The 57,671-nt window shown below is 72.5% G+C and carries 34 protein-coding genes and 6 pseudogenes (2 of these 40 running past the window's edge); 20 read left to right on the top strand and 20 right to left on the bottom strand.

Annotation, left to right across the window (positions count from 1 at the left end):
• Window positions 1-5,665, top strand: partial view of a polymorphic toxin-type HINT domain-containing protein gene (locus ABEB13_RS17420; protein WP_345706253.1) — the 3' portion only. 1,463 nt of this gene lie to the left of the window's left edge; 5,665 of the gene's 7,128 nt are visible here — the last part of the coding sequence; the start codon falls outside the window, past its left edge; its stop codon occupies window positions 5,663-5,665.
• Window positions 5,666-5,683: 18 nt separating this feature from the next.
• Entirely contained in the window at window positions 5,684-6,166 is a 483-nt protein-coding gene (locus ABEB13_RS17415; protein ID WP_345706252.1) for an SMI1/KNR4 family protein, read from the top strand.
• Between the two features lie 113 nt (window positions 6,167-6,279).
• Here the strand turns inward: ABEB13_RS17415 and ABEB13_RS17410 are convergent, their stop codons facing one another.
• The 3 genes and pseudogenes from ABEB13_RS17410 to ABEB13_RS17400 form a co-directional block, all read right to left on the bottom strand.
• A complete protein-coding gene (locus tag ABEB13_RS17410) occupies window positions 6,280-7,617 on the bottom strand; it encodes a tyrosine-type recombinase/integrase (protein ID WP_345706251.1) in 1,338 nt (445 codons plus the stop codon).
• Between the two features lie 154 nt (window positions 7,618-7,771).
• Window positions 7,772-8,617: a replication initiator gene (locus ABEB13_RS17405; RefSeq protein ID WP_345709707.1), complete on the bottom strand. Its 846-nt coding sequence runs from the start codon at window positions 8,615-8,617 to the stop codon at window positions 7,772-7,774.
• Window positions 8,560-9,012 (bottom strand): annotated as a pseudogene (locus tag ABEB13_RS17400) (replication initiator); the annotation flags it as partial. The pseudogene ABEB13_RS17400 and the gene ABEB13_RS17405, both read right to left, overlap by 58 nt.
• Window positions 9,013-9,551: 539 nt before the next feature.
• Here ABEB13_RS17400 and ABEB13_RS17395 point away from each other — a divergent pair.
• On the top strand, window positions 9,552-9,938 hold the full coding sequence (locus ABEB13_RS17395) for a winged helix-turn-helix domain-containing protein (RefSeq protein ID WP_345706250.1): 387 nt from the start codon (window positions 9,552-9,554) through the stop codon (window positions 9,936-9,938).
• Between the two features lie 737 nt (window positions 9,939-10,675).
• Here the strand turns inward: ABEB13_RS17395 and ABEB13_RS17390 are convergent.
• Both ABEB13_RS17390 and ABEB13_RS17385 read right to left on the bottom strand, forming a co-directional pair.
• Window positions 10,676-11,029: a hypothetical protein gene (locus ABEB13_RS17390; protein ID WP_230051969.1), complete on the bottom strand. Its 354-nt coding sequence runs from the start codon at window positions 11,027-11,029 to the stop codon at window positions 10,676-10,678.
• On the bottom strand, window positions 11,026-11,373 hold the full coding sequence (locus tag ABEB13_RS17385; RefSeq protein WP_345706249.1) for a hypothetical protein: 348 nt from the start codon (window positions 11,371-11,373) through the stop codon (window positions 11,026-11,028). Before ABEB13_RS17385 ends, ABEB13_RS17390 begins: the two co-directional genes overlap by 4 nt.
• Window positions 11,374-12,155: 782 nt before the next feature.
• Here ABEB13_RS17385 and ABEB13_RS17380 point away from each other — a divergent pair.
• Window positions 12,156-12,386: a contact-dependent growth inhibition system immunity protein gene (locus ABEB13_RS17380; RefSeq protein WP_345706248.1), complete on the top strand. Its 231-nt coding sequence runs from the start codon at window positions 12,156-12,158 to the stop codon at window positions 12,384-12,386.
• Between the two features lie 111 nt (window positions 12,387-12,497).
• Here the strand turns inward: ABEB13_RS17380 and ABEB13_RS17375 are convergent, their stop codons facing one another.
• The 3 genes and pseudogenes from ABEB13_RS17375 to ABEB13_RS17365 form a co-directional block, all read right to left on the bottom strand.
• Window positions 12,498-13,391, bottom strand: a complete 894-nt coding sequence (locus ABEB13_RS17375) for an IS5 family transposase (protein ID WP_380231448.1) — start codon at window positions 13,389-13,391, stop codon at window positions 12,498-12,500.
• A 597-nt stretch (window positions 13,392-13,988) separates the two neighbouring features.
• Window positions 13,989-14,906 (bottom strand): annotated as a pseudogene (locus ABEB13_RS17370) (tyrosine-type recombinase/integrase); the annotation flags it as partial.
• A gap of 78 nt (window positions 14,907-14,984) precedes the next feature.
• Window positions 14,985-19,268, bottom strand: coding sequence for a ricin-type beta-trefoil lectin domain protein (locus ABEB13_RS17365; RefSeq protein ID WP_345706246.1), 4,284 nt, complete (start codon window positions 19,266-19,268; stop codon window positions 14,985-14,987).
• Window positions 19,269-19,687: 419 nt separating this feature from the next.
• Here ABEB13_RS17365 and pcrA point away from each other — a divergent pair.
• Window positions 19,688-22,272: pseudogene (pcrA, locus tag ABEB13_RS17360) on the top strand (DNA helicase PcrA).
• Between the two features lie 77 nt (window positions 22,273-22,349).
• Here pcrA and ABEB13_RS17355 read toward each other — a convergent pair.
• On the bottom strand, window positions 22,350-23,447 hold the full coding sequence (locus tag ABEB13_RS17355; protein ID WP_345706245.1) for a M23 family metallopeptidase: 1,098 nt from the start codon (window positions 23,445-23,447) through the stop codon (window positions 22,350-22,352).
• A gap of 1 nt (window position 23,448) precedes the next feature.
• Complete coding sequence (locus ABEB13_RS17350; RefSeq protein WP_345706244.1) at window positions 23,449-24,237, bottom strand: esterase/lipase family protein; 789 nt, start codon at window positions 24,235-24,237, stop codon at window positions 23,449-23,451.
• 243 nt (window positions 24,238-24,480) lie between these two features.
• On the opposite strand from ABEB13_RS17350, the gene icmB reads away from it, so the two are divergent.
• A complete protein-coding gene (gene icmB / locus ABEB13_RS17345) occupies window positions 24,481-24,888 on the top strand; it encodes a coenzyme B12-dependent isobutyryl CoA mutase small subunit (protein WP_100892793.1) in 408 nt (135 codons plus the stop codon).
• A gap of 144 nt (window positions 24,889-25,032) precedes the next feature.
• Here icmB and ABEB13_RS17340 read toward each other — a convergent pair whose 3' ends face one another.
• Together ABEB13_RS17340 and ABEB13_RS17335 are read right to left on the bottom strand one after the other, a co-directional pair.
• Window positions 25,033-26,673, bottom strand: coding sequence for a DUF5691 domain-containing protein (locus ABEB13_RS17340; protein WP_345706243.1), 1,641 nt, complete (start codon window positions 26,671-26,673; stop codon window positions 25,033-25,035).
• Window positions 26,674-26,719: 46 nt separating this feature from the next.
• A pseudogene (locus tag ABEB13_RS17335) lies at window positions 26,720-28,035 on the bottom strand (SWIM zinc finger family protein).
• Window positions 28,036-28,274: 239 nt separating this feature from the next.
• On the opposite strand from ABEB13_RS17335, the gene ABEB13_RS17330 reads away from it, so the two are divergent.
• From ABEB13_RS17330 to sucD, 5 genes and pseudogenes are all read left to right on the top strand, one after another.
• On the top strand, window positions 28,275-29,381 hold the full coding sequence (locus ABEB13_RS17330; protein ID WP_345706242.1) for an ATP-binding protein: 1,107 nt from the start codon (window positions 28,275-28,277) through the stop codon (window positions 29,379-29,381).
• 147 nt (window positions 29,382-29,528) lie between these two features.
• Window positions 29,529-31,939, top strand: a pseudogene (locus ABEB13_RS17325) (DUF5682 family protein).
• 61 nt (window positions 31,940-32,000) lie between these two features.
• Window positions 32,001-33,184: pseudogene (locus ABEB13_RS17320) on the top strand (VWA domain-containing protein).
• A 416-nt stretch (window positions 33,185-33,600) separates the two neighbouring features.
• The gene (sucC, locus tag ABEB13_RS17315) at window positions 33,601-34,776 is read left to right on the top strand and encodes an ADP-forming succinate--CoA ligase subunit beta (protein ID WP_345706241.1); all 1,176 of its coding nucleotides are present in this window, start codon (window positions 33,601-33,603) and stop codon (window positions 34,774-34,776) included.
• A gap of 17 nt (window positions 34,777-34,793) precedes the next feature.
• The gene (gene sucD, locus ABEB13_RS17310) at window positions 34,794-35,684 is read left to right on the top strand and encodes a succinate--CoA ligase subunit alpha (protein WP_345706240.1); all 891 of its coding nucleotides are present in this window, start codon (window positions 34,794-34,796) and stop codon (window positions 35,682-35,684) included.
• Here sucD and ABEB13_RS17305 read toward each other — a convergent pair whose 3' ends face one another.
• Window positions 35,685-37,640 carry a LuxR C-terminal-related transcriptional regulator gene (locus ABEB13_RS17305; RefSeq protein WP_345706239.1) on the bottom strand — a complete coding sequence of 652 codons (1,956 nt, stop codon included), beginning with the start codon at window positions 37,638-37,640 and terminating at the stop codon, window positions 35,685-35,687.
• Window positions 37,641-37,729: 89 nt separating this feature from the next.
• Here ABEB13_RS17305 and ABEB13_RS17300 point away from each other — a divergent pair, with 89 nt between their 5' ends.
• The gene (locus ABEB13_RS17300) at window positions 37,730-39,367 is read left to right on the top strand and encodes a cell division protein PerM (RefSeq protein WP_345706238.1); all 1,638 of its coding nucleotides are present in this window, start codon (window positions 37,730-37,732) and stop codon (window positions 39,365-39,367) included.
• Window positions 39,368-39,422: 55 nt separating this feature from the next.
• Here ABEB13_RS17300 and ABEB13_RS17295 read toward each other — a convergent pair whose 3' ends face one another.
• The gene (locus ABEB13_RS17295) at window positions 39,423-40,112 is read right to left on the bottom strand and encodes a hypothetical protein (protein ID WP_345706237.1); all 690 of its coding nucleotides are present in this window, start codon (window positions 40,110-40,112) and stop codon (window positions 39,423-39,425) included.
• A gap of 435 nt (window positions 40,113-40,547) precedes the next feature.
• On the opposite strand from ABEB13_RS17295, the gene purN reads away from it, so the two are divergent.
• Entirely contained in the window at window positions 40,548-41,207 is a 660-nt protein-coding gene (purN, locus tag ABEB13_RS17290; RefSeq protein ID WP_345706236.1) for a phosphoribosylglycinamide formyltransferase, read from the top strand.
• A gap of 67 nt (window positions 41,208-41,274) precedes the next feature.
• Window positions 41,275-42,786 carry a bifunctional phosphoribosylaminoimidazolecarboxamide formyltransferase/IMP cyclohydrolase gene (gene purH / locus ABEB13_RS17285; protein WP_345706235.1) on the top strand — a complete coding sequence of 504 codons (1,512 nt, stop codon included), beginning with the start codon at window positions 41,275-41,277 and terminating at the stop codon, window positions 42,784-42,786.
• A gap of 68 nt (window positions 42,787-42,854) precedes the next feature.
• On the opposite strand, the gene ABEB13_RS17280 is transcribed toward purH, so the two are convergent.
• From ABEB13_RS17280 to ABEB13_RS17270, 3 genes are all read right to left on the bottom strand, one after another.
• Window positions 42,855-43,331, bottom strand: a complete 477-nt coding sequence (locus tag ABEB13_RS17280) for an RDD family protein (protein ID WP_345706234.1) — start codon at window positions 43,329-43,331, stop codon at window positions 42,855-42,857.
• A gap of 335 nt (window positions 43,332-43,666) precedes the next feature.
• The gene (locus ABEB13_RS17275) at window positions 43,667-43,972 is read right to left on the bottom strand and encodes a DUF2752 domain-containing protein (RefSeq protein ID WP_345706233.1); all 306 of its coding nucleotides are present in this window, start codon (window positions 43,970-43,972) and stop codon (window positions 43,667-43,669) included.
• 124 nt (window positions 43,973-44,096) lie between these two features.
• Window positions 44,097-44,501, bottom strand: a complete 405-nt coding sequence (locus ABEB13_RS17270) for a hypothetical protein (RefSeq protein WP_345706232.1) — start codon at window positions 44,499-44,501, stop codon at window positions 44,097-44,099.
• A gap of 266 nt (window positions 44,502-44,767) precedes the next feature.
• Here ABEB13_RS17270 and ABEB13_RS17265 point away from each other — a divergent pair, with 266 nt between their 5' ends.
• From ABEB13_RS17265 to ABEB13_RS17240, 6 genes are all read left to right on the top strand, one after another.
• Window positions 44,768-45,622 carry a bifunctional methylenetetrahydrofolate dehydrogenase/methenyltetrahydrofolate cyclohydrolase gene (locus ABEB13_RS17265; protein WP_100889841.1) on the top strand — a complete coding sequence of 285 codons (855 nt, stop codon included), beginning with the start codon at window positions 44,768-44,770 and terminating at the stop codon, window positions 45,620-45,622.
• A 105-nt stretch (window positions 45,623-45,727) separates the two neighbouring features.
• Window positions 45,728-46,039, top strand: coding sequence for a DUF3017 domain-containing protein (locus ABEB13_RS17260; protein WP_345709706.1), 312 nt, complete (start codon window positions 45,728-45,730; stop codon window positions 46,037-46,039).
• A 228-nt stretch (window positions 46,040-46,267) separates the two neighbouring features.
• Window positions 46,268-47,260 (top strand): malate dehydrogenase, encoded by a 993-nt coding sequence (locus tag ABEB13_RS17255; RefSeq protein WP_100889843.1) that lies wholly within the window; start codon window positions 46,268-46,270, stop codon window positions 47,258-47,260.
• Window positions 47,261-47,323: 63 nt separating this feature from the next.
• Window positions 47,324-48,637, top strand: a complete 1,314-nt coding sequence (locus tag ABEB13_RS17250) for a hemolysin family protein (RefSeq protein WP_345706231.1) — start codon at window positions 47,324-47,326, stop codon at window positions 48,635-48,637.
• A gap of 30 nt (window positions 48,638-48,667) precedes the next feature.
• Window positions 48,668-49,705: a tryptophan--tRNA ligase gene (gene trpS / locus ABEB13_RS17245; RefSeq protein WP_345706230.1), complete on the top strand. Its 1,038-nt coding sequence runs from the start codon at window positions 48,668-48,670 to the stop codon at window positions 49,703-49,705.
• A complete protein-coding gene (locus ABEB13_RS17240; protein ID WP_345706229.1) occupies window positions 49,705-50,268 on the top strand; it encodes a 2'-5' RNA ligase family protein in 564 nt (187 codons plus the stop codon). The genes trpS and ABEB13_RS17240 overlap by 1 nt, the downstream gene beginning before the upstream one ends.
• A gap of 55 nt (window positions 50,269-50,323) precedes the next feature.
• Here the strand turns inward: ABEB13_RS17240 and ABEB13_RS17235 are convergent, their stop codons facing one another.
• The 3 genes from ABEB13_RS17235 to ABEB13_RS17225 form a co-directional block, all read right to left on the bottom strand.
• On the bottom strand, window positions 50,324-51,790 hold the full coding sequence (locus tag ABEB13_RS17235) for a hypothetical protein (protein ID WP_345706228.1): 1,467 nt from the start codon (window positions 51,788-51,790) through the stop codon (window positions 50,324-50,326).
• Between the two features lie 86 nt (window positions 51,791-51,876).
• The gene (locus ABEB13_RS17230; RefSeq protein ID WP_345706227.1) at window positions 51,877-54,330 is read right to left on the bottom strand and encodes a CDP-glycerol glycerophosphotransferase family protein; all 2,454 of its coding nucleotides are present in this window, start codon (window positions 54,328-54,330) and stop codon (window positions 51,877-51,879) included.
• Window positions 54,331-54,567: 237 nt separating this feature from the next.
• On the bottom strand, window positions 54,568-57,671 hold the 3' portion of the coding sequence (locus tag ABEB13_RS17225) for a bifunctional glycosyltransferase/CDP-glycerol:glycerophosphate glycerophosphotransferase (protein ID WP_345706226.1). It continues 445 nt past the right edge of the window; the window shows 3,104 of its 3,549 coding nt (coding positions 446-3,549); the start codon falls outside the window, past its right edge — the gene reads right to left on this strand; the stop codon is at window positions 54,568-54,570.

The raw sequence follows: 57,671 nt of genomic DNA, 5'->3' as shown, positions 1-57,671 counted from the left end.
CCGCGAGGACAACTACTACAGCCGCGGCGGCGGTCAGAACAACGGCACCGGCACGCTCACCAAGTACAACCGCTTCTCGAACGTCGCCGAGATCGACTACGGTCTGCGCCTCGCCGACCAGATCGCCTCCAAGGGCGCCGGCAACCCGGCGGCGAAGATCGTCTTCACCACCGCCGAGCGCTGCTTCGCCTCCGGTTCGATCACCTGCACCACCGCGCAGCGCACGGTCGCCAACCAGTCGTCCTGGCCGGACAGCCCGCTCGACCAGAACTGCGCCTCGACCGGCGCCTGCACCAACTACGGTCCGTCGTTCTGGACGACCAAGCGTCTGACGAACGTCGCGACCACGATCTACGTCGGCGGCGCGGCCCGTCCGGTCGACAGCTGGGACCTCACCCAGGTGTGGTCCGACCCGGGCGACGGCACCTCGCCGACCCTGTGGCTCTCCTCGATCAAGCGCAGCGGCACCAACGGGCAGTCCGCCCTCTCGGTGCCGCAGGTGTCCTTCACCGCGGCCCAGATGGCCAACCGCGTGGACGGCCTCGTGCCTGCGGCACCGCAGTTCAACCGGCCCCGGATGAAGGAGATCACCACCGAGACCGGTGGCCGGATCAACGTCACCTACAAGCCGGTCGAGTGCTCCCGGGTGAACGGCACCATGCCCGCCTCGGCCGACACCAACACCATGGCGTGCATGCCGGTCAAGTGGGTGCCGCCGGGCTCGCCGGCCACCACCAAGCCGGTGGACGACTGGTTCCACAAGATCCTCGTCGCCTCCGTCACCGAGCAGTCGCTGGTCACCAGCGATGTCGCGAAGGTGACCGAGTACACCTATGGAGGCGGCGCCGCCTGGCACCGCAACGACTCCGAGTTCGCCGACGACGACACCCGGACGTACGACAACTTCCGCGGCTACCAGACGGTCACCACGACGACCGGAAACGGCTCGGACGGTGCCAAGACCAAGGCGGTCACCACCTTCCTGCGCGGCATGGGCGGCCAGGTGACCGACACCTGGGGCGGCACCATCACCGACTCCGAGGAACTGGCCGGCTTCGTCCGAGAGACCCAGACCTACGAGTCGGCGGCCGCGGGCGCCAAGGTCGTCGCCGGTGAGCGCACCACCCCGTGGGTGTCCGGCGTCACCTCCACCCACACCCAGACCGGCAGCCTGCCGAAGGTCTACGCGCACTACGTCAACACCGCCGAGGTGGAGAGCCGTTCGCTGCTCTCGGACGGCACGACCTGGCGGACGACCGAACGTGACGCCACGTACGACGAGGCCCACGCGGGCCGGGTCGACACGGTGGACGTCAAGGGCGACACCTCCCGCTCCGACCAGGAGCAGTGCACCAAAACGACGTACGCCGGCGGCACCAACACCATGCTGGTGGAGTTCCCGCAGCGGATCCTGACCCTGGCCGGTGCCTGCGGTCAGACCCCGACCGCGGCCAACACCATCGCCGACACCCTGACCTACTACGACGGTCAGGCACTCGGCACCATCGGCACGCTGGGCGACCAGACCCAGACCCAGGTCCTGGCGTCCTACAACACCGACGGCACGCCGTCGTACCGGACGACGGCCAAGGCCACGTTCGACGCGTACGGCCGCCAGAAGACGACCACCGACCCCAACCGCACGGACGCCACCCACGCGAGCGGCGCGACGACCAGCACGGTCTACACGCCCGCCACCGGCGAACTGCCGACCAGCGTGGACGTCACCAACGCGCTGGGCTGGAAGTCCACCACCACCATCGACCCGGGCCGCGGCGTGCCGACCAAGGCGGTCGACGAGAACGGCCGGATCACCGAGGAGGCCTACGACGCCCTCGGCCGGCTCACCTCGGTCTGGCAGCCCGGTCGTGACAAGGCCACCCAGAGCGCCAACCGGGTCTTCTCGTACGCGATGAACGGGTCGGCCGGGCCTTCGACGGTGACCAGCCAGACGCTGCGTGAGGACAGCACCTACAGCAACAGCATCCAGATCTACGACGGTCTCGGGCGGGTGCGCCAGACCCAGGCCATGCCGGTCTTCGGACAGGTGGGCCGGCTGATCTCGGAGGCGACGTTCGACTCGCACGGCTGGCAGATCAAGGCCACGCCGTCGTACTACAACGGCGACTCCGGTCCCACGTCGACCATCTTCCTGCCGCAGGACTCCGACGTCGCGGCGCAGACCTGGAACGAGTACGACGGCCTCGGTCGCCTGACCGCCAGCAAGTTCATGTCCTATGCGCAGGAGCAGTGGCGGACCACCGTCGCCTACCCCGGCGCCGAGCGGACCGACACCACCCCGCCGCCCGGCGGGTACGCGACCACCACGATCACCGACGCCACCGGTGCGGCCGTGGAGACCCGGCAGTACAAGTCCAACACGCCCACCGGCGCCTACGACGCCACGACCTACGGTCATGATGTCGCGGGTCGCCCGACCTGGACGAAGGACTCGACCACCAACCACCAGTGGAGCCAGACCTACGACCTGCTCGGTCAGCAGACCAGCTCCACCGACCCGGACGCCGGCGTCTCCACCACGGTCTACGACAGCGCCGGCCACGTGGCCAGCGCCACGGACGCGCGGCAGAAGTCGGTCAGCTTCACCTACGACCTGCTCGGCCGCAAGACCGCGCAGTACGACGGTACGGACACCACCGACAACTCCAAGAAGACCGCGTCCTGGGCGTACGACACGCTGGCCAAGGGCAAGCCGGACTCCTCGACCAGCTACGCCAACGGCGTGGCCTACACCAAGGCCGTGACCGGCTACGACATCGGCTACCGTCCCACGGGCTCGTCACTGACGATCCCCTCGGTGACGGGTGAGACCGAACTGGCCGGCACCTACAACTGGTCGATGCAGTACACGCCGGTGATGGGCCTGCCCAAGAAGGTCACCATGCCCGCGGTCGGCGGGTTGGCCTCGGAGACCGTCGGCAACTCGTACGACGTCGACGGCAACTTCAAGACGTCGAGTGGCCTGAGCTACCTCGTTCAGGGCATGCAGTACGACCCGTTCGGCCGCCCGACCCGCACCACGGTCGGCCCGTTCGGCACGCAGGTGGTCTCCACCCAGGCCTACGACCCGGCCACCGGCCGGGCCGTGCAGTCCACCCTGGACAAGCAGACCTCGACGACCACCCATGTCGACGTCACCAACTACACCTACAACAAGGCAGGTTCGCTCACCTCCGCGTCGGACGTGCAGGACGGCACCAAGACCGACCTGCAGTGCTTCACGTACGACTACCTCGGCCGCCTGAACGCGGCCTGGACGGACAAGGGCACCACCACCACCGCACCCGCGCCCTCGGTGCTGGGCATCGGCGGCTGCACCAACCCGGTGGAGCCGACGGCGGCCACCGCCACCTCGCGGATCGGCGGGCCGGCCCCGTACTGGCAGTCGTACTCCTACGACGCGACCGGCAACCGGACCCAGTTCGTCCAGCACGACGTCACCGGTGTGACGACCAAGGACAAGACGGTCGGCCAGACCTTCGCGACCGGTCCGAACACCCCGACCACGGCGCAGAACACGGGCGGCGGCACGGGCGGTCCGCACGCGCTGATGCTTTCGACGGCGACCGTGAACGGAGTGGGCACCGACACCAAGTACCAGTACGACGCGTCGGGCAACACCACGTCCATCACGGACGGCAGTGGCACCAAGACCCTGACCTGGAACTCCCAGGGCCGGATCCAGACCGTGCACGACACCGGCACCTCCGGTGACACGTCGTACGTCTACGACGCCGACGGCAACCAGCTGATCCGTCGGGCCGGCGGCAAGACCACGGTCAACATGGGGACGGACGAGGTCACCCTCGACACCGCGACCCACACCATGTCCGACACGCGGTACTACAGCGCGCCGGGCGGCCTCACGATCACCCGCGTCACCGCCGCCGGCGGTGGCACGCTCTACTACCAGGCCTCCGACCCGCACGGCACCAACGGCGTCCAGATGGACGCGGCCACGCTCACGGCCACCCGTCGTCCCACCGACCCCTTCGGCAACGTCCGCGGCACCCAGCCGTCGGGCTGGGCCGGCGACAAGGGCTTCGTCGGCGGCACCCTGGAGAACACCGGCTTCACCAACCTCGGCGCACGGCAGTACGACCCGAAGACCGGGCGCTTCCTGTCGGTGGACCCTCTCTTCAACGCCGCCGATCCGCAGTCGTGGAACGGCTATGCGTACGCGGGCAACGATCCGGTCGGAAACGCGGACCCGAGCGGTCTGATGATCGATCGGGATCCCACGCCCGGTGTGTGCAACGGGCCGTGCGTGGGCGGGACGACTGGGACCCATGGCGACGGGAGCGGTAGCGGCAGCGGTGGCGGCAACCCGAGCGGCAAGGGCTCCGGCGCCAACGACGACGCCCTGCGGCAGAAGCAGGCCGCCGACGCGGCCCTGGCCAAGGCCAAGCAGGCCCGCGAGGAACTCCTCAACAAGATCGTCGACGTCGTCGGCGACCTGATCGGCTTCAACGACGCCCGCGACTGCTTCACCAAGGGCGATGTCATGGGCTGCATCAACACGGCCCTGAACTTCGTCCCCTGGGCGAAGGTCTTCAAGGCCGTGAAGGTCGGCATCAAGGCCTTCAAGCTGTGGCGGGAGGGCGAGAAGGCCTACACCGCCATCCGCAGCGCGGAACGCATAGCCAAGGACGCCGAAGAGGCATACAACTTCGCCCGCAAGACGGAGAAGGAGGCCTCCGAAGCCGAACAGGCAGCGACCCATGCCGACGACGGACCGATGCCGGAGGCGAAGGAGGACACACCGTCGTCCTCGTCCCACGATTCGGAGCCCCCGTCACGGGAGTCGTCGAGCTGTCCCATCCCTGGCAAGAACAGCTTCCTCCCCGGAACCCAGGTCGAACTCGCCGATGGCAGCACCAAGGCGATCAACGAACTGAAGGTCGGCGACCAGGTCCTGGCGACCGACCCGCAGACCGGCCGGACCGCCGCTCGTCCCGTCGTTGCCACCATCATCACCCCTGATGACGCCCAGTTCACCGACCTGACGGTCGCAGTGAGCGGCCAGGACGGAGCCCGCTCGACCACGTCCGGTATCACCTCCACCGCTCACCACCCCTACTGGGACGAGAGCACTTCCCGGTGGACCGACGCCGAGGACGTCAAGGTCGGTGACAAGTTGCGCTCGTCGGATGGCACATCGGTCGTTGTCACAGCGGCCCGCAGCTACAACACCGCGCCTCGGACGGCATACAACCTGACCGTCGCCGACATTCACACGTACTATGTACTGGCGGGTAGCACGCCGATCTTGGTCCATAACTGCAATGGCGCGGTAAACGGCCATACATCAGCGTGCCCGTGCGCCTCGGGCGGAACTCCTGTCGGGCCGATTAACGCGCGCCTCGCTGGTGGCACGCACCCGGTCACGGGTGTACCGTTTGATGCCCAAGGATTCCCCGATTTTAGCGCTTGGAAGGATCCAAACGTTCCGGACGTGCGCATTACGTTGACTGGTAGCAGATCGGCAGATTTCGCGGCAGCGGATAAGGCGGCAGGAATCACTGCAGCTTATCGAAAAGGGACCTGGACCTGGAATCATAGCCAGGACTGTGGGCTGATGGAACTCGTGAGCATGTCCGTGCATTCGCAAACTGGCCACACTGGCGGCTTCTCGATTTGCTAGATTGGATTTTCCGATTCCATGATTTTTGATAATGACGACGACTCGATCTATGTTGGCCCGCCGGTAGATGGCGAGATGATTCGGCAGGCCCAGGAGGCACTCGGGGTTCGGCTGCCCGCGAGCTACCTGGGCCTGCTGCGGGTGCAGAATGGCGGAATCCTGCGGAATCGCTGCTTCCCTACAGCCTTCCCCACATCGTGGGCATCTGGCCATATGTGCGTCGACGTGATTTTGGGAATTGGAGGGGCGTGGGGGATTGATCTCGTGTCGTCCCGTCTGATCGCCGAATGGGAGTATCCGGAGATCGGTGTCGTCCTCGGAATTACTCCATCCGCCGGACCGGACACCATTATGTTCGACTACTCTGAATGTGGAACACAGAGCGATCCATCCGTTTCTTATGTCGACGAAGACAGGGTTCCTAGGCGTATTGCAGACTCATTTACTGAATTTCTAAATGGCTTTGTTTCATGTCGGGAATATGGCGAAGAGGCAGATTAGCATCTTTTTGCTGAAGTGATTATCTAGACTGTCGAGCAGTGCCCAGGGGAGGCCCCGCCGGACCGTTTTCGGCGGGGCCTCGGGGCGTCTGACGGCAGTAGTTGACGGCAACGTCAGCGGACGGGCGCTGCACGAACGGGTGGTTCGTCGCCGTCGTTGGGTCGGACGGCCGACGTGGCTGGGGTGCGGAGGGCGTTGCCGAGGAGGTCGATGGCGTCGCGTTGGAGGCGGAGGCGGAGGCGGAGGCGGACGTGGGCGTACACCGTTGCGGTCACCCCGATGTGGGCATGGCCGAGGAGCTCTTTGATGACGACGAGTTCGACGCCCTGCTCCAGCAGGAGCGTGGCCGCCGAGTGCCGGAGATCGTGAAACCTGATGCGTCGTAGGGCGGCTCGGCGGAGTGGGGCGTTGAAGTGCCGGGTGAGGGTGGTGCCCTCGATCGGGTTGCCGTCGGGTCGGGTGAAGATGTAGCCGCTGGCCTTCCAGCCGGTTCCTGCCGCCTCGCGTTCCTGAGCCTGTCGTTCTCGGTGCTGTTCGAGGGAGCGCAGGCACTCAGTGGGCAGAGCGATGCGCCGTTCCGAGCTGTGGGTCTTGGTGGGCAGGGGGGTCAGGCCGGCGGAACTGGTGCGCTGGAGGGTGCGCCGGATGCTGGCGGTCGCGCCGACCAGGTCGAGGTCTTCCCAGCGGAGACCGAGGAGTTCGCCCTTGCGCAGGCCGGTGCGCAGAGCGAGTTCGAACAAGGCGCTGAGCCGGTGGCCGTCGACGGCGGTGAGGAAGGCACGCGCTTCTTCGCCGGTGAGGGGTTCGAAGCGGCGGGGCCGGGGTGTTCCCATGCGGACGTTGCGGGCGACGTTGCGCGGGATCTCTTCTTCACGGACGGCGTGCTCCAAGGCGCACTTGAGGACGGAGTGCACGTAGGCCAGCGTCGGCGGCGACAGCCGCTTGCGGCAGCAGGTCCCGGCCGCGCAGCACTGGGGCTGCTCGCGGGTGGTGTCGAGGCCGCGTGCGCAGCACTGGCAGGTGGTGCGGGGCTGGTCGAGCCAGGTGCGGACATCCTTGGCGGTGAGCTTGGCGAGCTTCTTCCGGCCGAGACCAGGGATGACGTAGAGGCGGACGCAGGCGGTGTAGCGGGTGTGGGTGTTCTCGCGGAGTCGGTGGACGGCGACGGTCTCCAGCCAGTAGGTGAGGAACGCGGCGACGCTGCCCTGCGCCGAGGGCGCGGCGATGCCGCGGTTGCTGGTGGCGACCTTTTCGGTCAGCAAGGCTAGAGCCTCCTTGCGGGTGGCGCCGTAGCCGTGGATGCGCTTGCGGGTGTCGCCTGCGGCGAGGACGTATCCGGCGGCTTCCCAGCGGCCGTCCTTGCGGTGGTAGACGGTGCCGTCGCCGTTGGCGCGGACCCTGCGCGAACCGGCGGTGCTGGAGGGGACGGGAGTGTTGCTGGGGTTGGTCATCAGGCTGCCCGTTCGAGTTGGTGGTGGACGAGGGCGGTCAGGGCGTGGGCGGGGATGCGGCGGGCGCGGCCGATCCGAGGGCGGCGCGGTTGCTCGGTCCGGGCTCGCGGTGTGGTGGTCAGAAGGCCGCTTCCGGCGTACTGCCAGTGCGAGATCACCAGGGTGGTGTCTGTTGACCGCGCTGCCTGCTCCCCGCGCGGTGGCCGCTGCGGTGACCGGCGTCGGGGTCGGTGTGACCGGCGGTCAGGTCACTGCGGTCACTGTGCTGGTCAGTGACCGGCTGGCCCTGGTCAGTCCGTTCCTGGGGGTCGTCTTGGCGGGTGCGCCAGGCGGTGCGTTCGGCTCGTAGCTGGGTGAGGGTGGTGGAGTAGTGGCGGGTGCGGGTGGAGAAGTGGCCTCGAAAGCCGAGCATGTGCGCCCATTGGCGCAGGCGCAGGTGGGCGTGCTGGAGCTGGGTGCCGAGCTGCCAGGCGGTGTGGATCATTTGGCGGGCGTGGTCGGTGAGGTCGTGCTGGGCGAGTTCGGCGAGGAAGCGCAGTCGGCGGTCGAGGGTGCCGGTGGTGGTCTCGGCTCCCTTGGTGGCGTACTTGGCGATGTAGGCGGCGACGTGCCGGTCAGTGACGGGGCCGTCGCCGGTGAAGTCGGTGCTGCGGATCGCTCGGACGTCGATCTGCCGCCCGAACCGGAACACCCTGGACTCCGACGCCTGCACCCCGTCGGTCTCCTTGCCCCGGAGGGCCGTTGGTGCTGGACTCGGGTGCGCTTTGCGGCAGCGCGGACGGCGTGGTCGAGGAGATCGGTGGTGGCCCAGGCGGGCGGGGTGCTGGCGGGGCCTGTGGGTCCGTCGATGCGGATGATGGTGTGGAAGTGGATCTGGCCGCGCTTCTGGTACTCGGCGACCTTGGCGTAGGACAGGGTCGCGTGGTGGCGCAGGGTGCGCTGGGTAAGTCCGGCCGCATGCGCGATCTCGCGGCGCAGGTGGGTGGTGAAGCGTGCCCACAGGGCGGGGGCGTTCCACAGCACCGCCCCGGTGTAGTCGTACCGCTGCGGGTTGAGCGGCGTGCCGAGCAGCGGGTCGCTGTCGCCGTGCCGAGCACCGCAGACGCACGAGGTAGCGCCGGGCTGGTTGTGGACGGGGCCGAAGCCGGGGGCGGTGAGGGTGGCGAAGACGCGGGGGTGGGTGGAGACGCTGGTTGGGACGGTCTTGCCGCCGCGTAGTCCGGCGGCGATGAGCTGGTAGGTGTCGTAGCGGTAGACGTTGGAGCAGGAGGGGCAGCGGGTGGCGCGGCGGTTTCCGCACCGCAGCAGGAGTTCGCCGGCCGGGAGGTGGCGGGTGTCGAGGTGGTCCAGGATCTGGCCGGTGGCGCTGTCCAGGCGGGTGCGGTGCCCGGTCATCCGGATGGGGCGGGCGCATCCGCCCAGCGAGCCGACCTGGCGGGCCAGGGGTGCGAGGTGTCCGGCGGCGGCCAGCTTGGCCAGCCTGGCCGTCAGCCGCCCTCGGCGCTCAAGCGCCGAGTCACGGTTCACGGGCAGGTCAGCCCTCCCTTGCTGTGTAGGTGTGGCGAACGTTCGGTTGGTGGGGGAGGGGAGTTGGAGCTGTGCGGGCATGGGGACAGACCTCCGGCAGGGAGCGAGGGAGAAGAGGGGTGACCTGGGTGGTCAGTGCGCGAGAGAACGGCGGGCGCGGGTGGTGGGCCGGGGGCGTCTGGCCTGGTCAGCGGTGGTGTTCACCAGCGGTGCGTGAAGGTAGCATCGCTGAAGCGCGCATTCAAGTGCATCCCTCCTCATCTGTTTCAGTGGGTGGTCGGGGTGCGAGTACTTTGGACCCGGTTTCCCGTTTTGGACGGGCCGGATTTCGGTGATAGCGGAGCTGAGAGAGCAGGTGACCTGCGGTGCCGGTCGGGCGACGGGGGCGTAGGCCCGTGGGCGGAACGGTGCTGTTGACGTTCGAGGTCATCGCCGAGGCCCTGCGGGAACGGATCTGCTCAGGCGAGCTGATGCCGGGAGACGCGTTGCCGACGCAGGCGGTGCTGATGGCGGAGTTCGGGGCCTCCAGCCTGTCCGTGCAGAAGGCGATGGCTCTGCTGAAGCGGGACGGCTACGCGATCTCCCACCCCGGCAAGGGCGCCTTCGTCGCCCAGCCCGACATCGGCACCGACGAAGACCGCGGAAGCCCGGACACGGGGAACACGCCCGTCGGCGGGACAGCTGCCCGCGTCGAGGCGCTGGAGCTGGCGCTCGCCGAGACGCTTGATCAGCTCACCGCCCTGCGTGCTCGCGTCGACGCACTTGAGGCAGGTGGCACCGAGCGAGACCGCTGACCTCTCAGCCCCCGGACGGCCTGGGGCTGGAGCCGTGCGTCCAGATTTTCTCTACGAGGTTCGAGGTTCAAGGCGGGCCCCGCCCGCTGGAGGTGGCCCGACGTCGCCGACCGACCCAGACTCAGACCGGACCCGAGGTCTTCACGGGTGTCGGCGGTCAGCGGGCCGCCAGGTCGTGAGCGGGGCTTGACTGGTGCCCGATGGGAGCAAGTTGTGCGGTAAGCGCTGCTTACCCCAGCACCGCCCAGGGTCGGAGCAAGTTATGGGCTATGGACTCCTTGCCCGCGCCGCACAGCAAGTTGTCGCCTGCGACCGTCCTACGGCCGGATCGCAGGCAACAGGGCCGACCAGGGGGCGACCCTTCACGTCCGTCGTCCGGCTCACCGGGGGCGGTGGCCGATCTCGCCTCCGGCGGGGAGCGAAGCTCCCAGCGTCCCGTCGTTGGGGCGCCCATCTCGCCCGCCCCGGTCGCGGTGTGGCCTGTGGACGCGTATCAGGCTCCGGGCGCGGACTGCCTCACGGTCCGGCGACGGTCGGCGACCGGGCTGACCGGAACCGGGCTGTTGGCGCAGCAAGTTGTCCCGTTGGATATCCCAACGGGCTATCCAACGGGAAGAAGGCTGACCCGGGGGCGGGTCTTGCGGTGCAGGGCTCTCCGCGAGGGGACGACGCCGCGTCGACCAGAGGCTTGGCGTGCGAGCGGTGGAGCCCCCGCTGGGCAGCCGCCCGTGACCGCGTCAGTCCGTGGTCTTGGGGTGGCCGGTGCCGGCGTAGGTGATCCAGGCGGTGCGGTTGGCGTCGTCGAGCAGGTACCAGATGCGTCCGCCACCGGTGACTTCGTACTGCCAGCGCTCCAGGGTCTGCCCCTTGTAGGTGGTGGTACCGAGTTTGCCCTTGAGCCGGTGCTGGCGCTCGGGGTTCTCGGCGGCGCGGGGTGTGGCGCGGATCCGCTCGAAGGCGCGGCGCAGGTTGCCCGGTGCCTGGCGGCTCAGGTGTTCCCAGCCGTCGGCGGCCTCGGTGTTGGCGAAGCGGAGGTCGTACTCGTCGCCGGTCGGCGGCGGCGCGGCCCGGTCTCCGCGCTTCGGGCTCACTCCTCCGCCCCGGGCGCGGGGGCGGGGCCGAGGTCGCCCTCGGGCTCGCGGGTCAGCAGCGCGTGCAGGGCGGGGTCCGCGTAGATCTCGGCGCTGTGCTTCCACTGGGTGAGCAGAAGCGCGATCGGGGAGAGATTGTCCAGGGCTACCGCGCCACGAGCCGTGTCGACCAGCTCGGCGAGCAGGGTGTCGATGTCCTCGGCGGGCAGGAAGGTGCTCCATGGGAGGGCTTCGGGCAGGGCCTGGCGCAGGGCGCTGATGTTCTCGGTCCGTACCAGCCCGGCGAGCAGGCGGGATGTGAAGTCCACGACGGTGGCGTCGCGCTCCATCTGGTCGACGCGCATCAGGGCCAGATCCCCCGCGTCGCGTCTCCGAAGCCTCAAGGCGCGGACGGCTTCGAGTCGGCGCGTGGTCGCGGCGGGATGGTGGAGCAGCTCACTGAAGGGCAGATCCTCATAAGCCGAAGTCATAACATCCACAGTAGCTCGGATGTCGGTCGGTGGATAGGCGGCGCGACGCCTCGCCGCCGCCTGTTGGTCTAGTCCTCTGACGGCAGTAGTGACGGCAACAACCACGCACGCCAGCGCACAATCACGCACCCCAACGGAACGTCAAACCGCCGCTGACCTGGGAAAAGGCAGGTAGGGTAGGCGGCCGTGCCACACGTACTATGTGCTGGCCGGTACCACGCCGGTCCTGGTTCATAATTGCGGTGGCGGTACCACTGTCTATCGTGGCGTTCCCGAGGGCCACCCAGGTTTCGATGCGGCGGTAGATGGCGTGGCGGTTCCCCGTGGAGGCGATGCCTCGGCAGAAATGCACCAGCTCGGTAACACCGATAGTCCGTTCACCAGCTGGACGACAAGTGAGGCGGCGGCACGCCGGGCGGCGACCAAGGGGTCGAGCGGCGTAGGTGTAGTTATCAAATCGGAGGTTCCTGCCGGCCGCCCACACATTCACGTTAACGATCAGCCTTGGGCAGATCCGGACCTCAGACCGCGTTTGAGATCTGCCATGGGACGATCGGTCGGTGACTCGACTCCTGAACCATGACCGCTCCCTTGAGGAGCTTGAGCGCGACCGTTGGGCGGCCCCGTCGGGCGGCGAAACCTGGCTGATGGCGACCGTGCGTGAGCTTCGGTGCAAGCCGATCGGCGGCCTGACGGTCGAGGACATGCGGTTGCTGATCAGGCAGGACGTGGGCCTTGCCTATCTTCTGCCGCTGGCGGTGGAGGTCCTTCGGGTCGACCCACTGGCGGAAGGCGACATGTACGAGGGCGACCTGCTGGCCGCCGTGCTCACCAGGAGTGCGGAGGTCTGGAGGAGATCCCCGAACTCGCACGGGATGTCCGGTTGATCGCCTCGGAGTTGGCCGATGTGCCGCCGGCCCTGAAACGCGAAGTTGAGGGGTTCCTGGCTCGGTAGCTCGGCGACAGCAGCTGCCGCCGGCGAGGGGTCGGCGGGCTCACTACGAGGACTGCCGGACGAGCGGTCGTGGGCCGGGGCGCGTCGCGGCACGGCCCCGGGTGAGTCGGCGGACCATGACGCCGATCATGGCCCATCGAATCATCGTCTCGGAGTGGGCGGGGCTGGTCTCGTAGTCCCGGGCGAGGCGCCGGTGCGCGGTGATCCAGGAGAAGGTGCGCTCTACCGCCCACCGCTTGGGCTGGACCTGGAAGCCGCGCTGGTCAGGGTCCTTGCGGACGACCTCCAGGTCGCGGCCGAGGATCTGGGTGGTCCAGTCGACCAGGCGGCCGGCGAAGCCCTGGTCGGCCCAGACCTTCTTGACACCGGGGTGGTCGAGCCTGGTCCACAGCAACGGCCGCTTCGCGCCGTCGCGGTCCTGGATGCTCGCCGCGACGACGTGGACGGCCAGGAGCAGGCCGAGGGTATCGGTGACGATGAACCGCTTGCGGCCCTTCACCTTCTCGCCTGCGTCGAAGCCCCTGGTGGCAGCGGGGACGGTGTCGGCGGTGCAGACGGACTGCGAGTCGATCAGGCCCGCGCTCGGCTCCACGTCGCGGCCGTCGGCTTCACGGACCTGGCCTCGCAGGGCGTCGTGGATGCGTTCGACGGTGCCGTCGTCGTGCCACCAGGTGAAGTACCAGTACACGGTCGGCCAGGGCGGGAAGTCCTTTGGCAGCTGCCGCCAGGCACAGCCGGTCCGCACCACGTAGAAGATCGCGTCCACGATCCGCCGCCGCGGGTGCTTCTCCCGCCGACCGCCCTTCGGGCCTACCCGCGCCGGCGGCAGCAACGGTTCCACCAGCGCCCACTGCTCGTCCGCCAGGTCCGACGGATACCCACCCCCAGAACCACTCACACAGAGCTCAACGACCCCGCCGGCCCCACGGCACGGCAGATCTCAAACGCGGTCTCAGAGGTGAGTTCGAGGTGCTGATCGAAGGGACCATGACCGGAGATGCGTCTCCGGCATGGAGGGGAATGCGATGACTCAATCGGTATCTATCGGCCGCCTCATGGAGTTGCTGTCGGCATCCCCACCTGGGGCATTGCCAGAGGAAGCGAGCCGCCTGACTCTCGCCATGGCATCAGAGTCCGACAGGCTGGTTGAGGTTACTTTCCCTCCGGCAAATGAGGTGCTCGATGTCTATAGGCACAGATTTGAGTCGATAGACGAATTTCGAGAGTCGCGAGTCGGCTGGGAGCTCTTCTTTTCTTCTCTTGAGGGCATGGCGCTCCCGGTCGGACTGCTGTCAGTCGTTGTAGGTGAATGGCGCGCGACGATTCTTGTCGATGCAGACATGAAGCGCATCCTGGCTTGCCTGGCCAGGCCGCCAAGGTGATTCTTTAATGGCTTGCATTCCCTGGCTTCGAATTGAATATGGCGACGCAAGTTAACCAATTCTATACGAAGTAGTTGGGAATTTTGAAGCCCCCTCCGGCCTGTTCGGAGGGGGCTTCGACGTGCCCTTGACGGCAGTAGCTGACGGCAACGTCAGCGGACAGGTGCTGCACAAGGCGGCGGGTCGTCGCCGTCGTCGGGCTCGGCGGTGGCCCCAGAGCGCTGGCCGAGCGTGCGGCTCAGGAGGTCGATGGCGTCACGCTGGAGGCGAAGGCGGACGTGTGCGTACACGGTGGCGGTCACGCCGATGTGGGCATGGCCCAACAGCTCCTTGATGACGACGAGTTCGACGCCCTGCTCCAGGAGAAGCGTCGAGGTCGAGTGTCGGAGGTCATGGAAACGGATCTGACGGAATCCTGCTCGGCGGAGGAGTGCCTTGAAGTGCCGGGTGAGAGTGGCGGGTTCGATCGGGTGGCCGTCGGACCGGGTGAAGACGTGACCACTCTCCTTCCAGCTCCCGCCAGCCTTCTCCCGCTCCTGCCCCTGCTGCTCGCGGTGGGCGCGAAGTGAGCGCAGGCAGGGCGTGGGCAGAGCGATACGGCGTTCGGAGCTGAGGGTCTTGGTGGGGAGGGTGATCAGGCCGCCGGTGCTGGTGCGCTGGAGGGTGCGGCGGATGCTGGCGGTGCCGTTGTCGAGGTCGAGGTCTTCCCGGCGCAGGCCGAGGAGTTCACCCTTGCAAAGCCCGGCGTGAAGGGCGAGTTCGAACAGTGTGTGCAGCCAGTGGCCCTCTGCGGCGGTGAGGAAGGCGCGCGCCTCGTCGGCGGTGAGGGGCTCGAAACGGTGGGGCCGGAGTGTGCCTGTACGGACGTTGCGGGCGCCGTTGCGTGGGATCTCCTCCTCCCGTATCGCTTGCTCCAGAGCCGACTTCAGCACGGAGTGAATGTAAGCGAAGGTCAGCGGGGAGAGGCTGCGGCCTGCATCGATGTCGCGTGCGCAGCACTGGCAGGTGGCGCGAAGCTGGTTGAGCCAGGTGCGGACGCCCTTGGCAGTGATCTTGGTGAGCTTCTGCTGGAGGTGTGTGTCCCGCCGTCGGCGACGGCGGGACACACACCATTCACAGCCTGGATCACCGGCAGGGATCGATCCGTGTCAGGCCACAACCGCCACCGAGCGCCAGCGCTGGGCGCCGGTCTGGTTGCAGTCGTAGAGCTGCAGCTGGGTTCCGTTGGTGACGTTGCTGTTGGGGAGGTCCAGGCAGCGGCCGGAGACCGGGTTGAGGATCGAGCCGTCCGGGCGGAAGACCCACTGCTGGTTGGCGTTGCCCGAGCAGTCGAAGAGCTGGACCAGGGTGCCGTTCGCGGTGCCGTTGTTGTAGGCGTCCAGGCACCTGTCCAGGAACTTGACGGTGCCGTTCGGCTGAGCGGTGAACAGCTGGGCGGCCGAGTTGTTGCAGTCCCAGATCTCGACCGGCCGACCGTTCGCCGAGACACCGTTGTTGACGTCGACGCACTTGCCGGCGTAGTCCGAGGTGATCTCACCGGTGGTGCTGCCCGCGTCGGTGCCGTAGTCGTAGACGGCGACGTCGCTGACGCTGCCGTTGAACGGCGCGGTGTAGGCGCCGGCGTTCTGGTACTTGCCGACGACCAGCTGTCCGACCACGCCGAACTTGCCGCTGTGGACGGCGGTTCCGGCCAGCGCGCCGTTGACGTAGAGGGTCATGACGCCGGTCGACGCGTTGTAGGCGGCGGTGACCTTGTCCCACCGGCCCGTCTGGTAGCGGGCCGCGTTGCTGCTCTTCGACGAGGTCTCGTCGAAGGAGCGGGTGCTGGTGTCGGACTTCGACAGTCCGAAGTGCCAGGTGCCGTCCTGGTCGGGCCAGATCGCCAAACCGCTCGATACGGCGGCCTTGGTGCTGAGTGCGTAGCCCTGGGCCGCGTTGGGCTTGAGCCAGGCGCTGATCGTGAACGACCTTCCGGTGCTCACGGTCAGCTGGCTCGTCTGGCCGGCGTAGTCGATCACGCCGCTGGCGGCGTCGCCCGCGAACTTGGCCACGGTGGTGGCGGTTCCGTTGACGGTGTCGGCGGCGAACGTCACCGTGCCGCTGGCCTTGGCCGGGTACTTGCCGTAGACGTCCGCGACCACGCCGTTGGCGGCGCCGGTGAGCGGGAGCCGGTCGACGGTGGGCCGGGTGTCGCCCTGGTCGCTGACGGTGCCGAAGCCCTGGACCGCGTTGTTGGTGAGGGTGCCGGGCCACAGCTGGAGGTGCTGACGGGCATCGATCGCCCAGAGGTCCGGGACGCCGTCATTGTTGGCGTCACCGCTGGAGCTCACCTGCGGGTAGCTGCCGGTGGTGATGCCCGTGAGGATCACCGTGCCGGCGGCAGGGTCTGCCAGGGCGGTCAGGTCCAGTGTTCCGTCGGCCTTGGTCTTGATGGTGTACGAGCGGATCTTCCCGTCGCTCTTGCTGCGGCTCCAGAGGGTCGGCTGGGCGAATCCCGAGGCCGATCCGGGCGCGATGAGGTCGTAGTTGCCCCAGGTGCCGGTGGCGGAGACCTTCACCGCGCCGGCGTCGAGGCTGTCCGTGGTGTCGGCGCGGTACAGCCACAGGTTGCCGCCCTCGACCGCGAGCAGGGAGGTCTGGTCCGTGCTGGGCATGCCGAAGCCTTGGCCGAGGGGTGCCTTGAGCGGACCGAGCGCCAGGATCTGGCTGACCGTGGACCAGTCGGTCGACCATCCGGACGGCGCGGTCTGCAGGGTGCTGCCGTCCACGCCCACCCAGCTCGTCGGCTTGGACAGGGCAGTGGCGGAGTCGAAGGTGCCGCCGCCCTGGTTGGCGTAGAGGTAGAGGTTCTTGGCGAGGGTGCCGGTGAGGTTCGTCCAGGCGAACGCGTCGTCCACGCCCATCGAGCGCAGCGCACCGCGGTGGGTGGTCTGCACGTCCTTCCATGTGCTGCCGACCGGGGCGAGGCCGAGCGGGGCCGCCTTGGCGGTCGTCGGGTCATTGTCCGTCGTCATCACGCGGAGGTTGCCGGCGGGGTCGGGCAGGAGGATGTCGCCCCGGCCGTCCCCGGTGAGGTCGCCCGGGACCGGGGCGCCGGTGGCCGGGTCGAACGGCGCGTAGAAGGTGTAGGGCAGGGGCTGGCTGTAGTTGCCGGCCACGTCCATGGACTGGAGGAAGAGGGTGTTGGTGCCCCAGCGGGTCGGGGTGTAGGTGAAGGTGCCGCCGGTGCCCGCCACGACGTGCGGATCGGAGGCGCAGGTCCATCCGGTCACCGGGGTCGGGTCGTCGGACCACCGGGTGCAGGCGACGCCGGAGGCGGCGAGGCCCGTGGCCGGTGCCGCGTCGGCGGCGGCCACGGTGAAGGTGCCCTGCTGGTTGACCTTGAGCTTGGGGGTGGCGTTCAGGGTGCCGCTGGCCGGGAAGTCGGCGGAGGTGACGGTGACCGACGGCGGAGTCTGGTCGATCTTGAAGTAGCAGCGGTCGGTGACCTGGGAGGAGAGCCAGCCGTCGTAGGCCTGGGCCTCCCACTGGTAGGTGTGGCCGTCCTGGAGGGTGACGACGCTGCCGTCCGCCGCCTTGCCGGTGTTCGCGAGGATGGACGTGTCGGGGTTGTAGCCGCTCAGGGCGCCGGTGTTGCCGGCGAGGTCGAACGTGGTGCTGGTCGGCGCGGTGTCCCACACGTGGAAGTACGTCGTCACACCCGTGCCGATCGGCGACCAGGTGGAGGCGTGGACCCCGACGGACTGGTTCTTGCCGATCCAGCCCGGCGTGGACGATCCAGGACAGTCGGCGGCGGGGATGCTGCCGTCCGTGGAGCCCGGCTGCGGCGTCGTGCGGGTGCTCCAGATCGTCGGCGCGACGTCGTAGTAGATCGCGATGTGCGGGTCGGCGCTCAGGTGGTGGCGGTAGAGCTTCTCGTTCTCGTTGTCGGCGGCGAAGCCGACCGTCCAGTTCGGGTTCTTCCCGTTGGCCAGCGTCTGGGCCCACGACTTCACGTCGTACGACATGGTGCCGGTACCGGTGATCGGGAAGGTGCCGACCTTGGTGCAGCCGGACATGACGCCGCCGGTGCCGCACGGCTGGCTGTTCCAGCTGGTGGTGCCGCCCATCAAGGGGGTCGAGTACAGGCTGATCGGCGAGCTGGTGCCCGGCGCCGAGGCGTCGGTGGCGTCGACGAGCAGCGTGGCCCGGGTGATCTGGGCGGTGCCGCGCGAGCTGTCGCCGAACAGCTGGGACGGGACGCCGAGCTGGTAGTAGGCCCGGTACCGGCCGTAGCCGGAGCAGTCCGAGTAGCCGCAGTAGCCGACGCCGAGGGCGCTCAGGGTGTTGACGTTCTGCGTGTCGGGGTGGTTCTCCTGGACCTGGGCGTTGACCTGCCGGGGCGCGTCGACTCCGGTCTCCGGGTCGAGGTACCAGGGCCCGGTGCCCTTGCCGAACGTGCGCTGGTCCGGCGTGAGCACCAGCTCGTCGGCGGTCGCGGTGACGGCCATCGCCGAAACGGCGGCGCCCTGGCCCGGCTGGGCTGCGGAGGAGGTGTCGGCCGCGGCCTCGGCCGCGACCGCCCGCGGAGCCGCGAAGAGCGACTTGGCGGCCGGCTTGGCGTTCGCCACGAGCGGGACCGGCGGAACGGCCGGGGTGGAGTCCCACTGGAAGGGCGTGGGTGCGTGCACCCGGACCTTGCCCTTGTCGTCCGTGAGAGACACGTTGCCGGCCGTGTCGGAGCCGATCTTCAGACCGGTGGTCGCCACCGGGAAGTGCAGGCTCTTCAGCCGCGGGTCGGCGGCCGCCTGAGCGGTCTTGACGACGATCACGTCACGCCAGCCGCCGTCGGGGCGGGCGGTGACCTGGAGGTCGACGTCCGGCAGGACGGACGGGTAGGTCGCGGTGGAGCCGTCGAGCACCGGCTTCGGCAGGGCGAAGGGCGCTGTCACGGCCAGCTTCTTGCCGTCGGCCGTGGTGATGGTGGCCAGCGGGCCCTTGCCGCCGCCGGACAGCACCAGACCGGCACTGGTGACGGCCGGGGTGACGGTCCCGTCGCCGTTGGCCCGCAGGGTGGTGTCGAGGGTCTGCCAGGTGCCGTTGCGCTTGGTGCGCACGTCCTGCGTGTGACTGTCGCTGTAGAGGCTGTGACCGTCCGGGTCGGCGAAGGTCTGCGACGTCTCGGTGGTCAGGCTGTCGACGACGACCGGCCGGCCGCCGGCCTTCGCCTGCTCCAGTGCGGCACGGACGGCCGTCGCCGTCTCCGACACGACCGGCTGCTGGGTGCCCGGCGCGCTGTCGGAGGGTGTCGGGGTCGGCGTGGCCGCCCAGACCGCCGGTGCGGAAAGAATGGTGAGCCCGAGCGCGGTCGTCGCGGCGATCGCGGTGCGCCCGAACAGTCCCCCGGTGCGTCGGGACGGCCTCGCGGCGCGTCTCGGCGATGTCTTGGACATGACTTCGGTGTGTTCCCTCCCGTGGGCCTGCCGGTCATTCGCGCAGGCGTTCGGTCAGGAACGATGCAGGGTTGGTGAAGACGGGTCAAGCGGCATTGTCGGCTTGTCCGTTCTTGTCCCTAATGGCAGCACCGAAAAGCCGCGGAACGGGCATGAGCGCAGGTGGAGCGGGGCCGATCCGGGTATTTCCAAGACTCGACAGCCATTCTCCATCGCTTCTCTCCGGTGCGGACTGTGCGTGGAATCGAGCCGAATCCGCATATGTCGCCGAATCCCCTGCCGGGGGAAAGGCCGGTGAAACCGAGCCGGGCCGGAAGGCCCTGTCGGGGGAGGCCCCGGTGCGTCGGCGCCCGGGCCCGGTGATCGACTCCGCGCACCCGGTCCGGTCCGTCGGTACCGGGTCATACACTCGGAATGCCATGACTAGCCTCTTTGACGACCTCCCGCTCCCCGGCTTCGAGAGCCCCTCGCTCGGGTCGAGCCCCGCCCACGACGAGCCCCCGCTGGACGAGGAGCCGCCGTACGAGGAGGCCATCCCCGACGGGCTCTTCGCGACGGACTACACCGCGCGGCCCGAGCCCGACGGCTGGTACCGCAATGGCGCGCCGCGCCCGGCGATCGACCCGGAGCAGCTGCTGGCCGGCATGAACGAGCCGCAGCGCGAGGCCGTCGTCCACCACGGCTCGCCGCTGCTGATCGTGGCCGGCGCCGGCTCGGGCAAGACCCGGGTGCTGACCCACCGGATCGCGTACCTGCTCGGCGCGCGCGGCGTGCAGCCCGGCGAGATCCTGGCGATCACCTTCACCAACAAGGCCGCCGGCGAGATGCGCGAGCGCGTCGAGGAGCTCGTCGGCCCGCGGGCCCGGGCGATGTGGGTCTCCACCTTCCACAGCGCCTGCGTGCGGATCCTGCGCCGCGAGTCGAAGCTGCTCGGGTTCACCTCGTCGTTCTCCATCTACGACTCGGCCGACTCGCAGCGCCTGATGGGCCTGGTCTGCCGCGACCTGGACCTCGACCCCAAGCAGTTCCCGCCGAAGTCCTTCACGGCCAAGGTCAGCAATCTCAAGAACGAGCTCATCGACGAGGAGACCTACGCCGACCAGGCCGCCAACCCGACGGAGAAGAAGCTGGCCGAGGCGTACGCCCTCTACCAGCGGCGCCTGCGCGAGGCCAACGCGCTGGACTTCGACGACATCATCATGACCACCGTCAACCTGCTCCAGGCGTTCCCGGACGTCGCCGAGCACTACCGGCGGCGCTTCCGGCACATCCTGGTCGACGAGTACCAGGACACCAACCACGCCCAGTACACCCTGGTCAGGAGCTGTCCGGCGGCTCGCTGGGCGACGCCCCGAAGATGACCGCCGACGGCGACTTCGTGAACCCGACGGCCGCCCGGCTCGCCCAGATCTCCCCGGCCGAGCTCTGCGTGGTCGGTGACGCCGACCAGTCGATCTACGCCTTCCGCGGCGCGACGATCCGCAACATCCTCCAGTTCGAGGAGGACTACCCGAACGCGACGACGATCCTGCTGGAGCAGAACTACCGCTCCACGCAGACCATCCTCAGCGCCGCCAACGCGGTCATCGAGCGCAACACCAACCGCCGCAAGAAGAACCTCTGGACGGCCGGCGACCAGGGCGAGCGGGTGGTCGGCTACGTCGCCGACGACGAGCACGGCGAGGCCCAGTTCATCGCCGACGAGATCGACCGGCTCACCGACAAGGGCCACGCCCGGCCCGGCGACGTCGCGATCTTCTACCGCACCAACGCGCAGTCCCGCGTCTTCGAAGAGGTCTTCATCCGGGTCGGCCTGCCGTACAAGGTCGTCGGCGGTGTCCGCTTCTACGAGCGCAAGGAGGTCCGGGACATCCTGGCCTACCTGCGCGTCCTGTCCAACCCCGAGGACACCGTGCCGCTGCGCCGGATCCTCAACGTGCCCAAGCGCGGCATCGGCGACCGCGCCGAGGCCATGATCGACGCGCTCTCCGCCCGCGAGCGGATCAGCTTCCCGCAGGCGCTCCAGCGGGTCGACGAGGCGTACGGCATGGCCGCGCGCTCCGCCAATGCGGTGAAGAAGTTCAACACCCTGATGGCCGGGCTGCGCCAGGTCGTCGAGTCCGGCGCCGGCCCCGCCGCGGTGCTGGAGGCGGTGCTGGAGGAGACCGGGTACCTCGCCGAACTCCAGGCCTCCACCGACCCGCAGGACGAGACCCGGATCGAGAACCTCCAGGAGCTCGCCTCCGTCGCCCTGGAGTACGAGAAGGACCCGGGGGAGCGCCCTGAGGGCGAGGACGCCGAGGGCGCACCGCCGGTCGGCTCGCTCGCCGACTTCCTGGAGCGTGTCGCCCTGGTCGCCGACTCCGACCAGATCCCGGACGACGAGGAGGGTCAGGGCGTCATCACGATGATGACCCTGCACACCGCCAAGGGCCTGGAGTTCCCGGTGGTCTTCCTCACCGGCATGGAGGACGGCATCTTCCCGCACATGCGGGCCCTCAACCAGGTCAAGGAACTGGAGGAGGAGCGCCGCCTCGCCTACGTCGGCCTGACCCGGGCCCGGCAGCGGCTGTACCTGACCCGCTCGGTGCTGCGCAGCGCCTGGGGGCAGCCCTCCTACAACCCGGCCTCGCGCTTCCTGGAGGAGATCCCGGAGCCGCTGGTCGAGTGGAAGCGCACCGGGGCGGCCGCGGTGCCCGCCTCCCGCGGGTTCTCGCCGGGCTCGTCCGGCTCGTCCGGGTCCTCGCGGTCGTACGGGTCGGGCTCCTCCGGGCGCTCCACCACGACGGCGCCCGCACCCGGCTGGGCGAAGACCGCGCGCAAGGTGACCGACCGCGAGGTGGTCGCCCTGGCGGTGGGCGACCGGGTCACCCACGACACCTTCGGCCTGGGCACGGTGGTCGCCACCCAGGGCGTCGGCGACAAGGCGCAGGCCACCATCGACTTCGGGTCGACCGGCCGCAAGCAGCTGCTGCTGCGCTACGCGCCGGTCGAGAAGCTCTGACGGCTGCCGCTCCGACCGTCGCTGCCCGGTGCGCCGGTCCTCTTGACGGGGGCCGGCCCTGCTGACCGGTGCGCCGGTCAGCGCGGGTCGAGGCCGTGCGCGAGCAGCCAGGGCAGCGGGTCGACGGGCCCTCCGCCGGCGGGCCGCACCTCGACGTGCAGGTGCGGCCCGGTCGCGTTGCCGGTGGCGCCCGAGGTGGCGATGACGTCCCCGGCCCGCACCGGGCCGGGGTGGACGCGGTACCCGCTCAGGTGCGCGTACCAGGTCTCCGTGCCGTCGGGGGCCCGCACGATCGCCAGGTAGCCGTAGGCGGGCGTCCAGCCGGTGGCGACGGTGCCGTCGGTGACGGCGTGCACTTCGGTGCCGGTGGCGACCGGGAAGTCGATGCCGGTGTGCCGGGCCGCCCAGTCCGCGCCGGCCCGGCCGAACCCCGCGCCGATGCCGTGCGCGGCCACCGGGAGGCAGTACCGGGAGCGGGCCGCCTCCGCGGCGTTCTGCGCCTGGGCGCCCGCGTCCTGGGAGCTTGTCGCCTCGTCGCGCTGCTCCTGGACACCCTGCTCCTGGTCGCGCTGCTCCTGGACGCCCTGCTCCTGGGGGGCCGCCGGGTCGGGCGCGGCTGTGCCGATGGCGACGGCCGAGGCGGGGGCAGGTGCAGGTGCAGGTGCAGGGGCGGGGACAGGAGACCGGGGCGGGATGTCCGGTACTCCGGTCGGGGCCGGCGGGAGTGCCGGGCGCGGGGCCGTCCGGGTGGGGACGGCGGCCGCGGCGGCGGCGAAGACCCCGAGCGTGGCCGCCGAGGGCAGGGCGACCGTCAGGAGAGCGGCGCGGGTCCCTCCACCCGTGCCGGTGCCCGTGTTCGAGCCGGTGCCCGTGCCCGTGCCGGTGCCCGTGCCCGTGCCGGTGCTCGCGCCCGTGGCGGTCCCCGCGCCCGTGCCCGTGCCGGCGGCGGGGCCGCGGCCCCGTCCCCAGCGGGCGAGTGCCGTCCGGCTCGGGTCGCGGTGCTGCCCGCGGGCACGGTGGAAGCGGGCCCGGGGAGCCGGGCGGGGTGGAGCCTGGTGCGTTCGGCGCTGCTGTTGTCGGCGGTCATCTCGGTGCCGCCTCCTCGGAATCGGGAGCATGGGGAGAAAGCGGTCGAGACTGTAGTGCTTGATCAGGAGTCGGCCGAAACAGTGCATTTCAGCAGGCGTGGCGTTCCGTCAGCGGTCCGGCGGCCCACCGGTCGAGCTCCTCGCGGACGGCGGCGACAGTCCGGGGGTGTGCGGGCAGGCCGATGTGGCCGGCCCCGGGGACGGTCAGGTTGACCGCGGCGAGGTCCGGATGGTCCAGCCGGGCGTTCCGGCGGGGCCGGACGACCTCGTCCAACTCGCCCTGCAGACAGGTGAACCGGGTGGTGCACCGGGGTGCGGGTCGGCCGAGCTCGGCCAGCAGGTCGCTGCCCGGCCGCAACTGACGGGTGATCGGGAAGGGATTCGGCAGCAGCGCGGCGGTGGTACCCGCGTGCGGAGTGGCCAGCGTGATCACCACCGGCACCAGGGCGTGGCCGCCGAGGCGCTGCACGTAGTAGCGGGCGATGAGGCCGCCGAGGCTGTGGCCGACCAGGGCGACCGGGGCGCCGTCGTGCGCCCGCGCCGCCCACTCGACGTGCCGGGCGAGCAGGACGGCGGCGGCCCGTACGTCCCCGGTCAGCGGCGAGTGGTTGAGGGCGTGCAGATGCGTCCAGCCGTGCCGGTGCAGGGCGCGGCGCAGCGGCGTGAAGACGGCCCGGTTGTCGACGAAGCCGTGCAGCAGCAGAACGGGGCCGCCGCCCGGGTGCACGTCGGGCGGCACGGGCCGGTCCGGGCAGCGGCGCGGCCGGTGCTCGGACGGGATTCCGGTGGGATAACGGACCAGGTGGTGGGCGAGCGCGGCGGCTTCCGCGCCCGCCCCGCGGACGGTGGCGGCCGTCCGCTGGAACGGGATCGTCATGCGGCTCTCCCCGGCAGTGCGGCGCGGGGCCCCCGGGCCGGCCGGCGCGGGGGTGACGGATGGTCTGGTACCAGGGGTGGGCTGACAGGCAGCTCTGTGATTTTCCCCTCCTCTTGACGGGCGTAACCGCCGATCGGCCCAGGTGGCGCTACTCTCCCCTCAGGTTTGTTAGAAGGTGTTAACACCGCGCCCGTGCCCGACCAGGTCAGCCGGGTGGTGGACGACGTGGTCCAGGAGGCAGTGATGGGTGTGTCAGGGCCGATCCGTGTGGTGGTCGCCAAGCCGGGGCTGGACGGCCACGACCGCGGCGCCAAGGTGATCGCACGCGCGCTGCGCGATGCCGGTATGGAGGTCATCTACACCGGCCTGCACCAGACCCCGGAGCAGATCGTCGACACGGCGATCCAGGAGGACGCCGACGGCATCGGCCTGTCGATCCTCTCCGGGGCGCACATGACGCTCTGCGCCAAGGTGATCGAGCTCCTGCGGGAGCGCGACGCGGAGGACATCAAGGTCTTCTGCGGCGGGATCATCCCGGACGCGGACATCGCCCAGCTCAAGGAGCTCGGCGTGGCCGACATCTTCACCCCGGGCACGCCCACCCAGTCGGTGGTCAGCTGGGTGGAGGCCAACCTCCGTACCGCCGGCTGACGCCCGCCGCAGCTCTCGCTCCGGGCCGGGGCCCGGCGTGTCGCGGGCCCCGGCCCGGTCGCGTGCCCGGTCATCTGCCCGTCGCGTGCCCGGGCCCGGCCGACCGTCGAACCACCGACCGCCGAACCGCCGGCTCCGGACCGGTCAGCCGGTCGGTGAGGCGGCCCCGGTGGTTCCGGCGGCTCCGGCCGGGACGAGCTCGGCGAGCATCCGGGCGCGCAGCCGCAGCGTCTCGGCGAGCCGAGTGAAGGTGTCGGACCAGGCCGTCTCGGGTGCGGCGTCGGCGGCGAGCGCCTCGACGGCGGCCGCCGCCTGCGGGGCGAGGGAGCGCTCGGTCATCCCGAGCACCCCGCTGTGGCTCCACGGGTACGCCCCCGAGGCCGCGGCCCGCTCCAGGGCGGCGACGACCGCCGTCGACAGCGGCGCCGTCCAGGGCGCGGCGCAGGCACCGAGCAGTTGGAAGGCGTCGCCCAGCCCGTTGACGCGGACGAAGGCGGCCGTCCAGGCGGCGCGCTCGGCCTCCGGCAGGACGGCGAGCAGCTTGGCCGGTGCACCCGCGGCCCCGGCGGGGCCCTGGCCGCGCGGCGGCGGCCCCAGCAGGGCCCGCGCCCAGACCTCGTCGCGCTGCCGTACGGCGGCTCTCGCCCAGGCCTCGCGCAGCTCCCCGGACCAGTCGGCGCCGTCGCTCTCACCGCCCTCGCGGGCGGGCAGGACGAGCAGCCGGTCGGGGGTGAGGCCGCTCTCCCGCGTCCACAGCGCGAGCGGGGCCGCCGCCACGATCTCGCCCAGCCACCAGGAACGCTGCCCCCGGCCGGTGGGCGATCTGAGCGGGATGCCGTCGCGCTGCATCGCCTGGTCGCACTCGGCGGGCGGCCGGACGGCGAAGCCGTCCGCCCCGGGCCGCACGCAGGCCCGGGCGCGCTCGGCCATCCGGGCCGCGAGGGCCGAGCCCGGCAGGGTGGAGAGCAGCTCGGCGGCAGTGGCCCGGACGTTCTTGCTGCGGTCGGCCAGGGCCGCCTCCAGGAACGGCTCGTCCTCGGGCGAGAGGCCGTCCTGCAGGGCGTCCAGGAACAGCAGTCTGTCCTCGGCGCGTTCGGCCGCCCAGGTGGTGCGCAGCAGTGCCAGCGCGGCCGCCGGGTCGCTGCGGCGCAGCCGGGTCAGATGGGTGACCCGCTCCGCGAACAGGCCCTCCTGCCAGATCTCCCCGCCGGCCGCCGGGTCGTCCGCGATGCCGGCGGCGGTGGCGGTGCGGGTGACGAACCGCCAGTCCGGGTTGCGCTCGGCCAGCCAGCGGCCGAGCGGGCCGGCCAGGGCCACCGCGTCGGCGCGCAGTTCGCTGCGGGCGCGGGCGGTGTCCAGCAGCGCCGGGACGAGCGCGGGCGGCAGCCGGTAGCCGTGCGCCCGGGCCGTCGCGAGCCACTGCGGGAGGAGCTCGGTCAGGTTGGCGAGGCCGGTGTCCTGCCCGCGCCCGCCCAGCAGGGAGCCCAGCCGGTCGGCGGCGGCCTGCGGGAGGGCGGGCCGCCCGTCCGGTTCCGCCGGGTCGGGCAGGACGGGCGCGGGCGCTGGGAGCAGGCCCGCCCGGCGGCGGACGAGGGCCAGGGCGGCGAGGTCCAGCAGGGCGGCGGCCGGGTCGGTGCGGTCGACGGCCGCGGCGGCCGCACGCAGCGCCGCCGGCCCGCCCGGATCGGGCAGGGGGCGGCGGTCGGTGCCCAGCAGGGCGGCCGTCCGCAGCTCGGACCAGTCGTCGTGGGTGGTGGTGGTCGAGGTGGTGGTCGGTGCCGTCACGGCCTGCCTCCCGCAGGGTGGTGGATGGGACGGGGGACGGCGGCGCTCACTGGCCGACCCCGATCGGGCGGCCGTCCGCGGCCCATGCGGTGACCGGGACGAAGCCGGCGTGCCCGCACTCGCCGAAGAGCGTCACCCCGTGGCCCGCCGAGGCGGCGGCGAGCCGCCACAGGGCCGGCTCGGGGACGGCCCCGCGCCGGACCGGCAGGGCGTGCACGCCGTCGGTGAGCTGCCAGCCCTCCGGCCCCAGGACGGGCACCACGTCGCGGAGCACGGTGGGCCAGGACTCCGTCCACGGGTCGTCCGCGACGGCCTCGCCGTACCCGGCGAGCGCCTCGGCGGGGGCGAGGCCGGGCGGCGGGCCGTCCGCGGCCTCCGGGCCGCCGTACCGCCCGGTGCCGAGCGCCGCCCGCAGCGGCCGCGCGGCCGGGTGGAAGGCCAGGTCGGCCTCCAGGACGCGGCCGGTCGGCAGGGCGAGCTCCGGGGCCGCCCCGGCGTGGCCGAAGGAGAGCAGCAGCGCCATCCGGCCGGTCTTGGCGCCGCGCAGCCAGATCCGACGGGTGGTCAGGTCGTCGACGGTGTCGCGGCTGCCGAGCACGTGCCAGCGGTCGCGCACCGTCGGGCCTGACAGCACCTCCTCGGTGCTCGTGGTGAAGCCGACCCGGGTGCGGACGGTGGCGGCCAGCGGGCCGGGCAGCTCGCCGACCCGCTCGTAGGCGCCTGCCAGCAGGTGCAGCATCGCGAACTCCTCCAGCAGCCCGTCCTGCGGGGCGTGGGCGAGGGCGCGGGCCCGCCCGGCCAGGCCCGGCGCCTGCGCGTCGACCATCCGCGCCCCGACCTCGGCCCAGTCGGCGGCCGTCGCGGCGTGGTCGGCCAGGCCGCGACGAATCTGGTCGGCGAGCCGCAGGCGCAGCTCGCGGGCGCCCGCGGCGACCCGCGAGGCCCGCTGCTCGGCCCGCCGCCGGGCGGCCGGGTCGTCCTTGGCAGCCGCCTGGCGGGCCTGCTGCCGGACGGTCTTCTGCTCGGCGGCCTGCCGGCGCGCGGCCAGCCACGCGGCGACCCAGTCGGGCTGCTCGTCCACCGCGGCGACGGCCGCGCCCCGCTCCAGAGCAGGAGCAGCCCGAGGGCGTGCTTGCAGGGGAACTTCCGGCTCGGACAGCTGCAGCTGTACGCGGGCCCGGCCAGGTCGACGCAGGCCCGGTAGGGCGTGCGCCCGCTGCCCTTGCACTCGCCCCACAGCGCGCCGCCGCCCAGGCCCGTCCCGGACCAGGGCGCGGCCGTGGACAGTTTGCCGGCCGCCTTCTGCGACGCCTGGTCGGGCGCGAGCGACAGGACGTGTTCGGTGCTCCAGCGTTCCTCCATGCCGAGGACGCTAGGACGGCCCACTGACATCCCGCCCCGTCGAACTGACGGCCGGTCACCGGTCGCTCCGTCATTGTCAGTGGGCCGGTGCATGGTTGTCCCAGCCGACCGAAAGGGCGTACGAGCAGCCCGTCGGCCGTGCGGCGCCTGGCCTCGCACGCCCCGCCGGCCACGGCCGACCCGACTCCGCCCCGTCCCCTGCCACAGCCATGCCCGGCGCCCGCACCAAGGAGCTGTTGATGACCACCGAAACGACCACTCGTTCGAGTGAAGTCCTCCGCCTCCACGCCGAGGACGCCTTCGCCGCCGAGCTCGCCGCCCTCGCCGCCCAGGACGACCGCCCGCGCCCCGAGCGCTGGCGGATGTCCCCGTGGGCCGTCGCGACCTACCTGCTCGGCGGCGAGCTGCCCGACGGCACCGTGATCACCCCCAAGTACATCGGCCCGCGCCGGATCGTCGAGGTCGCGGTCACCACCCTCGCGACCGACCGCGCGCTGCTCCTGCTCGGTGTGCCCGGCACCGCCAAGACCTGGGTCTCCGAGCACCTCGCGGCCGCCGTCTCCGGCGACTCCACCCTGCTCGTCCAGGGCACCGCCGGCACGCCGGAGGAGGCCGTCCGCTACGGCTGGAACTACGCCCAGCTGCTCGCCGCCGGCCCCAGCCGCGACGCGCTCGTCCCCTCCCCACTGATGCGGGCGATGGCCGACGGCAAGATCGCCCGGATCGAGGAGCTCACCCGCATCCCCGCCGACGTGCAGGACAGCCTGATCACCATCCTCTCCGAGAAGACGCTGCCCGTCCCGGAGCTCGGCGACGAGACCCAGGCCGTCCGCGGCTTCAACGTCATCGCCACCGCCAACGACCGCGACCGCGGCGTCAACGAACTCTCCTCCGCGCTGCGCCGCCGCTTCAACACCGTGGTGCTGCCGCTGCCCGCGAGCCTGGACGAGGAGGTCGACATCGTCAGCCGCCGGGTCAACCAGCTCGGCCGCTCCCTCGACCTGCCCGAGCTGCCCGCCGGCGCCGACGAGATCCGGCGGGTCGTCACGGTCTTCCGCGAGCTGCGGTCCGGGATCACCGACGACGGCCGCACCAAGGTCAAGACGCCCAGCGGCACGCTGTCCACCGCCGAGGCGATCTCCGTCCTCACCAACGGCCTCGCCCTCGCCACCCACTTCGGCGACGGCATGCTGCGCGCCGCCGACGTGGCCGCGGGCATCGTCGGGGCCGTCGTCCGCGACCCGGCCGCCGACCGCACCGTCTGGCACGAGTACGTGGAGGGCGTGCTGCGCGAGCGCGACGGCTGGAAGGACTTCTACCGCGCCGCGCGCGAGCACACCCGCTGACCGGGCGAGCCGCCCGGTACTCGCCGCACCCGACCCGCCGGGCTCCGGCACGCCCGACCCGCCCGCCGTACCCGGCCCGCGACACGCCCCACGACGGCGGCCGCCGACACCGCCCGACCGAACCACCCGAGAGCGAGGTGCACGACCATGAGCGCTGACGTCACCCTGCTCGGCGTCCGCCACCACGGCCCCGGCTCCGCCCGCGCGGTGGCCGCCGCCCTGGAGCAGCTGCGGCCCGACGCCGTGCTGATCGAGGGCCCGCCCGAGGCGGACCCGATCGTCGCCCTGGCCGGCGACAAGGGGATGAAGCCGCCGGTCGCGCTGCTCGCCCACGTCGTCGACGACCCGGCGAAGGCCGCGTTCTGGCCGTTCGCCGTGTTCTCGCCCGAATGGGTCGCCGTCCGGCACGCCGTCGACCACGACCTGCCGGTCCGCTTCATCGACCTGCCCGCCGCCCACACCTTCGCCCTGACCGGCGTCCCGTCGGGAGTGCCGGGGGCACTTCCGACGGGACGCCCGGCGGCGGGAGCGTCGGCGACCCGATCGCCGCGCTCGCCGCGGCCGCCGGCCACGACGACCCCGAGCGCTGGTGGGAGGACGTGATCGAGCACCGCGCCCCCGGCGCCGACGCGCTCGCCCCGTTCGCCGCCGTCGCCGAGGCGATGACCGCGCTGCGCGAGGACGACACCCCGGGCACCGGCGGCGCCTCGCGCCGCGACGTTCTCCGCGAGGCGTACATGCGCCAGCAGATCCGCGCCGCCCGCCGGGCCGGTCACCGGCGGATCGCGGTGGTCTGCGGCGCCTGGCACGTGCCCGCCCTGCAGAGCATGCCGACGGTCGCCCACGACCGGGCCCTGCTCGCCGGCCTGCCCAGGCTCCGCACCGAGATCACCTGGGTGCCGTGGACGCACCGCAGGCTCTCCCAGCACACCGGCTACGGCGCCGGTATCGACTCGCCCGGCTGGTACCACCACCTCTTCACCAGCCCCGACCGGCCGATCGCCCGCTGGATGACCGGCGTCGCCGCCCTGCTCCGCGCCGAGGACCACCCGGTCTCCTCGGCGCACGTCATCGAGTCCGTCCGGCTCGCCGAGGCGCTCGCCGCGATGCGGGGACGACCGTTGGCGGGCCTCGGCGAGAGCATGGACGCCGTCCGCTCGGTGATGTGCGACGGCTCCGACGTCGCCCTCGCGCTCGTCCACGAACGGCTCGTCGTCGGTGACGCCCTCGGCGAGGTGCCCGAGGACGCCCCGGCCGTCCCGCTCCAGCGCGACCTCGCCCGCCTCCAGCGCAGCCTGCGGCTCAAGCCCGAGGCCGCCGAGCGCGACCTCGTGCTGGATCTCCGCAAGGAGCTCGACGTCTCCCGGTCCCGGCTGCTGCACCGGCTGCGGATGCTCGGCATCGACTGGGGCGCGCCCTCCCGCCCGGCCGTCCACTCCACCGGCACCTTCCGGGAGGCCTGGCGGCTGCGCTGGGAGCCGGAGTTCGCCGTCCGGGTCGTGGAGGCCGCGCACTGGGGCACCACCGTCCAGGACGCCGCCTGCGCCCGCGCCGCCGACCTGGCGGCCGGTGCCGCCGAGCTCGCCGACCTCACCACGCTGGTCGAGCAGTGCCTGCTGGCCGGCCTCACCACCGCCCTGCCGGCCGTCATGCGGGTGCTCGCCGACCGGGCCGCCCTCGACACCGATGTCGCCCACCTGGCCGCCGCGCTGCCCGCCCTCGTCCGGGCCCTGCGGTACGGCGATGTCCGGGCCACCGACGGCAGTGCCCTGGAGGGCGTCGCACGGGGCCTCGCCGAACGGATCAGCGTCGGTCTGCCGCCCGCGTGCACCGGCCTGGACACCGACGGCGCCGCCGCCATGCGCGCCCACCTGGACGCCGTGCACACCGCCGTCGCCCTGCTGTCGCCGCGCCCGGCCGGGGGCGCCCCGCAGGACGACACACCCTCCGGCGCCACGCAGGACACGCAGGACACGCAGGACACACCGGACACGCCCGCCGACCGCTGGGCCGGCGCCCTGCACGCGCTCGCCGCCCGCGAACCCTCCGCCGGCCCCGCCACCGGCGCGCCCGGCCTGCTGCGCGGCCGCGCCGTCCGGCTGCTGCTCGACGACGGCCGGCTCGACTCGGACGAGGCGGGCCGCCGGATGGGCCTGGTGCTCTCCAGGGCCGGCGCGCCCGCCGACGCGGCCGGCTGGATCGAGGGCTTCCTGGCCGGGGGCGGTGCGCTGCTCCTCCACGACGCCCGGCTGCTCGGACTTCTCGACGACTGGCTGGTCGGCGTGCCCGGCGACACCCTGGTCGACCTGCTCCCGGTGCTGCGGCGCACCTTCTCGGCCCTGGAGGCGGGGGTGCGCCGCACCATCGGCGAGCGCGCCGCCGCCGGGCCGCTCCGCGCGGCGGGCCACCCGGCCGACGCCGAGCCGGCCGCCCTCGACGAGGCACGGGCCGACGCCGCCCTGCCGGTGCTGGCCCTGCTGCTCGGCCTGCCCGCCCACGCACCGGCCCCGGACCGGCCGCTGATCCCGCGCCAGCCCGACCGCCGCCGCGCCGGCTGACGGGCCCCGCGCCGCCCCCGCCCCGCACCCCACCCGCCCGTTCCGCCACCGAGGAGCATCCATGACCGCGACCCACGCTCCGCTCGACCCGGCCGCCGAGCGGCTGCGCCGCTGGCGCCTGGTGCTCGGCGGCGAGTCGGACGGCACCGGCTGCCGCCTCGCCGGCCGGGATGCCGCGATGGACGGCGCGCTCGGCGCCCTCTACCGCGGCGCCGACGGGGAGGGCGGCCGGGCCGGGGCGCGCAGCGCCGGGCTGGGGGTTCCGCGCCGCAGGTGGCCCGCTGGCTGGGCGACATCCGCACGTACTTCCCGACCACCGTCGTCCAGCTGATGCAGCAGGACGCGATCACCCGGCTCGGGCTGGACCGACTGCTGCTGGAGCCGGAGATGCTGGAGGCCGTCGAGCCGGACATCCACCTCGTCGGCACCCTGCTCTCGCTCAAGCACGCGCTGCCCGAGACCACCCGGGAGACGGCCCGTGCGGTGGTCGGCAGGGTGGTCGCCGACCTGGAGCGCCGGCTCGCCGACCGCACCCGGGCCACCCTGGGCGGCGCGCTGGACCGTTCCGCGCGGGTCGAGCGGCCCCGCCACCGGGACATCGACTGGGGCCGGACGATCCGCGCGAACCTCAAGAACCACCTCCCCGAGGCGGGCCCGGAGGGCCGCGGCACGATCGTTCCGGAGCGCCTGATCGGCTACGCGCGGGCCCAGCGGGCGGTCAAGAAGGACGTCATCCTCTGCATCGACCAGTCGGGTTCGATGGCGCCCTCGGTCGTGCACTCGGCGGTGTTCGGCGCGGTGCTGGCCTCGATGCGCAGCCTGGACACCCGGCTGGTGGTCTTCGACACCTCGGTCGTCGACCTCACCGAGCAGCTGACCGACCCGGTGGACGTGCTGTTCGCCACCCAGCTGGGCGGCGGCACCGACATCAACCGCGCGCTCGCCTACTGTCAGTCCCGGATCACCCGCCCCGCCGAGACGATCGTGGTACTGATCAGCGACCTCTACGAGGGCGGCATCCGGAACGAGATGCTCAAGCGGGTGGCGGCGATGAAGGCCGCCGGGGTGCAGTTCATCGCGCTGCTCGCGCTCTCCGACGAGGGCGCCCCGGCGTACGACCACGCGCATGCCGCGGCGCTGGCCGCACTCGGTGCACCGGCCTTCGCGTGCACCCCGGACGCCTTCCCGGAGATCATGGCGGCCGCGATCGAGAAGCGTCCGCTCCCGGTGCCGGCCACCGGCTGAGCACGGCCACCGGCGGCGCACGGGGCCCGGGCCGTGCCTCGCAGCGCTCCGCCGCGCCCGGGCCGGGCACGGGCGCCGTCCGCCGACCGCATTCACTCGAACGGGTGGGCGGTCGGTGCGCCTCACCGCCGGGGCCCGCGGACGGTGAGGCGCTGGTGCGGCACGCTCCCGTACACCCGTTGTGACGGTTCTCACCAAACCGGACACCGTCCCGGGCGAAACACGCCCGTCGTACGGGGATAACCTGCCAGACGGACGTGACGCGCGTGTTGATTGACGATGCGCCCGGGGCTGCGTGGGCCGCAAGGCCGACGCTCTGCGTACCCGTGCAGCTCCCGACGAAATCCGCAGCGAAGATCCTGCCGTGGCACGCTCGAAGAGACACAATCCGCGACCACGAACAAGGACGAACACACGTGGACCTGTTCGAGTACCAGGCGAGGGACCTCTTCGCCAAGCACGGGGTACCCGTGCTTGACGGCGATGTCATCGAGACCCCCGAGGCCGCCCGCGAGATCGCGGAGCGCTTCGGCGGCCGCGCCGTCGTCAAGGCTCAGGTGAAGGTCGGTGGCCGAGGCAAGGCCGGTGGCGTGAAGCTCGCCGCCGACCCGGCGGACGCCGTCGCCAAGGCCGAGGCGATCCTCGGCATGGACATCAAGGGTCACACCGTCCACAAGGTGATGCTGGCCCAGACCGCGGACATCAAGGACGAGTACTACGTCTCGTTCCTGCTGGACCGTACGAACCGCACCTTCCTGGCGATGGCCAGCGTCGAGGGCGGTGTCGAGATCGAGGTCGTGGCCGAGGAGAACCCGGACGCGCTCGCGAAGATCCCGGTCGACGCCAACGAGGGCTGCACCCCCGAGAAGGCCGCGGAGATCGTCGCCGCCGCCAAGTTCCCGGCCGAGGTCGCGGACCAGGTCACCGAGGTCCTCCAGAAGCTCTGGAAGGTCTTCATCGCCGAGGACGCCCTCCTCGTCGAGGTCAACCCGCTGATCAAGTCCGGCGAGGGCAAGATCATCGCGCTCGACGGCAAGGTCTCCCTGGACGAGAACGCCGAGTTCCGCCAGCCGGAGCACGAGGCGCTCGAGGACAAGGCCGCCGCGAACCCGCTGGAGGCCGCGGCCAAGGCCAAGGGCCTCAACTACGTCAAGCTCGACGGCGAGGTCGGCATCATCGGCAACGGCGCGGGTCTCGTCATGAGCACCCTCGACGTGGTCGCCTACGCCGGTGAGAACCACGGCGGCGTGAAGCCGGCCAACTTCCTCGACATCGGTGGCGGCGCCTCCGCCGAGGTCATGGCGAACGGCCTGGAGATCATCCTGGGCGACACCGACGTCAAGTCGGTCTTCGTCAACGTCTTCGGCGGCATCACCGCCTGTGACGCGGTCGCCAACGGCATCGTGCAGGCCCTGGCCCTCCTCGAGGAGAAGGGCGAGGCCGTCACCAAGCCGCTCGTCGTCCGTCTGGACGGCAACAACGCCGAGCTGGGTCGCAAGATCCTGACCGACGCCAACCACCCGCTGGTTCAGCAGGTGGACACCATGGACGGTGCGGCCGACCGCGCCGCCGAGCTGGCCAACGCGAAGTAAGGAAGGGGACTCACACCATGGCTATCTTCCTTACCAAGGACAGCAAGGTCATCGTCCAGGGCATGACCGGCTCCGAGGGCATGAAGCACACCCGCCGCATGCTGGCGTCCGGCACCCAGATCGTCGGCGGCGTGAACCCGCGCAAGGCCGGCACCACCGTGGACGTGGACGGCACCGAGGTGCCCGTCTTCGGCACCGTGGCCGAGGCCATCGAGAAGACCGGTGCCGATGTCACCGTCATCTTCGTGCCGCCGAAGTTCACCAAGGACGCCGTCGTCGAGGCGATCGACGCCGAGATCGGCCTCGCGGTCGTCATCACCGAGGGTGTGCCGGTCCACGACTCGGCCGCCTTCTGGGCGTACGCCGGTGCCAAGGGCGGCAAGACCCAGATCATCGGCCCGAACTGCCCCGGCCTGATCTCCCCCGGACAGTCGAACGCGGGCATCATCCCCGCCGACATCACCGGCCCCGGCAAGATCGGCCTGGTCTCCAAGTCGGGCACCCTGACCTACCAGCTCATGTACGAGCTGCGCGACCTGGGCTTCTCCTCGGCCGTGGGCATCGGTGGCGACCCGGTCATCGGCACCACGCACATCGACGCCCTCAAGGCGTTCCAGGAGGACCCGGAGACCGAGGTCATCGTGATGATCGGTGAGATCGGTGGCGACGCCGAGGAGCGTGCCGCGGCCTTCATCGCCGAGCACGTCACCAAGCCGGTCGTCGGCTACGTCGCGGGCTTCACCGCGCCCGAGGGCAAGACCATGGGCCACGCCGGCGCCATCGTCTCCGGCTCCTCCGGCACCGCCCAGGCGAAGAAGGAGGCCCTGGAGGCCGCCGGTGTCAAGGTCGGCAAGACGCCGTCCGAGACCGCCCGCCTGGCCCGCGAGCTCTACGCGGCCACCCGCTAGTCAGCGCGCACGAGGGCGCCACGGACGTTTCGTCCGCGGCGCCCTCGTCGTGTTTTCGGCCGCGCCCTGCCGGTCGCGGTCACCGGACCGGGTACGGCAGCGCCGACGGCGACAGCGTGGGGCACGGCCACACCGGGGCGCACGGGACGACCAGCGGCAAGGGCCCGCCACCGGCGCCCGCGACGGTCCCTGCGCCGACCTCGGCCCCGTCCGACGCGTGCGGCGCCGCCGCGGCGAGCGGGACGGCGTCCGGGGGCACGGTGTCCCGGGATGCCGCGGGAGGCCGCGGCACGGTCTCCTGCGGTGCGGGCAGCCCCTCCGTGGTGGCAGCGTCGCCCCCGTCGGACGGGGCCGCTGTCCCCTCCGAACCGTCCGCGGGCGCGGTCTGCGCGGGTGGCACAGCCTCCGCCGGGGGAGCGACGGGGTTGCACCACGGGCTGTGCAGACCCGGTGTCCGGCCGGGGGCGGCCGGCCCGGAGCTGCCCGTGCCGGCCGAGGAGCAGACCTCCGGCGGCGGGGCCACCACCACCCGGGCCGGGGGCGCGCCTGGCTGCCCGGGTCGGCGCCCACGAAGGTGGCCACCATCGCACCGCCGACCGTGACGGTCAGCAGCGCGGCGGCCGCGGTCGCCGCGCCCGCCCGCAGCCGCGCGGCGCTCGCCAGCCCGGCCGCCGACGGCTCCGGCGGAGCCGGGCAGCCGCGGACGGCGGCGTCGTGCAGCAGAGTGCCGAGCCCCGCCCCGAAGCCGGGGGCCAGCGGATCGTCCCCGACCAGGGCGGGCACCGCCCGGGCCAGTTCCTCCCGGCCGGCCAGCACCCGGCCCTCCGCGGCCGCCGTGCTCGCCTCCACCTCCAGGGCGAGCTCCGGCACGGGCAGTCCCACCGCATCGTGCAGGACGACGGCGCGGCGCCGGACCCGGGACAGCCGGAGCAGGGCGGCCAGCAGTGCGCGGTCGGCGGCCGCGGACCCGGCCGGCCCGTCCCGTCCGACCCGTTCGGCACGGGTGGCACGGCGCCGGCCGCCGCCGCCCCGGTGCCAGGGCGACAGCGCCGACTCGAAGGCCGCGGCCCGCACCCACGCCTCCGGGTCGGGCAGCGCCGACACCTCCTCCCAGCGCATCGCCGCCGAGCCGAGCGCCCGGTGCACGCTCCGGCCCGCACGGCGGACGGAGCCGGTCACCAGGTACGTCTGCTGGACCAGCCGGGTGTGGGCGGCCGCGCTGAAGGCCGCGAACTCGACCGCCGGCACGGCCGCCCCCGAGGGCGCAGCAGGGGAAGCAGCAGGGGGAGACGGGGCAACCGGAGGAGAAGGGGCGGCAGGGGCGGGTTCCTGGTGTGCGGCGTTCCCGGCGTCCGCGGCCGACGACTCCTCGGTCGCGGGCGTCTCCTCGGCCGGTGACGTCCCGCCAGGACTGCCAGGACTGCCAGGAGTGCCAGCGGTGGCAGGAGGGGCAGGAGGGGCAGGAGCGCCAGGGGCCGCAGGAGTGGCGGGGGAGGCCGGGGCGGCGAGGTCGGCGGGGGCGCCCTCGGTCCTGACCGTTCCGATCAGTGCGGCCAGCCTGGTCGCGTCGGCACGGGTCCCGACGCCGAGCTTGCGCATGGCGCGCTGCAGGTGGGTCTTGACGGTTGCGGGTGAGATGCCGAGCGCGGCCCCGATCGCGCGGTTGTCGTCCCCGGCCGCGAGACGGGCCAGGACCTGCGCCTCACGCCGGGTCAGCAGCCTGAGCAGCCGGGCCGCGTCGGCCCGGGCCTGCGCCGAAGGGGCCTGAGGCGAGGGAGCCTGAGCCGAGGGAGCCGAGGGAGCCGAGGGAGCCGGACGGTCGGACGGCCTGCTGCCGCCGTCGGCCGCCGACCTCGCGCCGCCGTCGGCCGCCCCGGAGGACGGCTCGGCGCCGTCGTCCGCGCGGTCGGCCTTCGAGGGTGCGGTCACCGGGCTGCGCCCCGGCGGCTGCAGCATCGAAAAAGGCACATAACCAAATAATCCGGGACACGGCGAAGGTTTGCCTCTTCACGGAGCGCAACGGGTGATCTTGGGAGCATGGGCCCATGACGCAGCTGATGGGCCGTCCGATCCTGGGCCTGCCGGACGATGTGGGCAGCCGGTCGGTCCTCACCGACGTGCTCGGAGGCGTCCGTACGGCGCTGCTCGCGTTCGCGGTGATCGCCGTGCCCGTCCTCGGCCTCTGGGTGCTCACGCCGTACGGCGACGTCACCGCGCGGGGAGCGCTGCGACTGGCGTGTGCGCTCTGGCTGCTCGGCCATGCCGCTCCGCTCGTCCGCGGGGAGGCCGGGGAGCCGTTCACCCTCACCCCGCTGCTGCTGACCGCGGTGACGCTCGTGCTGCTCCGCCGGGCCGGCGCCCGGGCGGCCGGCCACGGTGCGCCGGAGGCCGGGTGCGGTGCCCCGTCCTGGCGCCCGCTGCCGGGGCTGTGCGTCGGCTATCTGGCGGTCGGCGCCTTCGCCGTGGCCGAGTGCGCCGGGCCGGAGGCCGTTCTGCGGGCCCGGGTGCTGCCGGACCTGATCGCGGTCGCCGCGGTCGCCGGGCTCGGCATCGGCTGGGGCCACTGCTCCGTCCGGGGCATGCCCCGGCTGCCGCTCCCGGCCGCCCTGACCGACCGCTTCCCCGGCCTCGGCCGCCCTTCCGCCCGCGGCGACGGGGCCTTCGCCCTCCCCGGCGGGGGGCGGTGGTCCGGTTCCGCCGGTGTGGGCCGCGCCGTCCGCGCGGCGGTCTCGGCCGGCCTGCTCGGCCTGGTCGCGAGCGGCGGCCTGCTGCTGGTCGCCGCGATCGTGGTGGGGGACGCGGGCACCTCGGCCGCCGCCCTCGCCGACGGCGCGGCCGGGCTGCTCGGCCTGCTCCTCGCCTGCACGCTGCTGCTGCCGAACGCCGTGCTGTGGGCGGCCGGCTATGCCCTCGGCCCGGGCTTCGCGCTCGGTACGGACGCGCTGGCGTCGCCGCTGGGCGGCCGGCTCGGCCTGCTGCCGGACTTCCCGCTGTTCGCCCTCGTCCCGGCGGTCGGTCCGGAGGCCGGCGGCCCGTCCTGGCGGCTGGGGGTCGGCCTGCTGCCGCTGCTCGCCGCGGCCGCCCAGGCCCTGCTGCTCGGCCGGGCCGCCGCGCGAGTGCGGCGCGGCGGTGCTCCGGTCGACCGCCAGGACCCGGCGGCGGCGGACCCCTGGCGTGCGGGGACCGCCATGGCGGCGGCCGTCGCCACCGCCTTCCTGACCGGCGCCGCGGCGGCCGCGGCTGCCTGGCTCGCCGGGGGATCGCTGGCCGCCGGACGGATGGCCGGCCTCGGGCCCGTCCCCTGGCAGGCCGGGGTGGCGGCGGCGGCCTGGTCGGCCGCCGTCGGCCTGCCCGGGGTCCTGTTGGTCCGCTGGTGGCTGCTGCGCGGCGCGCCCGCGCCCACCTGGAAGGCGGCCGGCCGCCGGCGGTGGTACCTCCCCGCCCCGCCGCACCCGGAGAGGGTGCACCCGGAGATGGCGTACCCCGAGGTTGCGCACCCCGGGACGGCGACCCCCGCCCCGGCCGAGCAGGCCGGGCCCGCCCGCCTGCGGTGGGCCCGGACGGCGGCCGGGCTGCTGTGCCGGTCCGCCGCCCGCGCCCGGCGGGCCCTGCACGCGGTGGTCGGGCGCCTCGCCGCCGTGCTGCCCGCGCGCCCGTCGGCCGGCCGCGGGCAGCAGGCCTGACGCAGTACCGCGTCGGCCGGCGCCGCGCCGGGTGCGGGTGGGACCGGGCCGGGGCTCAGCCCGCGGAGGGGTTGGTGAGCTTGACGATCAGCGGCGGGGCGAGGTCGCTGCAGCTCTGCGAGGCCTCGGCGGTGAGGGCGTCGTTCACGCAGGTCACGTACGGCTGGTAGGCGAGCTGGAGCCCGAACAGGCTGAGCGTGAACAGCACCGCGACCACGCCGGTGAAGAGCCCGGCCAGGGCGGCGGGCGCGTGCGGCCGGGCGGCCGGTGCGCCGCCGATCGGGGCCGCGCCGAGGGCGGTCGGCCGGACGGCCGGGGCCGCGCCCTCGGCCAGCCCGGGCTGCGCGGGGCCGTTGCCCGCACGGTGGCCGCGGAGCGCTCCCGCACCCCAGTACGCGGCGAGGGCGCCCAGCAGCAGGGCCACGTACAGCACGCCGAGCAGGGTGCAGAACAGCGCGAGCAGGCCGGCGTTCAGCGCGTACCGGGCGTGTCGCTGGACGGGGTCGGTGGGGTCGTAGCGCGGCGGCGGCGGCGCCTGCGGCGGGGTCGACCAGCCGCCGCGGTAGCCGGGGCTCCACGGGTGCGGCGGGGGACGGCCGGGCGGTCGTCGCCGCCGGCCTCGCCCGTGTCCTCGTCGCCCTCCTGGACGGGGGCCGGGGGTGCGCGGCCGCCACGGCTGGTCGGGGGCATCCTCCGGCGGCGGCGCGAACGGGTTGCGCTCGCCGGTGTTGTCTCCGCTGCTCATCGTGTCAGCCATTCCTTCTCGTCCGTGAGGGTGCCGCCCGGGGCGCGTGTGCCGGCCGTGCTCGTCCGCGGGGCGCGGGCCGCGCGGCGGCCCGTGCCCCCAATGATCCCGCAGGGCTTTCCGGCGGCCGAGGCGCCCTGCCGTGTGCGGTGCGGGCGGCGGTGTGCGCCGGGCGCGGCCGCACGGTGCGGCGCCCGGCGCACACCGGGAGAGATCCCTGTCTCAACTACGCGCGTAGCGTTGCCGGGCGGTTACGGGACGCCTCCGACCAGCCGTTATCGTGGTGACGGTCAGCAGCTCACAACGGTTCCCGAGGCCCCGCAGCGCAGCGGTCCGTCCTGCGGGGGCCGCCCCCGGCTCGACCTGCCGCCGCCCGTAGTGGCCCCACCGACGGTGGACGTACCAGCGGGCGCACGACGTACGGAGAAACGCGCAGTGGCCGCCGCTTCCGCCCAAGTCTTCCCGCCGCGTACGCCCGGACCGGCCCGCCTGGTGGTGCTGGTCTCCGGCTCCGGCACCAACCTGCAGGCGCTGATCGACGCCGTGGCGGACCCGGCGTACGGCGCGCGGATCGTTGCGGTGGGCGCCGACCGCGCCGACATCGCGGGCCTCGAGCGGGCCGAGGCCGCCGGCATCCCGACCTTCGTCCACCGGATCGCCGACCACGCCGACCGGGCCGCCTGGGACGTCGCGCTGACCGCCTCCGTCGCCGCCCACGAGCCGGACCTCGTGGTGACGGCGGGCTTCATGAAGATCCTCGGCCCGGAGTTCCTCGGCGCCTTCGCCGGCCGGACCGTCAACACCCACCCCGCGCTGCTGCCCGCCTTCCCCGGCGCGCACGGCGTGCCGGACGCCCTCGCCTACGGGGTGAAGGTCACCGGCTGCACCGTCCACCTGGTCGACGCCGGCGTGGACACCGGGCCGATCATCGCGCAGGGCGTCGTGGAGGTCCTCGACGCCGACCACGCCGATGGCGGCGAAGCGCTGCACGAGCGCATCAAGACTGTCGAGCGCACGCTGCTCGTCGAGGTCGTGGGCCGCATGGCCCGCGAAGGCCACCGCATCGAAGACCGAAAGGTATGGATCCCGGCATGAGCGCCGCCTCCAGCACCACGCCCCCGTCTCTGAGAACGTACGCCCGATCCGCCGCGCGCTGATCAGCGTGTACGACAAGACCGGTCTGGAGGAGCTGGCCCAGGGCCTGCACGCCGCCGGGGTCACCATCGTCTCCACCGGCTCCACCGCCGGCCGGATCGCCGCCGCCGGCGTCCCGGTGACCGAGGTCTCCGAGCTGACCGGCTTCCCCGAGTGCCTGGACGGGCGCGTCAAGACGCTGCACCCCCGCGTGCACGCCGGCGTCCTCGCCGACCTGCGCCTCGAGTCGCACCGCGCGCAGCTGGCCGAGCTCGGCGTCGAGCCGTTCGACCTGGTCGTGGTGAACCTCTACCCGTTCAAGGCCACCGTCGCCTCCGGCGCCACCCCGGACGAGTGCGTCGAGCAGATCGACATCGGCGGCCCCTCGATGGTCCGCGCGGCCGCCAAGAACCACCCCTCGGTCGCGGTCGTCGTCGACCCCGCCCGCTACGGCGACGTGCTGAACGCCGTCCAGGGCGGCGGCTTCGACCTGCTGACCCGCAAGCGCCTGGCGGCCACCGCCTTCGCGCACACCGCCGCCTACGACGTGGCCGTCGCCTCCTGGTTCGAGGAGTCCGGCTACACCGAGAGCGACGAGGCCTTCCCCGCCTTCCTCGGCGCCACCTGGGACCGCCAGAACGTGCTGCGCTACGGCGAGAACCCGCACCAGCAGGCGGCCCTCTACACCGACGGCACCGGCGGCCTCGCGGGCGCCGAGCAGCTGCACGGCAAGGAGATGTCCTACAACAACTACATGGACACCGACGCCGCCCGCCGCGCCGCCTACGACCACGCCGAGCCGGCCGTCGCGATCATCAAGCACGCCAACCCGTGCGGCATCGCCACCGGCGCGGACGTCGCCGAGGCGCACCGCAAGGCGCACGAGTGCGACCCGGTCTCCGCCTACGGCGGCGTGATCGCCGTCAACCGCCCGGTCACCGTCGAGCTGGCCGAGCAGATCGCCCCGATCTTCACCGAGGTCGTCGTCGCCCCCGGCTACGAGGACGGCGCGCTGGAGGTCCTCACCAAGAAGAAGAACCTGCGCGTGCTGCGCGCCCCCGAGGCGCCCGCCGACGGCCTGGAGGTCCGCCGGATCTCCGGCGGCGTGCTGCTCCAGCAGGTCGACAAGGTGGACGCGGCCGGCGACGACCCGTCCACCTGGACGCTGGCCACCGGCGAGGCGCTCGGCGAGGCCGAGCTCGCCGAGCTCGCCTTCGCCTGGCGGGCCTGCCGGGCCGTCAAGTCCAACGCCATCCTGCTCGCCAAGGACGGCGCCTCGGTCGGCGTCGGCATGGGCCAGGTCAACCGCGTCGACTCCTGCAAGCTCGCGGTCGAGCGGGCCGGCGAGCGCGCCAAGGGCGCCTACGCGGCGTCCGACGCGTTCTTCCCGTTCGCGGACGGCCTGGAGATCCTGGTCGCCGGCGGCGTCAAGGCCGTGGTGCAGCCCGGCGGTTCGATCCGCGACGAGGAGGTCGTGGCGGCCGCCGCGGCGGCGGGCGTGACGATGTACCTCACCGGTACCCGGCACTTCTTCCACTGACCCGTGAACGCCCGAAGGCCCCGCACTCCTCGGAGTGCGGGGCCTTCGGCGTACGAACGGTCAGCAGATCACTGCGACTTGACGACCACGGTGCCCATGATCTTGTCCGCAAAGGTCTGCTTCTTGGCGTCCCAGAGCGGCCACAGGAAGCCGACGCAGCAGGCGAACTCGTCCACCGCGTGGCAGATCCGGCGGACGATGGCCATGCCGAACCCGATCGGCTGGCCGTCGGCCTCGCGCAGGACGCGGATGTTCACCATCTTCTTGCCCGGGGTCTGGCCGGTGGTGCCCTCCTGGTACAGCAGCCACAGGGCGCCCGCGAGGGCGATCAGGCCGCCGATCGCGATCAGGATCGAGCCGAAGGCGGAGCCGCCACCGCCGCTGCAGCTGGTGTGGTAGGTCACCGGGTCGGTGGTGCAGTTGGCCGAGCCCACGGTCATGCCGATGCCGATGCCGTACAGGATGCCCGGCACCACACCGATGATCAGGAAGTCGACGATGAGGGCGGCCACCCGCGAGCCCCAGCCCGCGTAGAAGGCCTGCACCTGGGCGCCGTTGCCGTACGGGCCCTGCTGCTGCGGGATGCCGTAGCCGGCCGGGGCGCCGTAGCCGGGCGCCGGCGGCTGCTGCTGCGGGTAGCCGTAGCCCGGGGCCGGCGGCGGGGTCTGCTGCGGGTAGCCGTAGCCCGGCGCGGGGGCTGCTGGCCGTACGGGTTGTTGGGGTCGGGCGGGTAACTCATGACTTGCCTCCGGGCAGGAAGGAACAACGAGGACAGCAGGAAAGACCGCGGACTGGGCGGGCAGTTGGGCGGCGACCGGGTGGGACCTTAGCCGACGCTCCCGACAGCGCGGGGATCATGGCCCGTCAGGGGCCGTCCGACTCAGGGCCGGGAGATGCCGAGACGGTGCAGCTGCCACGTCCAGGAGATGACGGCGGCTGCGCCGATCAGCACGTTGCGGTGTCGCGGGGACAGCCCCCACCACCAGCGGCCGGGGCCGAGCGGGGCGATCAGCAGACCGACGGCGGCCACCACGGTGACCGGATTGGCGGCCAGCGCGGCCGACCAGTGGCCGTGTCCGGCCTCGATGAAGACGGTCGTGCTGCCGCAGCCGGGGCAGGGGATGCCGGTGAAACGGCGCAGCATGCAGAGCACGCCGGGGTCGTGGGCGTCGTGAAGTTCGCCCACGGCCACTGCGGCGACCGCGCCCCCGCCCCGCGCAGCAGCACACGCATGACGGCGCCCGACACGGTGTCGGCCGTACGCCGCCACCGGGTCGTCAGTGCGCCTGCGAACGAGGGCGCTGCGGTGGTCACGTTTTGACGCTGAGGTAGAAGACCACGACGGCGATCGAGATCAGCACCGAGAGGACGTTCAGCACGATCCCGCCGATCGCCGCGTTGCGGCCGACGCCGGTCTGGTTCGACTTGTTGAGTCCGGCAATGCCGACGCCGAGGCCGATCAGGCCGAGGAAGCCGCCGTAGAAACAGACGGTCAGGATGCCCACGAAGCCGAGGACCACGGACGCGGTGGCTGCCGAGTTCGGCAGCGGAGCCGGCGCCGGTGCCGGCGCGTAGGGCTGGGGCTGCTGCTGCGGGTAGCCGTAGCCGTAGCCGGGCTGCTGCGGCGGCGGCGGCGGGTACTGCGGTGCCCCGTACTGCGGCTGCTGCTGCTGGCCGTAGCCGCCGTACGGATCCGGCTGGTACGGATTGCTCACTGTCGTCTTCCCCGGCGATCGTCCCCCGCGCCCCCGACGCCCTGTCACCAGGATGGCGGCAGCAGAGATTGCTCCGGCCATCGTGGTCCTTACCACGGCGCGCTGTCCAGCGGCATTCGCACCCCGGACGCAAACCGTGGCGCAACCGCAACGCCGTCCGTACGCTCCGTGCTCGGCCCGCGCACCGTCCGTGCCGTCCGGCGCCGCGGGCGGCGCGGGAGGTCCCGGCGGCACGGTCGCGGGCCGGCATCCGGGAGAATGGGGTCATGACTGCCCAGATTCTCGATGGCAAGGCCACCGCGGCCGCGATCAAGTCCGAACTCGCCGTCCGCGTGGCGGCCCTCAAGGAGCGGGGCATCGTCCCCGGTCTCGGCACCGTCCTGGTCGGCGACGACCCGGGCAGCCGCTGGTACGTCAACGGCAAGCACAAGGACTGCGCCGAGGTCGGCATCGCCTCCATCCAGCGCGAACTGCCCGCCACCGCGAGCCAGCAGGACGTCGAGGACGTCGTCCGCGAGCTCAACGCCGACCCCGCCTGCACCGGCTACATCGTGCAGCTGCCGCTGCCCAAGGGCCTCGACCCGAACCCGGTCCTGGAGCTGATGGACCCGGACAAGGACGCCGACGGCCTGCACCCGACCTCGCTCGGCCGACTCGCGCTCGGCATCGAGGGCCCGCTGCCCTGCACCCCGCTCGGCATCGTCGAGCTGCTCCGCCGCCACCAGGTCGAGATCAACGGGGCCGAGGTCGTCGTGCTCGGCCGCGGTGTCACCGTCGGCCGCTCGATCGGCCTGCTGCTCACCCGCAAGAGTGAGAACGCCACCGTCACCCTCTGCCACACCGGCACCCGCGACCTGGCCTACCACCTGCGCAAGGCCGACATCGTCGTGGCCGCCGCCGGTGTGCCGCACCTGGTGAAGCCGGAGGACGTCAAGCCCGGCGCGGCCGTGCTGGACGTCGGCGTCAGTCGCAGCGAGGGCAAGATCGTCGGCGACGTCCACCCGGGCGTGGCCGAGGTGGCCGCCTGGATCTCCCCGAACCCGGGCGGCGTCGGCCCGATGACCCGCGCCATGCTGCTCAACAACATCGTCGTGGCGGCCGAGCGCCGCGCCGACGGCTGACAGCGATGGGTAGCGTCCGGGTCACCCGCTCCAAGCAGCGGCCGGCCAAGACCACCGGCACCCTCCCCGGAGGGCTCGCACGCCGCGCTCGGCAGCAGCCACACGCTGCCCGTCCGGCAGTGGCCGATAACGCTGGTCCTGGCGGTGGCGGCGCTGGGCATCGCCGTCACCTGGTTCGGCGACTTCAAGTACGGGCTGATGCTGGTCGGAGGCTCGCTGCTGCTGGCCGCCGTGCTGCGCCTCACGGTGCCCGAGGTGGGGATGCTGGCCGTCCGCAGCCGCTTCACCGACGTGGGCGTGCTGACCTTCCTCGGCGGCGCCATCGTGCTGCTCACCCTGGTGGCGCAGCCCGATCCGTGGCTCCACCTGTCGGTGCTGGACCACCTGGGCTCGCTGATCGGCCGGCCGCGCGGCTGACCGGCCCCGGGCCCCGCACCCCTCGCGGTGCGGGGCCCGAAGCCCGGCGGCGTCCGGCCCGCCGCCCGGCGCGCTGTCCCGCTGTGACGCATCAGCCACGCCCGGCGAGGCGGCATACGCTTGCCTTTGCGATAACCTGACGCAGGTCTCTCGACGTCGAGAGATCATCCTCGGCTCCAGTGCGCCGGCGTGCCTGGGGCACCTGGCGATTTGCTGGAGAAGGTAGAAATGACTCGCACCCCCGTCAACGTCACCGTCACCGGAGCGGCCGGCCAGATCGGCTACGCGCTGCTCTTCCGCATCGCCTCGGGCCACCTGCTCGGTGCCGACGTGCCGGTGAACCTCCGCCTCCTGGAGATCCCGCAGGGCCTCAAGGCCGCTGAGGGCGTCGCCATGGAGCTCGACGACTGCGCGTTCCCGCTGCTGCGCGGCATCACCATCACCGACAGCGCCGCCACCGCCTTCGACGGCGCCAACGTGGGCCTGCTGGTCGGCGCCCGCCCGCGCACCGCCGGCATGGAGCGCGGCGACCTGCTGCAGGCCAACGGCGGCATCTTCGGCCCGCAGGGCAAGGCCATCAACGACCACGCCGCGGACGACATCAAGGTCCTGGTCGTCGGCAACCCGGCCAACACCAACGCCCTGATCGCCCAGCGCAACGCCCCGGACGTGCCGGCCGAGCGCTTCACCGCGATGACCCGCCTCGACCACAACCGCGCCGTCGCGCAGCTCGCCAAGAAGGCCGGCGTGACCGTCGACGACGTCAAGAAGGTCACCATCTGGGGCAACCACTCCGCGACCCAGTACCCCGACCTGTTCCAGGCCGAGATCGCCGGCAAGAGCGGCTTCGAGGCCACCGGCTCGGACCAGGCCTGGGTCGAGAACGACTTCATCCCGACCGTCGCCAAGCGCGGTGCGGCGATCATCGAGGTCCGTGGCGCCTCCTCGGCCGCCTCGGCCGCCAACGCCGCCATCGACCACGTCCACACCTGGGTCAACGGCACCCCGGCCGGCGACTGGACGTCCATGGGCATCGTCTCCGACGGCTCGTACGGCGTCCCGGAGGGCCTGATCTCCTCCTTCCCGGTCACCACCAAGGACGGCAAGTTCGAGATCGTCCAGGGCCTGGAGCTCTCCGACTTCTCGCGCGCCCGCATCGACGCCTCGGTCGCCGAGCTCGCCGAGGAGCGCGACGCGGTGCAGCAGCTCGGCCTGATCTGAGCCTGACACCGACGGACGGCCGGGCACCCCAGGGGTGCCCGGCCGTCCTTCTACACTCGGCCCGTGACCGAAATCATCGAGGACGCCGCACTCGTCCTCGTCTTCATCCTGCTGGGCGGCCTGTTCAACGTCGCCGAGATCTCGCTGATCTCGCTGCGGGAGGGACAGATCCGCGCCCTGGAGGCCGCCGGCACCCGCCGCGCCTCCCGCGCCGCGCACCTCGCCGCCGACCCCAACCGCTTCCTCGCCGCCGTCCAGGTCGGCGTGACCTGCATGGGCTTCCTGTCCGCCGCGTTCGGCGCCGACACGCTGTCCGGCAAGCTCGCCCCGGTCTTCGTCGACCTGGGCCTCTCCGAGGGCGTCGCCGACACCGTCGCGCTCGTCGGCCTCACCCTGGTGATCAGCTACGTCTCGCTCGTCCTCGGTGAGCTCACCCCCAAGCGGATCGGACTGCAGCGCGCCGATTCCATCGCACTGCTCGCCGCGCCCGTGGTCGACGTCATGTCGGCGGTGCTGCGCCCGGCGATCTGGCTGCTCGGCCACTCCACCAACCTGATGGTCCGCCTGCTCGGCGGCGACCCGAAGGCCGGCCGCGGCGTGATGAGCTCCGAGGAGCTCCGCGGCCTGGTCGCCGCCAACACCGAACTCGGCAGCGACGAACGGGCGCTGATCAACGACGTGTTCGCGGCCGGCGAGCGCCAGCTGCGCGAGGTCATGAAGCCCCGCACCGAGGTGACCTTCCTCGACGCCGACCGGCTGGTCTCCGAGGTCCGCCCGGAGACCGATATCGCCCCGCACTCCCGCTACCCGGTGGTCGAGGGCTCGTACGACGCGGTCACCGGCTTCGTGCACGTCCGCGACCTCTACGGCGCGCGCGTCGACCCCGCCGCCCGGGTCAGCGACCTGGCCCGCCCGGTGAAGCTGCTGCCGGCCACCAAGCGGGTCCTGGAGGCGATGGGCGAGATGCGCCGCGAGGGCCACCACCTGGCGATCGTCGTCGACGAGTACGGCGGCACCGCCGGCATCGTCACCCTGGAGGACCTCGTCGAGGAGGTCATCGGCGAGATCCGCGACGAGTACGACGCCCAGGACACCACCGCCACCCGCCGGCTGGCCGGCGGCGGCATGGAGCTCGACGGGCTGCTCAACCTCGCCGACTTCACCGGCGAGACCGGCGTCGCCCTGCCCGAGGGCCCCTACGAGACGGTCGCCGGCTACCTCGTGCGGATGCTCGGCCGGCTGCCCCGCCAGGGCGACCAGGTCGCCACCGAGGAGGGCGTCCTGCTGACCGTCGCCAAGCTCGACGGGCGCCGGATCGAGCGGATCCGGGTGAGTGCGGTCACACTGACCGAACCTCCGGGGGCGGATGTTTCCTGAGCGGTCGGTGAAGCTGGAACAATGGCCCGCATGGTCAACGCAGCGGTCGCAGGTCCGGCACAGGACCGTCCCCGGGTGCTCTCCGGGATCCAGCCCACCTCGGGCTCGTTCCACCTCGGCAACTACCTGGGCGCCGTCCAGCAGTGGGTCGCCCTGCAGGACGCCAACGACGCGTTCTACATGGTCGTCGACCTGCACGCGATCACCGTCGAGCAGGACCCGGCGGTGCTCCGCGAGAACACCCGGATCTCCGCGGCCCAGCTGCTCGGCGCCGGGCTCGACCCCGAGCGCTGCACCCTCTTCGTCCAGTCCCACGTGCCCGAGCACGCCCAGCTCGGCTGGGTGATGAACTGCCTCACCGGCTTCGGCGAGGCCGCCCGGATGACCCAGTTCAAGGACAAGTCCGCCAAGCAGGGCAACGACCGCACCACCGTCGGCCTGTTCACCTACCCGATCCTGCAGATCGCCGACATCCTGCTCTACCAGGCCGACCTCGTCCCGGTCGGCGAGGACCAGCGCCAGCACCTGGAGCTCACCCGCGACCTCGCGGACCGCTTCAACACCCGCTACGCGCCCACCTTCACCGTCCCGAAGCCGTACATCCTCAAGGAGACGGCGAAGATCCTGGACCTCCAGGACCCGACGGCCAAGATGAGCAAGTCGGCCTCCTCGGCCAAGGGCCTGGTCAACCTGCTGGACGAGCCCAAGGCCAGCGCCAAGAAGTTCAAGAGCGCCGTCACCGACACCGGCACCGTCGTCAGCTACGACGAGGAGGGCAAGCCCGGCGTCTCCAACCTGCTGCGCATCCACTCCGCGCTCAGCGGCCAGTCCGTGGAGCAGCTGGTCGCGCACTTCGAGGGCAAGATGTACGGCGCGCTCAAGACCGAGCTGGCCGACCTGTTCACGGAGTGGGTCACCCCGTTCCAGGCCCGCACCAAGGGCTACCTGGACGACCCGGCCGAGCTGGACCGGGTGCTGGGCCTCGGCGCCGAGAAGGCCCGCGAGGTCGCCTCGGAGACGCTCGCCACGGTCTACGACCGCATCGGCTTCCTGGCGCCCAAGCGCTGATGCCCGCGCCCGCCGGCCCCGCTGGTGGCGGCCTCCCGGACCTCCGGGACGCCGTCACCATCGGCGTGTCCATAACCGTCCCGGAGCCGTACGGCTCCGCCGTGCAGGACGCCCGCGCGGGCCACGGCGACCCGCGTGCCCGGTCCATACCCACCCACGTCACCCTGCTGCCCCCGACCGGGCTGCCGGCCGACCGGCTGCCCGAGATCGAGAAGCACCTGGCCGCGGTGGCCGCCGCGCACCGGCCGTTCCCGATGCTGCTGCAGGGCAGCGGCAGCTTCCGCCCGGTCTCCCCGGTGGTGTTCGTCCGCGTCGAGGGCGGCGCGCAGGAGTGCCGAGCGCTGGAGGCCGCCGTCCGCTCGGGCCCGCTCGCCCGGGAGCTGGCCTTCCCGTACCACCCGCACGTCACCGTCGCGCACGACCTGGCCGACGACGTCCTCGACGAGGCGTTCGAGAAGGCCCGCGACTTCCGGGCCGCGTTCACCGTGCCCGGCTTCAACCTCGCCCGGTTCGGCCCGGACGAGGTCTGGCGGCCCTGGCGCGACTACCCCTTCGGGGCCTGACCCCGGCCGGGGTCAGCCACGTCGGCCGACCCCGGCCGATCCCGGCCGGGCGGGGTCAGCCGCGCCGCTCCTGCGCCCGCTGCCGGCGGGCGGGGAGCAGCGCCAGGCAGAACGGGGCGATGAACAGCGGACCGACCATGTAGCGGTACAGCGGCGCCGGGTTGGCCGCCAGCACGGTCAGCTGGAACCCGACCAGGGTCCCGGCCAGCGCGTACGCCGCGCGCATCCGGCGGCTGCGGGCGAACAGCACGATCGCCGCGTACGCCAGGTAGCACCACGTCGCACCGCGGAAGAGCAGCCAGTCCAGCTGCTTGGTCTTGGACAGGTTGTACCAGAACTCGGCGGCGTGCCGGAGCTTGAACGACACCGGGTGGCTGTAGAGCGCGAAGCGGTTCGGGTTGGAGGCCATCGGGGTGCCCGGGGCGGCCACCCCGTACAGCTCCTTCGGCGTCACCGCGGGCGAGGCGATCCAGGTGTACGCGTTCAGCGCGGCCGGTCCGGGGAACGGCGACCAGGCAATGTGGCCGCGGCAGATCCGGGCCTGGGCGATCAGGTCGGGGCGCTTCTTCGCCACCTTCGTCCAGATCTCCATCAGCCGGTCGTTGACCCGCTCGGCGGCCGGCCGGTCGAAGTTCCAGGCCAGCACCAGCTGGTCGGAGACGTAGCAGTTGCTGCCGCCGCGCGTCCAGTCGGCCAGCGGCGTGACCTGCGCCATGACCGCCTTGTCGGCCGCGCCGAAGAGGTCCGGCTGGGCCGCGTACGCCACCGCCACGTCGTGGTAGTTGAGGGAGTACACCGAGCTCTTCGCGGGCTGCTTGATGCCGATCGCCGGGAAGACCACCAGCTGGCAGAGCAGTGACAGGCCCACCGCCACGACCGTCACCACGGTGAGCCGCAGCCGGCGGCCGCGGATCGCCACGATCAGCGCCAGGCCGGCGATCAGCGCCACGCCGAGGCCGTTGTTGCGGAACTGGCCAAGACCGATCATGCCCAGGGTCAGCATCCACCAGTCGAACCGGCCGGCCCGGCGGGCGACCAGGCGCACCGAGGCGGCGAAGACCAGCACCGCGCACAGGGTGAACGGCACGTCCTTCCAGATGTAGACCACGAACGCGCCGGTCGGCGGCGCGACCGCGATCAGCAGGGCGATCGGCGCCGTCAACCGGCCGCGCGCGCCGAGGGCCCGCATCGCCGTGCAGGTGTACGCGAGGGCCGCGGACGCCAGCACGGTCTGCCCGAGGGTCAGCACGGCCAGCTTGCCGGGCACGTGCAGCGCCAGCCACACCAGCGCGTTGTACGCCACCGAGTGCTCGGAGCTCCAGTACCCGCTGGTGACCTGGCCGACGTAGGCGGCCGAGTCGTAGCTGGTCAGCCCGGGGTAGAAGGCCGCCCACCAGGCCAGCAGCACGACCTGGACACCGACCCCGACGGCCAGCGGGAGCCGCCAGCGGTCCGGCACGCGGCGGGCGTGCCGGGCCCGGTCCGAGCCCTCCGCCGTGGGTTCGTCGAGAAGTGCGGTCATCGGTCGCCTCGGTTCACTGGTGTGGTCCGGGCCACCCTATCCAGGGCCTGCCCGTGCTTCCCGGGCAGGCCCCGGGCGCCGGAGCGTCAGCCGAGCTCCAGCATGCGGTCCACCACCCGGGCGGCGGCACCGCCGTCGTCCAGATGGCAGTGGGTGTCCCGGAACCGTCGGTAGGCCTCCGCGTACTTCGCCGTGGCCCCGTCCCCCGCCGCCAGGTCGCGCAGCGCGGCCAGCAGTTCCTCGGAGGTCGGGATCAGCGGCCCGGGGGCCTCCGCCTCGAAGTCGAAGTAGAAGCCGCGCAGCGTGTCGCGGTAGTGCTCCAGGTCGTAGGTGAAGAAGAGCACCGGCCGCCCGGTGATCGCGAAGTCGAACATGATCGACGAGTAGTCCGTCACCAGGACGTCCGCCGCCAGCAGCAGCTCCTGCACGTCCGGGTAGTCGCCGACGTCGAACAGGAAACCGTCGCCGGCGCCCGGCAGCGGCTCGCGGACGTGCGCGTGCGGCCGGACGAGCAGCACGTGGTCCTCGCCGAGCGCCGCCCGGGCCGCGTCGACGTCGAGGCGCAGGCCGAGCTCGAAGCCGTCGCCGTTGGCCCGCTGCTGGTCCTCGCGCCAGGTCGGCGCGTAGAGCACGATGCGCTTGCCCGCCGGCACGCCGAGCCGGCGCCGCACCGCGTCGGCACCCTCGCCCGCGGCCAGCACGTCGTTGCGCGGGTAGCCGGACTCCAGCACCTCGCCCTCGTAGCGGAACGCGCGGCGCAGGATCGGCGTCGCGAACGTGCTGGGCGAGACCAGCAGGCTCCACTGCGGGGTCTCGTGCGCCAGCGCCTCCAGGTAGCCGTGGTCGGCGAGCCAGGCGTTGTCGACGTCGTGGGCGATCCGCTTGAGCAGCGAGCCGTGCCAGGTCTGCACCACGACCTGGCCGGGGCGGCGCTCCAGGAAGTCCGGGAAGTGCGTGTTCCCGACCAGGTAGCGGGAGGTGGCCAGCGCCTCGTACCACTCGGCGCTCTGCGCCCGCACGGCCCGGGCGCCGGCCGGCACCTCGGCCTGCGCGTCGTCGACCACCCACAGGTGCTCCAGGGCCGCGCCGCGCCGCACCAGTTCGGCGTGCACGGCCTTCGGCGAGTCCGCGTAGCCGCGGCCGCCGAACACGTCGTACAGCACGGTGTCCCGCAGCGGCTGCTGCCGCGCGGCCGGGTAGCCGGTGGTGCGCAGCCGCTCCTGGGCCCAGGCGCTGCGCTCGGCGGGACCGATCACCGGGGTGGAGTCGAGGATCAGGGTGTCGTGCCAGCGGCGCTCCAGCACGATCCGCTTGTCGCCGGCGACCGCGACCACGGCCGGCAGGGCGTCCTGGGCGGCCGGGGACAGCATCAGCGACCGCTCCCCGGCGGCGTCGCCGAGCGGCCTGAGCCGCAGGTCCCAGACGCCCTGGCGGAGCGGCAGCTCGGTGCCGTCGGAGGCCGTGACGCAGGCGGGCAGCCGCAGGGCGAGCCGCTCCGCGCGCGGGACGGTGCGGCGGATCTCCCCGGTGCCGTTGCTGTGCCGCAGGACGAGCTCCAGCGGGCCCTCGCCCGGCAGCAGGGCGTGCGTCGTGAGGGTGAAGCCGTCCGCTGCCGCGGCGATCCCCGACACCAGCACGCTGCCCCGCTGGACGCAGAGCTGGAGGTCGCCGTCGGCGAGCTGCTTGACCAGCAGCTGGTGCGCGCCGTCCGGCAGGGCGTGCAGTGCGGCGACCGGCCCGTCGCGCTCGTCCAGCGCCGCGCGTGCCGTGCTGCCGTCCGGCAGGACGAACTGGGCCTGCCAGTGCTCGATCTCCTCCGCGCCGCGGCCCGCGGCGGTCAGCGGGGCGAACGGGACCTCGGCGGTGAATCCGCCGTCGGCGCACGCCAGGACGGTGTCGAACTCGGTGTCGGACTGCCGGTGCCGCAGCCGCAGCACGGTGCCCGCCGGCAGATCCCGGACCCGTCCGGTGACCAGCAGCGCGGTGTCCGTCGCGGTGGCGGCGGTGATCCGGGCGCGTACGGTCTCGACCCGCAGCCGCAGGCCCTGCTCGGCGAAGTAGGGGACGATCCGCACGTCCGGGCCGACCCAGCGCGGCGCGGGGTACTCGGCCGAGCCGCACCAGTGCGGGGCGAGCGGGCCGGTGTGCCGGCGCAGGCCGGCGAGCAGAGTCCCGCCGATCCGCCAGACCCGGTCGCGTCCGGCCCGGCCCGACACGAGCCGCGCCGGGTCGAGAACGGCCGTGAAGCCGGACCAGTCGTGGTTGAAGGCGCTCTGCCCGCTGTCGGCCGTCGCCTCGGGCAGGTGCAGCCGCCGGGTGCGCAGCCGCACGGTCGAACGGCCGGACCGGGCGGTGACGGTGGTGAGGCCGGCGGCGAGCCGGCCGGTGTCGCGGTCCCCGGGGTGGGCGTAGCCGGTGAGCTCCAGACCGGAGGCCGTCCAGCGGACGGAGCGGAGCCCGAAGACGGCGACCGCCTCGGGAGCGCCGTCCCCGTCCTGGGCGGACGGGGCGGTGGCGGCGGGCGCGGTGGGTGCGGACATCGGGCAGGCTCTCCGTGAACACGTGACGGCCGGGGCGGCGGCCGGCGGTCCGGGTCGTGCCGAAGGGGGAGGCCGGGGGCGGCGACGGCACTGGCGCGGACTGCGGCTGCCATCTCACACTGCGCCTGATCTCCAGGTCAACCGCTTGTTCCTGGGAGAATTCGCAGGACAGCACGGGAGGGTCGGGCCCGAACCGCCGGCCGGCGGGGCGGTTGCCCCACCGGCCGGCCGGTGGCGTCAGCCCAGCAGGGCGTCGGCGACCCGGGCGGCGGCCCCGCCGTCGTCGAGGTCGCAGTACGTCTCGCGGAACACCGCGTACGCGTCGGCGTGCTCGGCCGCGACCTCGTCCACCCGTCCCAGTGCCCCGACCAGGGCCTCCGAGGTGGCCAGCAGCGGGCCGGGGGCGGTCGCCTCGAAGTCGAAGGCGAAGCCGCGCAGGTTGTCCCGGTAGTGCTCCAGGTCGTAGGTGAAGAAGAGCATCGGCCGGCCGGTGTTCGCGAAGTCGAACATCACCGACGAGTAGTCGGTCACCAGCACGTCGGTGACGAGCAGCAGCTCCGCCATGTCCGGGTAGGTGCTGACGTCCCACACGTAGCCGTCGCCCGCACCGGGCACCTGGCCGCACACCAGGTCGTGGCTGCGCACCAGCAGGACCTGGTCGTCGCCCAGCGCGGCCCGGGCCGCGGCGAGGTCGAGCCGCAGGTCGAACTGGTAGCCGCCCTGCGGACGAAGGCGGTCCTCGCGGAAGGTCGGCGCGTACAGCACCACCTTCTTGCCCTCGGGCAGGCCCAGCCGCTCGCGGACCCGCTCGGCGGTCTTCTCCCGGTCGGCGGCGAACAGCACGTCGTTGCGCGGGTAGCCCGACTCGACGATCTCGCCCTCGTACCGGAAGGCGCGGCGCAGCACCGGCGTGGAGTACCGGTTGCCGGAGACCAGCAGGCTCCACTGCGGCACCTCGCGGTCGAGGTGCTTGAGGTACTGGGCGTCGGTGAACCAGATCTTCTCGAAGTCGTGGCCGATCCGCTTGAGCGGCGTGCCGTGCCACGTCTGCAGCACCGTCTGGCCCTCGCGGCGGACGAAGAAGTCGGGCAGGTGGGTGCCGGCGACCACGTACCGGGCGGTGGCCAGCGCCTCGAACCACTCCGGCCCGAACTGCCGGACGGTCTCGACCGTCTGCGGCAGGTCGGCCTGGAGGTCGTCGGAGGTCCACAGGTGGCGCAGCGGGGCGCCGCGGCGCACCAGCTCCTCGTGGACGGCCCGCGCCGAGTCGGCGTAGCGGCTGCCGAGCGGACCGATGTACAGCACGCTGTCGGTCAGCGGCTTGCGCTGCAGCTCGGGGAAGGAGTGCCGCAGGTTGCGCTGGCCGTAGCCGCTGCGCTCCTCCGGCAGCAGGGCCTGGTGCGCCTCCAGCGACAGGCCGTCGTGGCCGCGGCGCTCCAGGGTGATCCGCTTGCCGCGGGCCTCGACCTCCATCGGCAGGGCGTCGTAGCAGGCGGAGGCGAGCTGGGCGGTCGGCCAGAGCGACTCCGGGTCGGCGCCGACCGGCCGGAAGAAGACCGACCAGGTGCCCATGGCGAGCGGCACCTGCCCGGCGAACGAGGCGGTCGGCACGGCCGGCAGGGCGGCGCGGAAGCGGCCGTCGGTGATCTCGACCGGGTAGCGGTGCTCCTCCTCGCGCCAGCTGTGCCGGATCACCAGCTCGTAGCGGTGCGTGCCGCCGAGCGGGAAGGAGCCGCTGACCAGGAAGCCCTCGGTGTCGCGCGCGGCGGTGATCGCGTCGATCACCGGCTGCAGCACCTGGTCGCTGAACTGGAGGTACCCGCTGGGGGAGGCCTTGGTGTGCAGTGACCGGGTGCCGTCGTCGATCGGCAGGTCGAGCTGCTCGGGAGCGGTGCGCTCGTCGATCACCACCGGCACCGTCCGGCCGTCGGCGAGCTGCAGCTCGGTGTCCCAGCGGTCGCGCAGCCGCTCCTCGGAGGCCGGGTCCAGGGCGGCCCAGGCCAGCCGGACGGCGGTCAGCTCGGCGACCGGGAAGCTCGACGTGAAGGGGACCTCGCGGCCCGCCGGCGCGCCCAGCTCCAGCGGGAACAGCAGCTCGCGGTCGGACTCGACGTGCAGCAGCCGCAGCCGCGCGCCGGCCAGGTCCAGGCCGGAGACGGCACGGCCGGCCACGGTCACGGTGCCGCGCTCGGCGGTGACCGCCGCGGCCCGCACCCGGACCTTCTCCACCCGCAGGTTGACGTGGTTGTCCTTCAGCCAGGGCACGATCCGCACGTCCTGGTCGACCCAGTGCACCGGCGGGTACTCGGCGCTGTCGCTCCAGCCGCCGGAGATCCGGCCCTTGTAGACGCCGCCCTTGCCGACACCGGCGACGAGCACCCGCCAGGAGCCCTCGCGCCACTCGCCGCGGTGCCGCAGCCGCTTGGGGTCGATGGTGGCGCTGAAGCCGGCCCAGTCGCAGCTGTACAGGTCGTGCGGGGAGCTGGCCGTCGCCTCCGGGCTGAACTGCGCCTTGGCCGGCAGCGCCAGCACCCGGCGGCCCTTGGCCTCGCGCAGCACCAGCACCCGGACCATGTCGGAGCGGTGCTCCACCCCCAGGTGCTCGGGGAAGGCGTGGCCGGTGAGCCGCAGCTTGCCGTCGATCCAGGCGGCCTCGTACAGGCGGCTGCGCATGACCAGCGCGTTGTCGAGCCGCAGCACGTCGGCGGGGACGCTCTTGCGGCCGCCGCGCAGGAACGGGTAGTCGGCGTAGGCGCGCAGCAGGCCGCGCGCGGGGGCGGCGCCGTTGCTGTCCTTCTCGAAGGCGAGCTGCTCGACGAGCTCGTCCAGCCGGCCCTGCAGGGTCAGGTGGTACTTCAGGCGCAGCGGCGCGCGCAGCTTGCGGATCTGCTCCGGGCCGATGGCGCGCAGCAGCCGGCCGACGCACTCCTGGTAGGCCTCCCGGTAGGCCCGGTCGCCGTCGAGGACGGACCAGAAGAACATCGGGATCTCCTCGACGAGGTTGTTCTCGTCGTAGGTCCGCAGGTAGCGCTTGAACTTCGGGTCGGTCTGCTTCAGCAGCCAGGTCCGGACGAGCTCCATCGAGGTGACCCGGTCGATCAGGCCCTTGGGGTTGGTCTTCATCTGCGTGATCGACATCTCGCCGACCTCGCGCTCGCGCCAGTGGTAGATCGGCTCGGAGAGCACGTCCACGCTGGTCGCCAGGTAGTGGTGCGGGACGCTGACCGGCGCGTCCTCGTAGAGGATGCCCTCGGGGTAGAGGATGCCGGCGCTGTCGAAGAAAGCGCGCCGGTAGACCTTGTTCCACGCGGTGCGGTCGGTCACCAGAGTCGGGATCTCGG

Origin of the sequence: Kitasatospora paranensis, assembly GCF_039544005.1 — a bacterium.
Taxonomy (GTDB): Bacteria; Actinomycetota; Actinomycetes; order Streptomycetales; family Streptomycetaceae; genus Kitasatospora; species Kitasatospora paranensis.
Note: the sequence above shows the minus strand (reverse complement) of the source record. Positions and strands in the feature narration are given on the sequence as shown.

What these genes read in the sequence shown, in the direction of transcription:
- icmB (WP_100892793.1), top strand. Translation starts at nt 24,481, where the DNA reads ATGGGTGTGTCAGGGCCGATCCGTGTGGTGGTCGCCAAGCCGGGGCTG.
- ABEB13_RS17385 (WP_345706249.1), bottom strand. Translation starts at nt 11,373, where the DNA reads ATGCGCGTCGACCAGATGGAGCGCGACGCCACCGTCGTGGACTTCACA.
- ABEB13_RS17235 (WP_345706228.1), bottom strand. Translation starts at nt 51,790, where the DNA reads ATGACCGCACTTCTCGACGAACCCACGGCGGAGGGCTCGGACCGGGCC.
- ABEB13_RS17255 (WP_100889843.1), top strand. Translation starts at nt 46,268, where the DNA reads ATGACTCGCACCCCCGTCAACGTCACCGTCACCGGAGCGGCCGGCCAG.
- ABEB13_RS17240 (WP_345706229.1), top strand. Translation starts at nt 49,705, where the DNA reads ATGCCCGCGCCCGCCGGCCCCGCTGGTGGCGGCCTCCCGGACCTCCGG.
- ABEB13_RS17410 (WP_345706251.1), bottom strand. Translation starts at nt 7,617, where the DNA reads ATGACCAACCCCAGCAACACTCCCGTCCCCTCCAGCACCGCCGGTTCG.
- ABEB13_RS17305 (WP_345706239.1), bottom strand. Translation starts at nt 37,640, where the DNA reads ATGCTGCAGCCGCCGGGGCGCAGCCCGGTGACCGCACCCTCGAAGGCC.
- trpS (WP_345706230.1), top strand. Translation starts at nt 48,668, where the DNA reads ATGGTCAACGCAGCGGTCGCAGGTCCGGCACAGGACCGTCCCCGGGTG.
- ABEB13_RS17350 (WP_345706244.1), bottom strand. Translation starts at nt 24,237, where the DNA reads ATGACGATCCCGTTCCAGCGGACGGCCGCCACCGTCCGCGGGGCGGGC.
- ABEB13_RS17415 (WP_345706252.1), top strand. Translation starts at nt 5,684, where the DNA reads ATGATTTTTGATAATGACGACGACTCGATCTATGTTGGCCCGCCGGTA.
- ABEB13_RS17230 (WP_345706227.1), bottom strand. Translation starts at nt 54,330, where the DNA reads ATGTCCGCACCCACCGCGCCCGCCGCCACCGCCCCGTCCGCCCAGGAC.
- ABEB13_RS17330 (WP_345706242.1), top strand. Translation starts at nt 28,275, where the DNA reads ATGACCACCGAAACGACCACTCGTTCGAGTGAAGTCCTCCGCCTCCAC.
- ABEB13_RS17355 (WP_345706245.1), bottom strand. Translation starts at nt 23,447, where the DNA reads ATGCACTGTTTCGGCCGACTCCTGATCAAGCACTACAGTCTCGACCGC.
- sucD (WP_345706240.1), top strand. Translation starts at nt 34,794, where the DNA reads ATGGCTATCTTCCTTACCAAGGACAGCAAGGTCATCGTCCAGGGCATG.
- ABEB13_RS17295 (WP_345706237.1), bottom strand. Translation starts at nt 40,112, where the DNA reads ATGAGCAGCGGAGACAACACCGGCGAGCGCAACCCGTTCGCGCCGCCG.
- ABEB13_RS17300 (WP_345706238.1), top strand. Translation starts at nt 37,730, where the DNA reads ATGACGCAGCTGATGGGCCGTCCGATCCTGGGCCTGCCGGACGATGTG.
- ABEB13_RS17365 (WP_345706246.1), bottom strand. Translation starts at nt 19,268, where the DNA reads ATGTCCAAGACATCGCCGAGACGCGCCGCGAGGCCGTCCCGACGCACC.
- ABEB13_RS17265 (WP_100889841.1), top strand. Translation starts at nt 44,768, where the DNA reads ATGACTGCCCAGATTCTCGATGGCAAGGCCACCGCGGCCGCGATCAAG.